39 protein-coding genes, 1 pseudogene and 1 other annotated feature (2 of these 41 cut by a window edge) are annotated in these 57671 nt (G+C 69.8%); of the genes and pseudogenes, 17 read left to right on the top strand and 23 right to left on the bottom strand.

Annotation, left to right across the window (positions count from 1 at the left end; genetic code table 11):
* Positions 1-1395, top strand: partial view of a TonB-dependent receptor family protein gene (locus I596_RS13395; RefSeq protein WP_067648893.1) — the 3' portion only. It extends 651 nt beyond the left edge of the window; the window shows 1395 of its 2046 coding nt (coding positions 652-2046); the start codon falls outside the window, past its left edge; it ends in the stop codon at positions 1393-1395.
* A gap of 30 nt (positions 1396-1425) precedes the next feature.
* Here the strand turns inward: I596_RS13395 and I596_RS13390 are convergent, their stop codons facing one another.
* A complete protein-coding gene (locus tag I596_RS13390) occupies positions 1426-2769 on the bottom strand; it encodes a PQQ-dependent sugar dehydrogenase (protein WP_067648890.1) in 1344 nt (447 codons plus the stop codon).
* A gap of 240 nt (positions 2770-3009) precedes the next feature.
* Here I596_RS13390 and I596_RS13385 point away from each other — a divergent pair, with 240 nt between their 5' ends.
* On the top strand, positions 3010-3924 hold the full coding sequence (locus I596_RS13385) for a hypothetical protein (RefSeq protein WP_150132155.1): 915 nt from the start codon (positions 3010-3012) through the stop codon (positions 3922-3924).
* Positions 3925-3996: 72 nt separating this feature from the next.
* Here I596_RS13385 and I596_RS13380 read toward each other — a convergent pair whose 3' ends face one another.
* Positions 3997-5250 (bottom strand): SMP-30/gluconolactonase/LRE family protein, encoded by a 1254-nt coding sequence (locus tag I596_RS13380; protein WP_150132154.1) that lies wholly within the window; start codon positions 5248-5250, stop codon positions 3997-3999.
* 354 nt (positions 5251-5604) lie between these two features.
* On the opposite strand from I596_RS13380, the gene I596_RS13375 reads away from it, so the two are divergent.
* Positions 5605-6483, top strand: a complete 879-nt coding sequence (locus I596_RS13375; RefSeq protein ID WP_067648881.1) for a hypothetical protein — start codon at positions 5605-5607, stop codon at positions 6481-6483.
* Between the two features lie 31 nt (positions 6484-6514).
* Here the strand turns inward: I596_RS13375 and I596_RS13370 are convergent, their stop codons facing one another.
* The 5 genes and pseudogenes from I596_RS13370 to I596_RS13350 all read right to left on the bottom strand — a co-directional run bounded on the left by I596_RS13370 (position 6515) and on the right by I596_RS13350 (position 12180).
* A complete protein-coding gene (locus I596_RS13370; protein WP_150132153.1) occupies positions 6515-7075 on the bottom strand; it encodes a hypothetical protein in 561 nt (186 codons plus the stop codon).
* A gap of 318 nt (positions 7076-7393) precedes the next feature.
* Entirely contained in the window at positions 7394-7648 is a 255-nt protein-coding gene (locus I596_RS18785; RefSeq protein WP_067648875.1) for an XAC0095 family protein, read from the bottom strand.
* Positions 7649-7764: 116 nt separating this feature from the next.
* Positions 7765-8352, bottom strand: a complete 588-nt coding sequence (locus I596_RS13360; RefSeq protein ID WP_067648872.1) for a hypothetical protein — start codon at positions 8350-8352, stop codon at positions 7765-7767.
* A 390-nt stretch (positions 8353-8742) separates the two neighbouring features.
* Complete coding sequence (locus I596_RS13355; protein WP_067648869.1) at positions 8743-10758, bottom strand: AAA family ATPase; 2016 nt, start codon at positions 10756-10758, stop codon at positions 8743-8745.
* A gap of 207 nt (positions 10759-10965) precedes the next feature.
* Positions 10966-12180: pseudogene (locus I596_RS13350) on the bottom strand (IS3 family transposase).
* Positions 11786-11902 (bottom strand) — a sequence feature (AL1L pseudoknot). Its footprint overlaps the pseudogene before it by 117 nt.
* Before the next feature lie 1214 nt (positions 12181-13394).
* Here I596_RS13350 and I596_RS13340 point away from each other — a divergent pair.
* The gene (locus I596_RS13340; protein WP_425478776.1) at positions 13395-13916 is read left to right on the top strand and encodes a tyrosine-type recombinase/integrase; all 522 of its coding nucleotides are present in this window, start codon (positions 13395-13397) and stop codon (positions 13914-13916) included.
* Positions 13917-14015: 99 nt separating this feature from the next.
* Here I596_RS13340 and I596_RS13335 read toward each other — a convergent pair whose 3' ends face one another.
* From I596_RS13335 to I596_RS13320, 4 genes are all read right to left on the bottom strand, one after another.
* Complete coding sequence (locus tag I596_RS13335) at positions 14016-17705, bottom strand: AAA family ATPase (protein ID WP_083965572.1); 3690 nt, start codon at positions 17703-17705, stop codon at positions 14016-14018.
* Between the two features lie 100 nt (positions 17706-17805).
* Positions 17806-18966, bottom strand: a complete 1161-nt coding sequence (locus tag I596_RS13330; RefSeq protein ID WP_067651963.1) for an IS30 family transposase — start codon at positions 18964-18966, stop codon at positions 17806-17808.
* Between the two features lie 325 nt (positions 18967-19291).
* Positions 19292-20305, bottom strand: a complete 1014-nt coding sequence (locus tag I596_RS13325; protein ID WP_067648863.1) for a L,D-transpeptidase — start codon at positions 20303-20305, stop codon at positions 19292-19294.
* Between the two features lie 57 nt (positions 20306-20362).
* A complete protein-coding gene (locus tag I596_RS13320) occupies positions 20363-21079 on the bottom strand; it encodes a hypothetical protein (RefSeq protein ID WP_067648860.1) in 717 nt (238 codons plus the stop codon).
* Positions 21080-21515: 436 nt separating this feature from the next.
* On the opposite strand from I596_RS13320, the gene I596_RS13315 reads away from it, so the two are divergent.
* On the top strand, positions 21516-22214 hold the full coding sequence (locus I596_RS13315) for a hypothetical protein (protein ID WP_067648857.1): 699 nt from the start codon (positions 21516-21518) through the stop codon (positions 22212-22214).
* A gap of 75 nt (positions 22215-22289) precedes the next feature.
* On the opposite strand, the gene I596_RS13310 is transcribed toward I596_RS13315, so the two are convergent.
* The 5 genes from I596_RS13310 to I596_RS13290 form a co-directional block, all read right to left on the bottom strand.
* Complete coding sequence (locus tag I596_RS13310; RefSeq protein ID WP_067648854.1) at positions 22290-23936, bottom strand: ankyrin repeat domain-containing protein; 1647 nt, start codon at positions 23934-23936, stop codon at positions 22290-22292.
* A 284-nt stretch (positions 23937-24220) separates the two neighbouring features.
* Entirely contained in the window at positions 24221-24469 is a 249-nt protein-coding gene (locus tag I596_RS13305) for a hypothetical protein (RefSeq protein WP_067648851.1), read from the bottom strand.
* A complete protein-coding gene (locus tag I596_RS13300; protein ID WP_190278912.1) occupies positions 24466-25776 on the bottom strand; it encodes a sensor histidine kinase in 1311 nt (436 codons plus the stop codon). Before I596_RS13300 ends, I596_RS13305 begins: the two co-directional genes overlap by 4 nt.
* 37 nt (positions 25777-25813) lie before the next feature.
* On the bottom strand, positions 25814-26500 hold the full coding sequence (locus I596_RS13295; protein WP_067648845.1) for a response regulator transcription factor: 687 nt from the start codon (positions 26498-26500) through the stop codon (positions 25814-25816).
* Positions 26501-26549: 49 nt separating this feature from the next.
* Positions 26550-27350, bottom strand: coding sequence for a MipA/OmpV family protein (locus I596_RS13290; protein WP_083965571.1), 801 nt, complete (start codon positions 27348-27350; stop codon positions 26550-26552).
* 300 nt (positions 27351-27650) lie between these two features.
* Here I596_RS13290 and I596_RS13285 point away from each other — a divergent pair, with 300 nt between their 5' ends.
* Entirely contained in the window at positions 27651-30506 is a 2856-nt protein-coding gene (locus I596_RS13285; protein ID WP_067648843.1) for a serine/threonine-protein kinase, read from the top strand.
* 33 nt (positions 30507-30539) lie between these two features.
* Here the strand turns inward: I596_RS13285 and I596_RS13280 are convergent, their stop codons facing one another.
* Positions 30540-31601: an alpha/beta hydrolase gene (locus tag I596_RS13280; RefSeq protein ID WP_190278911.1), complete on the bottom strand. Its 1062-nt coding sequence runs from the start codon at positions 31599-31601 to the stop codon at positions 30540-30542.
* A gap of 94 nt (positions 31602-31695) precedes the next feature.
* On the opposite strand from I596_RS13280, the gene I596_RS18780 reads away from it, so the two are divergent.
* A complete protein-coding gene (locus tag I596_RS18780; protein ID WP_190278910.1) occupies positions 31696-31833 on the top strand; it encodes a hypothetical protein in 138 nt (45 codons plus the stop codon).
* 63 nt (positions 31834-31896) lie between these two features.
* Here I596_RS18780 and I596_RS13275 read toward each other — a convergent pair whose 3' ends face one another.
* The 4 genes from I596_RS13275 to I596_RS13260 all read right to left on the bottom strand — a co-directional run bounded on the left by I596_RS13275 (position 31897) and on the right by I596_RS13260 (position 35464).
* A complete protein-coding gene (locus I596_RS13275) occupies positions 31897-32325 on the bottom strand; it encodes a VOC family protein (RefSeq protein ID WP_067648840.1) in 429 nt (142 codons plus the stop codon).
* 71 nt (positions 32326-32396) lie between these two features.
* Positions 32397-33665 carry a sensor histidine kinase gene (locus I596_RS13270; protein WP_067648837.1) on the bottom strand — a complete coding sequence of 423 codons (1269 nt, stop codon included), beginning with the start codon at positions 33663-33665 and terminating at the stop codon, positions 32397-32399.
* Positions 33662-34348, bottom strand: coding sequence for a response regulator transcription factor (locus I596_RS13265; protein ID WP_067648834.1), 687 nt, complete (start codon positions 34346-34348; stop codon positions 33662-33664). The genes I596_RS13270 and I596_RS13265 overlap by 4 nt, the downstream gene beginning before the upstream one ends.
* Before the next feature lie 3 nt (positions 34349-34351).
* On the bottom strand, positions 34352-35464 hold the full coding sequence (locus tag I596_RS13260) for a type 1 glutamine amidotransferase domain-containing protein (RefSeq protein ID WP_067648826.1): 1113 nt from the start codon (positions 35462-35464) through the stop codon (positions 34352-34354).
* 451 nt (positions 35465-35915) lie between these two features.
* On the opposite strand from I596_RS13260, the gene I596_RS13255 reads away from it, so the two are divergent.
* Positions 35916-37526 (top strand): ABC-F family ATP-binding cassette domain-containing protein, encoded by a 1611-nt coding sequence (locus tag I596_RS13255; protein ID WP_067648823.1) that lies wholly within the window; start codon positions 35916-35918, stop codon positions 37524-37526.
* Between the two features lie 278 nt (positions 37527-37804).
* Here the strand turns inward: I596_RS13255 and I596_RS13250 are convergent, their stop codons facing one another.
* Positions 37805-39874 carry a TonB-dependent copper receptor gene (locus tag I596_RS13250; protein WP_067648820.1) on the bottom strand — a complete coding sequence of 690 codons (2070 nt, stop codon included), beginning with the start codon at positions 39872-39874 and terminating at the stop codon, positions 37805-37807.
* 362 nt (positions 39875-40236) lie between these two features.
* On the opposite strand from I596_RS13250, the gene I596_RS13245 reads away from it, so the two are divergent.
* The 4 genes from I596_RS13245 to I596_RS13230 all read left to right on the top strand — a co-directional run bounded on the left by I596_RS13245 (position 40237) and on the right by I596_RS13230 (position 49778).
* On the top strand, positions 40237-42621 hold the full coding sequence (locus I596_RS13245; protein ID WP_067648817.1) for a winged helix-turn-helix domain-containing protein: 2385 nt from the start codon (positions 40237-40239) through the stop codon (positions 42619-42621).
* A gap of 261 nt (positions 42622-42882) precedes the next feature.
* Positions 42883-45960 (top strand): choice-of-anchor J domain-containing protein, encoded by a 3078-nt coding sequence (locus I596_RS13240; RefSeq protein WP_067648814.1) that lies wholly within the window; start codon positions 42883-42885, stop codon positions 45958-45960.
* An 81-nt stretch (positions 45961-46041) separates the two neighbouring features.
* On the top strand, positions 46042-48615 hold the full coding sequence (locus I596_RS13235; protein WP_067648811.1) for a delta-60 repeat domain-containing protein: 2574 nt from the start codon (positions 46042-46044) through the stop codon (positions 48613-48615).
* A gap of 77 nt (positions 48616-48692) precedes the next feature.
* Complete coding sequence (locus tag I596_RS13230) at positions 48693-49778, top strand: hypothetical protein (protein WP_067648808.1); 1086 nt, start codon at positions 48693-48695, stop codon at positions 49776-49778.
* 480 nt (positions 49779-50258) lie between these two features.
* Here I596_RS13230 and I596_RS13225 read toward each other — a convergent pair whose 3' ends face one another.
* A complete protein-coding gene (locus I596_RS13225) occupies positions 50259-51560 on the bottom strand; it encodes a M20/M25/M40 family metallo-hydrolase (protein ID WP_190278909.1) in 1302 nt (433 codons plus the stop codon).
* A gap of 505 nt (positions 51561-52065) precedes the next feature.
* On the opposite strand from I596_RS13225, the gene I596_RS13220 reads away from it, so the two are divergent.
* The 5 genes from I596_RS13220 to I596_RS13200 form a co-directional block, all read left to right on the top strand.
* Positions 52066-52950, top strand: coding sequence for a helix-turn-helix domain-containing protein (locus tag I596_RS13220; RefSeq protein WP_067648802.1), 885 nt, complete (start codon positions 52066-52068; stop codon positions 52948-52950).
* Positions 52951-53105: 155 nt separating this feature from the next.
* Entirely contained in the window at positions 53106-53789 is a 684-nt protein-coding gene (locus tag I596_RS13215; protein WP_067648799.1) for an ankyrin repeat domain-containing protein, read from the top strand.
* A 52-nt stretch (positions 53790-53841) separates the two neighbouring features.
* Positions 53842-55650 (top strand): serine hydrolase domain-containing protein, encoded by a 1809-nt coding sequence (locus I596_RS13210; RefSeq protein WP_083965567.1) that lies wholly within the window; start codon positions 53842-53844, stop codon positions 55648-55650.
* 77 nt (positions 55651-55727) lie between these two features.
* Entirely contained in the window at positions 55728-57026 is a 1299-nt protein-coding gene (locus I596_RS13205; RefSeq protein WP_067648794.1) for an alpha/beta hydrolase family protein, read from the top strand.
* Positions 57027-57047: 21 nt separating this feature from the next.
* Positions 57048-57671: the start of an amidohydrolase family protein gene (locus I596_RS13200; RefSeq protein ID WP_067648791.1), read on the top strand. 714 nt of this gene lie beyond the right edge of the window; the window shows 624 of its 1338 coding nt (coding positions 1-624); its start codon is at positions 57048-57050; its stop codon lies beyond the right edge, outside the window.

Genomic DNA, 57671 nt, shown 5'->3' with positions numbered 1-57671 from the left:
GGCTTTCGCGAGCACGCCAAGCAGGAAACCTACCGGCTGTTCGGCAACGCCGGCTATCGTTTCGGCGACACGCTCGACGGCCGCCTGTACATCACGCACGTGGACACGCGTTCGGAGCTGCCCGGCAACCTGACGCTGGCGCAGGCGCTGGCCGATCCGCGCGCCGCCAATCCCGGCAACGTGAGCGGCGACCAGCGGCGCGATTTCCGGCTGACGCGCCTGGGCGGACGGCTGGCCTGGACGCCGTCCGACGTCGATACGGTGCTGCTGTCGGGTTTCTATGCCGACAAGGGCCTGCATCATCCGATCTTCCAGGTGCTCGACCAGGACAGCCAGGATGCCGGCGCGGACCTGCGCTGGCGGCGCGAGGGCGTGCTCGCCGGCCGCCGCAGCGTCTGGGTCGCCGGCCTCGCGCTGGCCCAGGGCGACATCGACGACGACCGGTTCGTCAACGTCGGCGGCCACGCCGGCGCACGCACCAACCGGCTCGACCAGCGTGCGCGCAACACCAAGCTCTACGCCGAGAACCAGACCTGGTTCGACGCCCGCTGGGCGCTGTCGATCGGTGCGCAGGGACTGAAGTCCGAGCGCCGCTCGCGCGACCGCTTCATCAGCGGCGGCGCCGACGAGAGCTTCGACATCGACTTCTCCGGCGTCAGTCCCAAGCTCGGCCTGCTGTTCCAGCCGGCCGCGCAGACGCAGGCCTACGTCAACCTCAGCGGCAGCCGCGAGCCGCCGAGCTTCGGCGAGATCACCGGTGGCCCGGCCGCGACCCTGGTCGACGCCCAGCGCGCCACCACGCTGGAGCTCGGCTACCGCACGCGCGGCGAGGCGCTGTCGCTGGACGTGTCGGTCTACGACGCACGCGTCAGGAACGAGCTGCTGGCGCTGACCGACGGCAACGGCAACCCGCTCGGCACGATCAACGCCGACCGCACGCGCCATCGCGGCGTGGAGCTGGGCCTGGACTGGCCACTGGCTGCGTCGCTGACCGGGTCGGTCAGCTACCTGTTCAACGATTTCCGCTTCGATGGCGATCCGGTCTTCGGCGACAACCGCCTGGCCGGCGTGCCGCGCCAGCTGCTGCGCACCGAGCTGCGCTGGCAGGTGGGCGAGCACCTGTACCTGACGCCCAACGCCGAATGGGTGGTGCAGGACACCTTCATCGATCACGCCAACACGTTCCGCGCGCCCGGCTACCACCTGCTGGGGCTGCGCATCGGCGGCGACGTCGCGGCGCGCTGGCGCTGGTTCGTCGACGCACGCAACCTGCAGGACCGGCGCTGGATCGCCAGCACCAACGTGGTCGCCGATGCCGGCGGCCGCGACGCGGCCAACTTCCTGCCGGGCGAGGGCCGCTCGGTATACGTCGGCTTCGAGTGGCGCCGGCCGTGAGCGCCCGCGGATGGACGCGGCCAGCGCCGGCTACGGCACGGCGCTGACGCGCCAGACCGTGTTGCCGACGTCGTCCGCCACCAGCAGCGCGCCGTGGCGGTCGATCGCCACGCCGACCGGCCGCCCCTGCGCGTTCTCGCCGGCATCGAGGAAGCCGGTCAGCAGGTCCACCGGCGGACCGGCCGGCCGGCCGTCGGCGAACGGCACGTAGATCACCTTGTAGCCGCTCTTGGGCTTGCGGTTCCACGAACCGTGCTGGGCCACCACCAGGCCTTGCCGCCATGCGGCCGGCAGGGCGCTGCCGTGCGTGAAGACGATGCCGAGCGAGGCGGTATGCGGCCCCAGCGCGTAGTCGGGCGCGATCGCGCGGGCGACCAGGTCCGGGCGCGGCGGCTGCACGCGCACGTCCACGTGCGGGCCGAAATAGCTGTACGGCCAGCCGTAGAAGGCGCCGTCCTTCACGGCGGTGATGTAGTCCGGGACCAGGTCGCTGCCGATCTCGTCGCGCTCGTTGACGGCGGTCCACAGCGCGCCGGTCGCCGGCTCCCAGGCCAGGCCGTTGGGATTGCGCAGGCCGGTGGCGAAGGCGCGCAGGCGGCCGCTGGCGCGGTCCAGTTCCCAGATCATCGCCCGGCCTTCCTCGATGGCCAGGCCGTTCTCGCCGACGTTGCTGTTGGAGCCGACCGTGACGTAGAGCCGGCGGCCGTCGGCACTGGCGATGACGTTCTTGGTCCAGTGATGGTTGATGCCGGCCGGCAGGTCCACGACCTTCTGCGACGGCGCGTCGAGACGGGTCTGCCCGTCGCGGTACGCAAAGCGCACCAGCGCATCGGCGTTGGCGACGTAGAAGTCGCCGCCGACCAGGGCCATGCCGAACGGCGAGGCGAGACCCTCGGTGAACACGCTGCGCTGCTCGGGCACGCCGTCGCCATCGGCATCGCGCAGCAGGGTGATGCGGTCGGCACTCGGCACGCCGGCACCGGCGCGGGCCATCGCCTTGCCGGCGAACCAGCCCTTGAGACCACGCGAGGGTGCATCCGCCGGTTGCGGCGGCGCATTGGACTCGGCCACCAGCACGTCGCCGTTGGGCAGCACGTACAGCCAGCGCGGATGCGCCAGGTCGCGCGCGAACGCGGCGACGCGCAGGCCAGCGGCGGCCTGCGGCGTGGCGCCGTCGCGCCAGCCGACGGCCGGCGCGATGTCGAGGGTCGGCAGCAGCGTCCGCTTCGGCGCCGGCAGCACCGGCGCCGGCCCGGTGCCGGCGTCCACCGTCAGCGCGGCCCGGGGCGGGAAGAGCGCGCAGCCGGCCAGCGCGACCGCGCCGAGGACGGCACCGGCCCATACCCAGCGCCACGGTGGGGTTCTACCGTTCATGACGAGTCCTCTGACGTGGAAGGCGTCGATCATGATGCCGGCTCGGCTGCTGGGCCGTGAACACGGCCGCTGCCCCGCGTGGGCCGGCGGCTGATTCGACGTCGCATCGCGAACGCGTTCCGGCGCTGCGGAGCCTCGCCGTCGCAACGTGCTGCGGGCATTGCGCGACACGCTGCTATCGTTGCCGCTTTTGTTGCGCTGGAGGTCGCATCGATGCATGAGCCGGACCGCGGAGGACCCTTGGCTTTCCGCCGTAGCGTGCGTGCCGGGCGGCGCGTGCCGTCGCGTTTCGCGGTCGGCGCGGGATGGGTACTGCTGGCGTGTCTGGTGTACGGCAGCACTGCCACCGCCAAGCCGCCGACACCGGCCGAACGCGATCGCCTGGCCGCGCACGCGCTGCAGCGGGCGGGCGATTGCCGATCCACCCGGTACGTCAGCGTCTGCGTCGAACGCGGGGCGCTGACCGAGGAGCAGGCCGCGCGTTTCGTCGCGCTGGCCGACGAGGGCGCCGTCGCGATCCGTGTGCATCTGGGCGCCGAGTTGGACCTGCCCGGCGGCAACGACCGCCGCGTGGCGTTCTTCGTCGGGTCGGACGTCGGACCGCCGCACGTCACGATCAACCGCGAGCCGTGGATCTTCATGCATCCGGAGACGATCCGGGCGGACCACGCGCCGTATCTCCACGAGATGGTCCACGCGATGGCGCAATGGTCCTGGCGCAGGTCCGAGTGGATTGCCGAAGGCTATGCCAACCATGTCGCCGCGGCGGTGGTCGGCGGCACCCGTGGCTACCACCGCAGTTTCGTGCTGCCCGATGGCCTGCACGACCTGCAGCACCATCGCCGCTCGCCGCAGGGCAGGGCGATGCTGCCGCTGGTCGGGGCCGACGGCCGCCGTTCCACCTACGCGCCCGCGCCGGCGGCGCTGTTCCGCCGCCTGATGGCCGATCGCAGCCAATACGCGCCACCGTTCTACGCGCTGGCGTGGTCGTTCGTCGACTACCTCGTCGATGCCGTCGGCGTGCAGGGACTCCGGGCGATCGCCACGGCCGACGATCAGCAGGCGGCCGCGCATGCGGTCAGCGGCCGCACGCTGGACCAGCTCAAGCAGGCCTGGCTGGCCTCGCTGGATGCCGTGCCCGACGCAACGCCGTGACGCGGCGCCACCGCTATGTGCATCGGAGACGACCCACCCGCCCGGGCACGCCGGGCGGGTCGGGGGTGCCGGCTACGGTGCCTCGAAGCCGTTCGCGAACAGCGTGTCCGGCGTGACCGTGAAGGTCACCGGCACGCGGGCGCGCAGGCCCTGGCTGGCGTCGTTGCTGTAGACGCACACGTCGGTGCTGTAGGTGCCGGGCGCGAGGCCGGCGGCGTCCAGCGTGACCGTCACCGCGGACGTGCCGCCCGGTGCCGTGCTGCCGCTGATCGCCTCGGTGCGCAGCCAAGGCACCGTCGAGGGCGCCGCGCACGGGCCGACCGTGGCGATCGCCGCCGCGAACTGCTCGGCCGGGCCGGGAATCAGTGCCTGCTGCGTGGCCACGCCGGTGCTGGGGTCGATCGTGTAGATGCGGCCCTGCACGTTGGGGCCGCCGGTGCTGACGAAGGCGAACCAGTACAGCGTGTCGTTGCGCTTGTCGAAGTCGATGCTCTGGATGTACATCGGCGTCTCGGTCACGCCCAGCGCGCCGATGGTCTGCGCCGCGCCGGTGGTCTTGTCGATCGCGTACAGGCTGCGCGTGAAGAAGTTGATGCCGTACAGGCGCCCGGCCGAGTCCACCGTGAGGTCCAGCAGGCTGGTCTGGCCGGTGCCGTCTTCCGCGCCGACGACCTGGCCGACCCGCGTGTGCGTGCCGGTGGACGGGTCCAGCGTGTAGAGCGTACAGATCGCCTCCGCGCAGGCCACGCCGTAGAGCGTGCTGGTGGTGGCGTCCCAGGTGATGCCGGCCCACTGGCCCTCGGTCAGCGGGAAGGTGGTCACCGGCGTGTTCTGGCCGGTGGCGGTATCCATCGCGATCAGCGCATAGGTAGGTACCTGCCAGTGCGACTCCAGCATGTAGTGGTGCGCGAAGTCGTTGCCGATGAAGGTGCCGCTGACCCAGGTGCCGGTCGGCGCCGGGCCGATCGTGGTCAGGCCGGCCGGGTCCAGCACGTCCTCGGCGATGTAGGTGGTGGCCACGCCCGTGTTGTTCAGCGCATAGGCCGGCACCGGTCCCACGCCCACCGGCGCCGGCAGCGGCAGGTGCGGTACCGACCCGGCCAGGAAGTGCGACTGGCGCGGCGCCTCGCGCAGGTTCCAGTCCAGCGCGGTGCCGCCGCTGTTGCCGATCACCAGCGAGGCCGTCGCCGTGGTGCCCGCCTGTGCCGCGGCGCTCACGCCTGCCGGCACCACCAGCGTTGCCGCCCCCGCCGGCGTCTCGGCGTGGATGCCCGTTGCCATGCCCGCCGTGGCGACCAGTGAAACACCGACGATGACTGCTCTCATTGCCCCTCGCTCCGGATCTGAAGAAGTGTCGCCGCCGCTTGCGGCAGGACCAGCCCACGGCTGGCGACCGACTATTGTTTAGCGTCTACCACACTGCCTGTTCGGCGCATGGCCTTTCCGTGGCCGATGCATGCAAGTGGATGATGAAAAAAGAAATGTCATCTAAGACGGCGAGGCCTGGGCCGCGCCGTCCACGGCCAGGCCGGGCCATGGGCGCCCGGCTTGGCGCTCGGCTGCCGTGCCGGGCGGGCGTGCCGGGCAGCCGGACCGTGCGCCGGCGTTTGGTGATCGGCCCGCGGTGGCGTACGCTGTCCGCACGCCGAGATCAGGGGGCGTTTTTCGCAGGGGGGTCTCATGGTGGAGACACACAACGTCGAGGGCGGACCGTGGTCCGTCATCGACCGGCTGCGTTGTTTCAACGCGAAAGAACGGTACTGGGTGGTGCGCCAGGCACTCGGCCGCTTCCAGCCCAGCGTCGCCTTCCTGCGCGCGGCCGCGCGCGCGGCCGGCGTGGACCCGCCACAGCCGGCCGCCGTGCGGTCCGCCTTCCTGGCGATGGACTACCACCTCAACTGGCTGTACGCCGCCCTGGCCGGTGGCACGCCCGACGGCGCCGCCCGGCACAACGCGCGGCTCGCGCCGTTCCGGTCCGCCGATCCCGGCGACGAGGCCCGGGCCGATCCGCCGCGTTTCCTGATCGAGAACAGCCAGGAAGACATCGACCTGCTGCTCGCCTACGTCCGGCCCGACGGCGGCACGCAGCTGATCCTGGTCGAGGCCAAGTGCACCAGCGGCTTCACCGACGCGCAGCTCGCGTCCAAGGTGGCCCGCCTCTGCGGCATCCTGCAGCATGCCGCGCCCGACGTGTCGCAGGTGGACATCAAGCTGGTGCTGCAATCGCCGCCGGGCCTGCAGCGCGAGGAAACGATTCGCGAACGGCTCGATGCCGTGCGTGGCGAGTGCGCCCGCTTCGGGCTGGAGCACCTGATCCCGGAGACCCATCGCGGCTGCGGCTGGCTGCCGCTCGCCGTCGCCCCGCACGACCCGGACGGCTTCTGGGTAGTGAAGTTCGGCACCGGCGAACTGAGCGAGGCCGAGCACGGCGAGCGCCTGGCCGCCGCCAAGGACAAGCAGCGTTTCTACTGGCCCACCTGGCGCCTGGAGCGCCGCCGCCGGCTGGCCGGCGACGTCCCTTCACCCGGCATCGCGGGGGAGCCGGACCGCATGCCGTGACCGGCCCGCCGGCGTGTGTCCGCGCGTTCCGTCAGCGTGGGGGCATGACGGCCGCCGGCCGTCGCGCCGCGGTGCGGAACAGCTGCGCCGCAATCAGCCACAGCACGACGAAGACCCCCGTCAGCACGAACACGTAGACGCCGTCGAGGACCAGGGCTGCCACGCACGTCGCGGCCTGGGCGATCGCCGTCGCGATCATCGCCCGCGCCATGCCGGGCGATTGCAGCCGCGCCAGCACCGCGCCGATGACCGCCACCGCGATCACGCCGAAGAACAGCAGGTTGGCCGGGTTGTCCGGCTCCCCGATGATGCCGACGGCCAGGTTGGCCCAGGTCATCAGGAACGCCGTCAGCACCGCGACGCCGAACGCGACGACATAGACGTGGCTGCGCGCCACGCGCACGGCCAGCTCGTAGGCGCCGCCGACCAGGGCCAGCATCAGGCCCATCAGGGCGAAGTCGAACGGCGACCAGCGCACGTCCGCGGTGAACTGCATCGCGACCAGCGGCAGCAGCAAGAGCATCGCCGCGCCGCCCCAGACCACCCAGCGCAGGCCGCGCCAGAGCCGGTCATTGCCTACTGTCGTACTCATTGCCATTGGCCGTGCCTCCTGTCCGAAAGGGTCCCCGTCGTCGCGGTGGACGTGCACGCACGGTGGGCCGCCCATGAAGCCGAAGCAGGGCACCATTCTTGCGCAATCCGGGCAGCGGGTGGCGGCGGCGTGACCGGCCTGGCGCCAGCCGGCTGGACGGGGGCCGCCGCGCGTCCAGGGCAGGCGCGCCGCCCAGCGCGGGCGCAGGTGGGCCGGCCGCTGGGTCGGCCGGCACCGTTCCCACGCGGGAGCTGCACGGCAGGGGACAGCGCTGCCGGCGAAAGCGCGCCAGCCTTGGTCCGGCCGGTGCGTACCGTGTCAGCGCCGCCCCGGCAGCCAGTGGGTCTGCGCCAGACAGCCGTCCAGGTGCCGCGCCAACTGGCCGAAGCACTGCGCCAGCACGCCCGGCGCCACGGTCAGCCCGCGGCCCGGTTGTTCGTCCTGCAGGGTGCACGGCATCGCCAGCAGTTCCAGCAGGCGCAACTGGTCGCGCGTTTGCAGCAGGGTGACATAGGCTTCTTCCGGCAGGCGGTAGTGGCCCGTGACCCCAGGCGCGTCGATTCCTTCGTTCATCGTCGATCCTCCTTGCAGCGGCAGGCCGAGGTTTCCCGTGCAGCCCCCAGGGTTCATCGGCGTCATCCGGTCAGGCGCCGCCACCCGGCCGGCGCCTTCGGTTCCCGTCGGCTGGGTCAGGCCTTGGTCTTGCGCCGGCGCGGCTTCTTTTCCGGTTCCGGCTCCGGGATCGGCCGGTTGTTGGCGTCGAACTTCGGTTCCGGCTTGTACTTGCGCTTGAACACCGGCGCCAGGAATACCTCGTCGTACAGCGCCTGCAAGCGCTGGTGCGCGCGATAGGCCAGCCCGCAGGCCTCGACCATGGCCAGTTGATGTTCGCTGGCCACGTCCATCCAGTCCTCCAGCATCTTCTTGCCGTCCGGGTACTGCACCGCCGCGCGCAGCGCATCCTCCGATTCCAGCAAGGCCGCCATCGCCCAGCGCCGCCGGCGCGACTGCTCGCTGCGCGGATCGACCAGGTCCTTCTCCCATGCTTCCATCTCCGCCACCGACATCGCCGGCGGATGGCAGAACAGCGGGGAGTAGCCCTTCATCAAGATGCCGTCCTCGCTCTGGATGTCCGGCGTGAGGTCGGTACGCGGCGGTGCCTCGCGGTAGATCTCCCGCGGCCAGTTGCCCAGCCACATCGGCTTCTGGTTGGCCGTGACGTTCTTGGAAAACCGCACGATGCCGCCGATCGGCGGCGCGATGGTCATGTGCTTCATGGCGATCACCTCGTTCCTTGGTGTGTGAAGGAATCCGCGAGGACGGCGGAGATTTCCGCATCCGGCGGAACACGCAACACGCCGGCGCACGACATGCGCCGGGATGCCGGGAGGTTAGAAGCCGTGTGAAGACGGTGGGCGTATTCCCCCTTGCGGGGTGTTGTATTAGCCACCCTCCCGGCGCACGGATGCACCGAGATGCCCTGCGGGATCGTAGGGCACAAAAAACCCACCGGGTTGTCGGAGGTGGGCGCCGCTTCACAAGGAGCTTCTACACTCCGCGGTCAAGTCTGCATTTGGATTTTTGTGGTGTCAAGTGAGCATTGTCGCGGACTCGGCGAAATAGCCGGTATCGGCCAAGAGCGGCCATTCGCCACTTTCCAGCAACGACTATTTCAAGGCCTTGTTGATCTTTTCGATCAACACCTTGAACTGGTCTCGTTCGGTCGCCGTTAGATCGCTGGCAGAGTGATCGCGGGCCCAGCGGATGTACGCCTTTGCTAGCTTGTACTTCGAGAAGCCGCTACCAGTGGACTCGAGTAGATCGATGATCGGGCGAGCGGGCTGGGCCGCAGCATCGACAGTCACATCGATTGCCAAGGACTCCTTAGCGATGTTGACAAGCGTCTCTCGCAGCAAGTCCTCGATTTCTGGCTTGGCAACGGGGCCGGAATATGCGTCCTTGGTTCGCAGGATGCATTTGTTCCCCAGTGTGTGAACCAGTGTTTCTTGCTGTGCTGCTTGATCGCCAGCAACATCAGAGTCAAGCAGTGCTGCAACCTTGAAGTTTTGCGCATAGAGGATGGTGGCGTAATACACCACCTTGCCCGCACTTGCGGCTGGAACCAAAGCAACCTTCTCGTTCAAGTTAACCACGTCCGCCGCGCGAAGCAGAGCCGCAGTCGCATCGACGTACCAATAGTCCGTCAACCCTTCAAGCACAAGGTTGCGCTCTTGGGTAAATAAACTCTGGGCCAAATCGTATCCCAGCGCCTCTTGTAGCGGCAGGAGCGCTGCCGGATCCCCTGAAGTGACGGTCGTATGCACCTTGGTGCCAACGATACGATCAAGCATCTCAACAACCCGGACCAAGTTCAATTCATCTGGACCAACGAGGAAAGGGGAATGAGTGGTATAGATTGTCTGATTGCTCTCGGATAGCCGGCTAAGGGTTGACCGGAACTCACGCTGTTTGAGTCCGTGCAGAGACAAGCCTGGCTCGTCGAGTAACAGAATGGCGTTCTTGTGCTTACCGGCGGCTTCAGCGAAGAACACCACAAAGAATGACACCAGCCATTGGAATCCTTCCGAGCGCTGATGTAATTCGATGTCAACGCCAAGCTCGTCCTCGACTACCACCTTGAGATACTGTCCATCCGCCTGAATGCGTAATTTGTCTGCTTCTGCGCGACCTTCCCGCGGGCGCCAGACCGAGCGGATCTCATTCGTTAGCTGTACGCTCGCGGCATTAAGCTGATAGGTGCGCTTATCGAGCTGATCGCGGTAGGTCTGAAGGGCAGTGGGATTATTCGCTGCAGGCGGTGACGTTCTTCCAAGGTCAGAAAGCTCCTGTGCGGTAAAGCCAAGCAACTTTAGTAGACAGACATTGCCGTAGTCGTACTGATCGTCGTCGAGAACACTGTTGGACAACCTCTGAGCAAGATGATCGAGTTGAATTAATGGTCTTACACGGAAATAGTTGTTGAACAGCACGAAGACTGGCTTCCGACCATCGAGTACTTTGAGAGCTGTCGCTCGATCGACGTAAGCTGCTGCCGCCGCTACAAGGCTGTCGAACCGCTTCTCCTCAGTGTCGTTGGCTTCGTCAACCAAAGGTAAAGACTTATCTAGCCACGACTTCAGGGCAGTTGCTCGCTCGCCTTCGATAGCTGTCGTCGCAGTCCATTCGTTGGTGATCGAGGCCAGTTCTGCACTCGGCGACGGGCCACCCGGCGTCTTAGCTTCCGCGCGCGGGTCAATGTGGGCACAGAGACGAGTCAAGTCTTTGGTGATGCTGCCGAAGGTAGGCAGCGGAGGGGCATCAAGCAGGTTGTGCCGCGCGGAGTTGTCTAACCTCCTACTGAAGGCGTACCGCACACTGTGCATGGTCGGGGGAATCGCCGCGCGGTCTGCGTCATCGAGTTCAAACTCGACCTCCACCACAGTAACTGTTTTAGGGTCAACCCGCCCCGTCGTTATATCGTTGTACTTGGAGCGAGGGTAGTCGCGCAGCGCATCGAACTTCGGCACATCCGGCGGCGGGTTGATTTGCTGAAGGGCTTGCAGAACGGCCGTCTTACCTGCCTCGTTGGGGCCGACCATGATGGTCTTGTTCTTCTCGACATCAAACCAGCCAGTGTCGATGATGCCGCGGTAATTGGTGACCCTCGCCCTACTCAGTCGCATGTGCCCGCTCTCCAAAATGACAATTGCTGCCCCCAGACTGGCGTTAGCATACCCCAGCCTCTCTCCCCTAGATTCCGCTCTGCGGCTAGTGTTGGGCGGGGTAGCTCAGACAGTAGGTCGGATCCGAAATCTCCAATTACCGAACCCGCTTGAAAGCGCTCGGCAGGTTGAACCGCCCCGGTTTTCTTGGAGGCCGTTTGGTTTGAGTCAGGCCACCTTGGCCTCACCGGCTTGTTGCCGATAATAAGCCGCTTCGGCTTCCGCTGGGGGATGTACCCGATCGACTCCAGCAATCGCTTGTGGTTGTACCAGTGCAACCGGTCCAGCGTGACCAGTTCCTATCTGCTCGCGGTTGCGCCACGATTTGCGATGGAACACCTCGGCCTTGTACAGCCTGTTGATCGTTTCGGCCAGCGCGTTGTCGTAGCTGTCGCCCACACTTCTCACCGACGGACGCCCGCGGCCTTGGCCAGGCGTTCGCTGTAGCGGAGGCTCACGTACTGCGCCCCCTGTCGGAGTGATTGATCAGTTCGCTATCCCGCTGCCGGGCGTGCAGAGCCTGTTCCAGGGCGTCGAGCACGAAGTCCGTCGTCATCGAACTGGACGCCTTCCAGCCCACGATCCGGCGTGCGTACACTTCGATCACGAAGGCCACGTACACCATGCCCTGCCAGGTCGAGACATACGTGAAGTCACTGACCCACAGCGCGTTCGGCCGGTCAGCATGGAACTGTCGGTTGACCCGATCCAGCGGGCACGGCCGTACCGGGTCGCCCACCGTGGTCTTCACGCCCTTGCCCCAGATCACGCCACGCAGGCCCAGCCGACGTATCAGTCGTTCCACCGTGCACCGCGCCACCTGCCAGCCTTCCCGCAGCAACTACTTCCAGACCTTCTTCGCCCCATACACCTGCCCGTTCTCGTCCCACACCCGGCGTACTTCCGCTTCCAGCGCCCGCTCCCGCCACCAGTGATCCGGACGGGCGTCCGGATCGGCCTCCCGTGCAGCATGGCCGTAGGAGGACGACAGAGCGATCTCCAGCACCCAGCAGATCGGCTCGACTCCGTAGGCGTGCCGGTGGACCGATACGAACCCGGTCATGGCTTGAAGCGGCGGTCGAGCTCCGCCTGGGCGAAATACGCCGATGCCTTGCGCAGGATCTCGTTGGCCTGCCGCAGCTCCCGGACCTCGCGCTCCAGCACCTTCATCCGCGCCCGCTCGTCCGTCGTCAGCCCCGGGCGCAACACCTAGTCACGCTCGGCCCGCCGCACCCACAAGCGCAACGTCTCGGCCGTGCAACCGATCTTCCCGGCAATCGACGCGATTGCCGCCCACTGCGAACCGTGCTCGTCCTGGTGCTCGAGCACCATCCGAACCGCTCGTTCCCGGACTTCCGGTGAGTACTTCACTGGCTTGCTCATGACTCCATCCTCTCAAAGGTTGGAGCCTCCAGGAATCCCGGGGCGGTTCAGGCGCCGCATGGCGAACAACGTTGCTACGGGTCGAACTTCGCCGCATTCTGATAAACCCCGCCTTCCTCTGGGCACATCTGTCGATGTGCCCAGAGGCTGCTCCTCGAGCTGCCCCCCTCAGGCGAACATGGCTAAGATGGTGGAGGGCCGGGGAGTTGCCTGGCAACTATATCTCAATAGACACAGACAGACCACGTGACCACATTGATATGTTGGTGCGGCCTAGACTCGAGGGCTCCATCGTCCCTCTATATTGCAACCGACAGTCGCTTCTCTTGGCCGTCAGCAACCCAATGGGACAGAGGGAGGAAGCTTTCGGTTCGAACACGCGACGCAGCGATATTGGCATTCGCCGGCGATGTCACCTTTGGGCAAAACCTATTAGTTGGTTTAAGTGGAGGGGCGCTCAGTGACGGTCAGCTTGAAGAACGTCTGCATGAGTTGTCTGACAGCTTCCCCATCGGATCACTAGAGGGCACAGCATTTGTTTTTGCACGCCGGGTTGGGGAAGGTATGGCGACCCAATTTGTTGTCACTGCACATGAATACGAAGATCGCTCATGGCGCGTCCGCAATCACCCGATACCAACTGAGCATTCAGATATTATCTGTGCATATGGATCCGGTAGAGCCATAGCATTTAGCGAACTTAGGAAATGGGTAAGCCAGGATGTATCAGGTCGAACTAGTCGTAGTGTTTTCTCAGCATTTTGCGACGCACTGAAAAGTGGGCAAGACCCACAAACTGGCGGGGCGCCACAATTAGCGGCCATATATCGACAGGGTCCCGCGAGAGAGATCGGCATCATCTGGGATAACGAACTCCATCTAGGCGGACTCCCTCCACCCAGAGACATGGATCTGACGTCGGTGAAGTGGCATAACGACCTGTTTGAAGTATGCGATCCAAACACGCGGTCACGACACCTTGGCGCACAGCCTCATGCTAAACGAAGCAGTCCAATAAGCAGCACATGACATGGTTACTGTGTGTGTCCGCTTCGGGTCGGATCGCGTCCCTTCAGGCAGCGGGCGCGACCCTGAGAGTCCCGTGAGGATATCTCATGAACGCCGCAGTCCAGGTCCGACCGGCCCCATGGAACAAAGGAAAGCTCGTCGGTTAGAAAGCACCCCTCAAGCTCCGGGACATCTGGGCTATCCGAGTGCGACTACAGCTTGGCAGGAGGACTCGCGACCTCGCGCTTTTCAATCTGGCGATCGACTCCAAGCTCAGGGCATGTGATCTCGTGAAGCTTCGGGTCGCCGACGTCGCACATGCAGGGGCCATTGGTTCGCGAGCTGTCGTGCTCCAGCAGAAGACCGGTCGGCCGGTGCAGTTCGAGATCACGCAGCTGACGCGGGAATCGCTGACGGCGTGGATAGCCGCCGCCGGCCCCCGCGCCAGCGACTTCCTGTTCCCGACGAGGCTGCACGCATCGCCACATCTCTCGACCCGACAGTACGCCCGAATCGTTCATGGCTGGATTGACGCCATTGGGCTCGAAGGGGGATCGTACGGAACGCACACGATGCGGCGGACCAAGGCGTCGCTCATCTACCGGCGGACGAGGAATCTTCGTGCGTTGCAGCTCCTCTTGGGCCACACCAAGCTCGAAAGCACCGTTCGATACCTCGGCATCGAGGTTGACGACGCGCTGGAGATCGCCGAGCAGACCGAAGGGTAGCGTAGGGTCCGCGGCCGGATCGCCTCATCGGTCGCGATCCGGCCAGTAGCGGACGTTAGATCCCTATGGTGGCTTGACCAACCTACTTCGATATTTCAATCAATCGATCAAAGACTTGATTTTGAGAGCAGTCTTCTTCAACTCTCCAGAGTCGAGACCCCTGCCGTCTTCCTCCGTTGACGTGAATAGCGTTTTGCCCTCGACGAAACCGTTGCTCTGGTACCAAGCGCGCTTCCAGTCCCAGCCACGCTTGTAATAAGGGCGGCTGAGCATCCCCAGGTGCTCCCAGACGAGCAGGTCACCATCGGCCGTGACGAAGGAGAAGTCGGGGCGCAGGCGGCCTGCTGCGGTAGTCCCGTCGAGGACGCGCTCGTACTCGTAAGGGATGCCGAGCTGGAACAGCATGTTCGCGATCACTAGCTCCGACTTGCTGCGCACTAGGTGCCCCTTCTCGGTCCGGTGGATCAGGTGCTCGGCGAACGGCACCGAGTCGTCGGTGGCGCGGATAACGCTCAGGAAGATATTCGTGTTGCGGCGCGCGGTCTCCGAGCGCTCCGGCCGGGTGAGGTCGAAGAGAACCGTCGGGTCGTTGCCCTCGATGAGGAGCACGAGCTGCTCACGCGAGCGCGTGAGCGCGGTATAGACGAGCTCGCGCGAGAGCAGCCTGCTGTTCTTCGGCAGGATAACGAAGACCTTCTTGAACTCGCTGCCCTGCGACTTGTGAACGGTGAGCGCATACGCCAGCTCGAGGGGCGCGTAGCCATCGGAGAACTGGTTGGGCCAGTAGTCGAAGGTCAGGTTGGGCCGACCGGCGAACACGCCCTTCAGCATGGTCTTCACCTTCGACATCAAGGCGACCTCGCCGTTCGCGATGTAGTGCTCATCCACCGCACGCTCGACCCAGTTGTACGCCTTGCGCTTCTGGTTCGTGGTCTGGATCACCTTGTCCTTGGCGACGATGGTCTCGTCGCCGAGGCTCACGCCCCAGGCGGTCGCCGCCGCTTCCAGCTCCTTCGCGCGGAACTGGCGCTGCACCCAGCGGTTAAGGTCGTGGACCCCGTGTGGATGCATGCGGACCGGCGACAAGATCTGCCAGCGTTCGGAGCCTTCCGGCGCGTCGAACGGGACCCAGCCCTTGTCGTCAAGACCGAGCGCCTTGTCGAAGCCCGCGATATCGTGCGGGCCGCTCAGCCCGAGGTGCCGCTGGAAAGCAGCAAGGAGCTGTGCGCGCAGGTCGTCGGGCGTCTTCCACAGCGCAATCTCGAGGTCGTTAAACTTCTCGCCCAGCTCGAGGTCGCTGAGCACGCGGTCGGCGTCGACGGGCTGCTGCTCGCGCGTGAACCACGAGGCGAGCCGGAGCGCGTCCGAGGTCGTCGAGGACGCCGCGGCTGCTGCGCGGACCTCGACAGAGAGCCGGGCAAGTGCGTTGCCGAGCGGCGAGCCGTCGTCGCCCTTCACATCCGTGGTTTCGAGGTACGATACGAGGTCGGCGAACGGACGCCCGACGCCGATGGGCGGAAGCTGGTTCGGATCGCCGACTAGGATGACTCGCTGGACGTGCGCGAGGTCGAGTGCTTCGAGGACGGCGACCAGATCGTCCATCGTGAGCATCGAGCACTCGTCGATGACGACGGTCTTCTCCTTGCGGTACTTGTCCTTGCCGTCGAACTTCGGCCGCTGGCGAGAGCCGTCGTACCTACCGAGGCGGTGGAGGAACTGGGCGACTGTCATCGCCTGCGCGTTCGTCGCCTTGCCGAGGCGGACGCGCGCCTTGCCGGTCGGCGCTAGCAACAGGATGCCGGCCTTCGTGAGCGCTTCCGAGAGCATGAGCGCGCCCATGACCGACGTCTTGCCCGTGCCTGCGCGCCCGACGAGAACACTGAGACGACGCGACAGGAGTCGCTCGAGCGCGACGGCCTGCTCCTCGATGGCCTCCCGGTGGCTCTCGTTCGTCTTGTCGAACTTGCCGCCCGCCTCGGAGATGGCCGTGACGAGTAGCCTCCGCCAGTCGGCCTTGATGGGCGCGGCAGCCTTCGCCGCGCGCTTGCCGAGTACGGAGCGAAGGCGGTCCTCACGGCCCTTCAGCTCGGTGAGCTGGAGCGCGGCCGTCGGCGCTCCCTCCGACGCAAGGATGTCGATCAGTTCGACGACGCCCGCCATCGTCGAACGGTTCGTGCTAGGCCAATCGGTGCCGATGACGCACGGATGCGCGAGGTCGAGGGAGCCGACGCGCTGAAGCGCCTCGTGCATGCTGAGGAGCGCGTCACCGTTCTCCGACGCTTTACGCAGCACCGCGACCAGCGCGGCTCGCAGGCGCCGCGCGTCGTTCGGCGAGCCCACCTTCGACGGCGCCGGCACCGGATGCTTCGCGGCGATGGTCGCGTCGGGAAGCAGCCCACGATCGACGACGCCAACGGAGACTGGAGAGTCGCTCCAGTCACCGAGGTCGACCTCGCTCATGCGGTACGGGTTAGCGAGGATCTCCTCGTCGGTCACCTTCGCTGCCGTGCCCTTTGCGCGCTCCTTCAGATCGAACCAGCGAAGCGCCTGCTCCGTGGTGAGCGCGAAGCGTGAGAGGAGCTTGAGCAGGGCACGGCGCTCGTCGGGGAGGTCCGTCCACGTCTCGCGGACCGCCTTCAGATCCTTGGCGTAGGCAGGCTGCGGAGGCCTCTGCTTCCCGCGAAGGATCGAGTCCACCGTTGGCCACGGGTCGGCGTCAGTCTTCACCGTGCCCGACGAGCGCATCTCCAGCGCGAGCGCCGTTCCGAGCCGCATGCCGAGCGCTTCGAGCACCGGACCGAGCCCTGGGAACGGGCCTCGGTCCTGCCACGCTTGGGCGATCTGCTGGTTGAGCCACTCCTCGCGGCGCTCCCACGGGCCCTTGGCGATGCCGTGCTCGCGGATCTTCCGCACCGACTCAAGGCAGCGGACTAAGGTCGAGAGAGCGATGTCGGCGGGCGCGAGCTCGGCGGCGTAGGAGAAGACGCGAACGTGCGCTGGGTCGGCGGGTACCGCGATCTCACGAAGGAGCTGCTGGCGCCGCGCGTCTTCGGATGCGTCGCCGGTCGGCTCCAAGTAGTCGTGATACGGGAGCAGGAACCCGTCCTCGCCCTCGGGTCGGATCGTGTGCCGGATGAGTAGGTCCCACATGAGGTGCGTGGGCTTCTTCTTCGAGACGTCGTAGCCCTTCGGCTGCGCGACATTCGCGATCCGTCCGACGCCTATCACGAGCCGCGAGATGGTGTCGCCGAGGGGCTGCCCCTCCTTGCAGTAGAAGAAGACCAGCGAGCGCTCTGCCGTGAGGCGACTCGCGAACAGCTTGAGGATCGCCTCCTGACGCTCGCGTCCAAAGACCCAAGGGCTGCTGAACGGAGCTTTCTCGTCGAGGGGAAGCGGCGTTGGCAGCCTCCCGTCGATCGCCTCCTGCTCGCTCTTGAGCATCCACGCGAAAGGCACGACGAACGTGGCGTATGACGGGATTTTCACAAGTGTCGGCTTCAGGTGACCGTGTGTGTCGTCGGCCTTCTTGATGCCCGCGTACGGGTGAACGAAGCGCCGCGACCACTCCTCATCGTTCATGAAAGCGCCCGACTCGGCCTTGCATGCGGGCAGATTGTCGGACTCGAGCGTGTTCCAGCGCTTGCCTGCGATTGAATCCTCTTTGGAGTCGTCGCGCTCCTCGCGAATACGATCGAGTGCAACGCAAAAGGAATTGCAAGATGGTCGACGGCACACGGCGCCGTTCCACTGTGAGTCGTGCCACGCCACTCTTGCTGTCAAATGAAACATGCCCCCCCCTTTCCTTAAAAAAGTATGAGTACAGTTCAGCAAGCTTAGTGGGTTACTTGGGCTTATGGCAGACACACAACGTCCGCTTCGGGTCTTGGATTCAACCGATCAACGCAACGGTTTGCCGATACCGCTCTGCTGGCGTTTCGTAGTCAAGCGTCTTGCGTGGCCGTTCGTTGAGCTGGCGTGCCACGGCATCCAGCTTCGCCTGCGAGACGTCGGTCAGATTGATCCCTTTGGGGAAGTACTGCCGTAGTAGGCCGTTGGTGTTCTCGTTGGTGCCGCGTTGCCAAGGATGGTGCGGGTCGCAGAAATAGACTTGGATGTCCGTGGCCAAGGTGAAGCGACGGTGTGCCGCCATCTCCTTGCCCCGATCCCGGGTCAGTGATCGGTACAGCTGCTTTGGCAGGCGACGTGCGTTCTTGATCAGTGCATTGACCACGGTCTCGGTGTCCTTGCCTGCCACTTTCACCAGCATCAGATAGCGTGTCTGTCGCTCCACCAGCGTGGCGATCTGACTGTTCCGGTCGCCGAACAGCAGGTCGCCTTCCCAGTGTCCCGGCACGGCCCGATCTTCGGCATTGGCCGGCCGTTCGCTGATTGAGACGGTGTCGGCAATCCGGCCGTGGCTCTCTGTCTTCTGGGTATGGTGTCGCGAGCGACGCATCGCCCGCGTGCGCCTCAGATGGGCGAGCAACTCCTGTTTCAGAGCCCCGCGCGATTGGATGTAGAGCGTGCGATAGATGGTCTCGTGGGACACCTGACGGCTCGCATCATCTGGATAGGTACGCTTGAGCCAGCCTGCCACCTGCTCGGGTGACCACTGCCGCTGGATCTTCCCTGCCACGAGAGCAGCCAAGGCTCGATGCAGCAACAGCTTACAGGGCTTGGGGCGTCGTGCCCGGTCCCAAGCGGCCCGGTCGGCCTGGCTGGCTCGATAGCCTTCAGAGCCTTCGTTGCGACCGATCTCGCGGCTGATCGTGGATGGCGCACGCCCGAGCAACGCGGCGATCATGCGGATCGATCGTCCCGCCGCCAGGCCGCGGGAGATCTCCTCGCGCTCGGCCAGGCTCAGCACCCTCGGGGACCTTCGCCTTGTCGGAGGACGAATGCCGCCATGCTCGGCCAGGATGTTCCGCACTGAGCTGTGGTGCCGGTCAAACAGGGACGCGATCTGGTGCAGGGGCTCGCCCTGCTGCCAGCGATCCCACATCATCGCCTTCTGGGTGTCGGTGTAATAGATCCTCTTCCTGCGCTTCATCTGCAACACCCCTGCTGCCTACGCAGCTATCTGTGTGTTGCATCGATCATATGAATCCGCGGTCGAAAGCAGACGTAGCGATCCGACCCCTATTCAGTCGCAGTACTTTCAACCTGTGGGTACAGCATGAAGGTGCCGGCAACGATTGTCGTGGCATCGGCACCTGCCAGGCGTGCAAAGATCCCGAAAACTTCGCCCGGTCGAATGCCTGCGAATGTCTCCGCAAGCCCGCGGTGGAGCCGCCGGGAAAGCGTGGTGAACCAAGCGTGTGAGCGCCGGATACACGCTCCGCGCGCATGAAGGTGGCTTCCCGCCGCCCTGCCGCTCAGAGCGTAGGAACATCGGCGTTAAGGACCTGGAGGGATGGGCCGGTGGTGCTCGGCAGGACATGCAGGTCGGTCTGCAGCAGCACCACCCCGGGCTGCAGCAGCGGCGTGACCGCGGTGCGGAATGCCGAGGGAACTACGACCCGCGCGACATCCTGGGCGGCCACGTTCTGGCCGGCTTCATCCTCGTGGCCGGGAATGCCGATCCGCCTCCACGTCGGCCCGCCATCGGGCGTAGCGCCCGATACCAGATATGCGTGCGTTCCTTGCGGGGCTGGCCCGTTGCGAAAATCGACGCGCGCCCGGCCGATCTCGATGCCATTGCGGAAGACAAAGAGCCGTCTGTCTGCGGTGCTCATCACCATCGAAAGCGGCCCCACTGGAGATTTCTGCGGCTCCCAGCGGAACTGTTCCTGCGGACTCAACAGCGGCGCGAGGTCTTCGGCGCCTGACCGAGGATCGATCGGGCTGGCCACGGTCGGATGTACCAGATCCTCAGGCGCCAAGCCCTCCTTCGCGATTACCACCACCATGCCCATGGTCGTGGCATCGAACAGCAGGCGGGCAAACTCGGTAGGCAGGTGCACGCAACCGTGGGATTCCGGGTAGCCGGGCAGCCCGCCTGCATGCAGCGCCACGCCATCCCAGGTCAGGCGTTCCTGATACGGCATCGGCGCGTCGTTGTACTTGCTGGAGTGATGATTCTTGTCCTTCTGCAGGATGGTGAACACGCCGGTCGGCGTTTCATGGCCCGGCTTGCCGCTGCTGATCGTCGAGACGGCGATCAGCAGTCCGTTACGATAAACGTAGGCGCGCTGCTCGGTGAGGCTCACCACCACCGCCATTGGGCCCATCTCCTTCGCATCGCCCCCCCAAACCCACTCGCCGGGGCGTAGCGTGGCCGGCAGGGCACCGGCCGGACTGGAGCTCTTCGCGCCCCAGGAGGGTGCCGCGAACGCGCTGATCGGTAGTGCTGCCAGTGAAAATACCAAGGCTAGTGCAATCCGGATCATCGCGATTCTCTATGGATGTGGAGCCCGTGGATGGAAGATCTCGTTGTGCATGGCGGCTTAGCGTGAAGCGTCTTTCGCTGCCTCCGAGGCCGCTGGTGTGTTGCCCTTCGCGCGCAGCACATGGCCAACACCGGCGTTGGCGGCGGACCCGACCATCACCACGAGGATGGCTGCGGCAAGGCTGCGCCACAGACTCAGCGATGCGCGATCCCGCAGCCACGCCGCCTGTGCAAGCCAGAACCACGTGGTCGCCGATAGGCTCAGCAGCACGGCTGTCAGCAGCGACCAAAGGCGGCCCAGGGCAATGAGCGTGACCGATACTGATATCGCAAAGGCGAACGGGGCGACGAGATAACACTGCTCGTAGAACGGGGCACGCAAGGTCTCGCGGTTGACGGGCTGATGAGTACGAACCAGCATGTACACGGCGCCGGCCAGTGACCAGACGCCGAAGGCGATGGTCCGGTAAAGCAGCAGGTTCTGCTCGGACGACAACAGGACGTTCGCGAGCGATTCGTCCGCTGCCGGTACTGGATTGCGGACAGCCAGGTCGACGAAGTGCGAGATCAGTACGCACAGGATCAGCAGCAAGGGAGGGCTGACCGCTTCACTAAAACGGGTTTCGCTCTGCGAAGCCAGTTGGACACTGGCGTAGTGGGTCATACGACGGGGTGCCACGACAATGCGCCATAACGTGCGTGGAAGCAGCACCAGCCAGGTCAGCGCCTCGTAAACGAACTCCTCGAACGATTTGAGAATCTTCAGGAAATCCATGGTCCATCCGTTGCACTGAAACTGCCCGCCCCGCCGGGAGGTCGTGTCACATTTTGCACGGCAAAGTGCCCAAATGCAGCCGCCCGCCCGCCGGGTCTTCCGCAATCGCAGGTGGGCGAGCGGGCTGCGACCGATACCGGGCACAACCTTTGCTGATCCATGGCAGCGATTAAGTTCCAGGCTTCTTTGATGTTTGTGGGCGCCGCTTCATCGGTATCACCTGTTTGAGCGGGCAGATCTGCGCGGTGGGAAAGTCGCGAACGCCTGCCATTTCTCGGAAAAGGAGTTCTGCAGAACCGGTTCGCCGCTACAATCGGTCGCGTGGTCGGTTCGCGATACAGGCTAGCGCGCCGCGCCGAATGGCTGGCGCACAACCGGGGAGAAGGCTGTGGAACGACGTCATTTCCTGCGATGGGCTGCCGTTGCAGGCACTGCCATGTGCCTTTCGCTGTCGTTGGCCTGGGCGGCGCCGGTTTCGCGCTACGCCGCGCCCGAGGCGCCCGATGTCGGCGCGCCGACGCTCGAGATCCTTCCGGAGACGCTGCCGGTCGCCATTGTGGGCGTCCACTACAACCAGGGACTGAGGGCGATCGGCGGCGTCCCACCGCACTGGGTCTTTGTTCCAGGCACGCTGCCACCCGGTTTCGTCTTCCACCATCAGACCGTGGTCGGTATCCCGACCGTACCGGGCATCTACACGTTCACGGCCATTGCGATCGACAGCAGCGGGCTGACCGGCGAGCGCGCGTATACGCTGGAGGTCGTCGATCTTCAGCCGCAGACGATCACGTTCCCGGTACAGGCGGTCGCGCAGCGGCCGTTCTTTCCGGGAGGAACCTTCGCCGTTGATCCGCTCGCGACCGGCGGCGCCTCGGGCAATCCGGTGACCTACACGGCGGGCCCGTCGAACGTGTGCACGATCTCCGGCATCACGGTGACCATGCTCTATCCGGGCGCGTGTGCGATCACCGCCAGCCAGGCCGGCAGCGGTGTCTACGCGCCGGCGGCACCGGTGTCGCAGACGGTCGTGCTGGTCCTGGAAGCGATTGCCGTGCCGGTGCTCTCGCAGGCGGCGCTGGCGGTGCTGGCTGCGTTGCTGGCGGGCCTCGGCCTGTGGTGGCGGCGCGTGCACTGACGTGCGTCCGGGCCGGTGCCCGGTGCGCCGGCCCTGCATTCGACGCGGCCCGATCCGATCGAGCGACGACCGGTCCTACGGTGCGGGTTGGAGCAGGAACGCCGTCACATCCTCCGAGAACGTCATCTCGCGTCCGTCGATCAGCACGTACTCCGGTGGTTCCTGTTGGGGCGCGCCCGGCAGGCGCGTCGCGGGCGCGAGGCCATGCGCGACCAGGGCGCGGGCGCAGCCGACCCAGTCGCCTTCGCCGTGGGGCTCGTTGCACGAGGCCCAGGACAGCGTGCCGAGCACGTCGCTGCCGTAGCCGTGCGCTTCGTGCCAGTGGGCGCCGTGGTCCAGCAGGAAACCGGCGAGCGCCGCGTTGCCGCGGAACACGGTCCAGTTGAGCGCGGAGCCGCGGAACGGGGCATCGCCGCCGCGCGTGGCCACCGGCCAGCCGAGCGTCACCATCAGCCGCACGGCGGCGTCGCAGCCGTTCATCGCCAGCTCCGGCAGGCGGGCCAGCCGCTCGGGTCCCAGCCGGTCGAGCAGATCCGGCTGGCGCGCCAACCGGCGACGGGCGTCGGCTTCGTCGCCCCGCGCGCAGGCGGCGACGAAGGCGTCCTCGTCGGTCAGGGCCGCGTCGGCACCGGCGTTCTCCAGCACCTGCGCGACATCGGTCAGCCCCAGCGACAGGGCGTAGACATACGTGCCCTGGCCCTCGGGCGTGGCGGCGTGGACATCGGCACCGGCGTCGAGCAGGGCCTGGATCACGGCGACGGGGCAGCGCGCGCGCAGAGCGGCGATCAGCGGCGTGGTGTCCTGGGCGGTGACCTCGTTGGGATCGGCGCCGTGCGCCAACAGCAGCTGCACGGAAGCCAGGTTCGCCTGGACGATGGCATGCGCCAGCGCGTTGGTGCCGGCCGGGCGGGCGCCGTGCTCCAGCAACAGGCGTATGCACGCAGGACTTTGCACGGCGTGGTAGAGCGATTCGCCGTCGTTGGGATCGGCACCGCGCTCCAGCAGCAGGCGTGTCAATGCCAGGTCGTGCGCCTGGCCGGCGGCGCCGTAGAGGGCGCTGAGCCGGTCGTCACCGGGCTGGTCGACCGAGTGCGGCGGCCAGCGGTTGCCGATGGACTGGTCGGGAGGCGCGCCGGCCTCCAGCAGCAGGCGTGCGCAGCGGCGCAGGCGCTCGGCGAAACCGTCGAGGCGCAACAGGGCCGAATGCGTCACCGCCACCAGTGGCGGCAGGTTCAAGGGGCCGCCAGGGCGATGGACCCAGCCGGGATCGGCTGCGATCGCGGCACGTACGGCGGCTTCGTCGCCGACGGCGCAGGCGAGGGATGCATCGCCGTCGGCCAGGTCCGGCTGCTCGGCCAGGACGCGCGCGGCCAGCCTGGGCCGGGCGCCGAACAGGTCGCCGGTGACGTCGCCGGCATACACCAGGCCCAGCCAGTGCCGCACGGTGGCGGCACGGTCCTGCGTACGCAGGCGCTGCCACGCCACGTAGTCGCGCAGCTCGTTCCAGCTTGGGAAGCCGTACTCGCGCGCGATGCACGATTGCGCGTCGTGCAGGCGCAGCTGCATCGCGGCCAGCTGCGCATCGCTGGTGCCGTACGCGGCCGGCAAGGCCTGGCGGAAGCGGTGCAATGCCTCGGCATCGCCGGCCTGGTAGGCGCGCAGTAGCGCCTTGGCCTGCTTGCGCAGGTGATCGATATGGGCGTGCTCGGGAAGCGCGTTCACGGGGAAACCTCCATGCAGGAATCGCCGAAGGTCCGCAATGCCGGCTGCACAAAGGTCTGGAAGGTGTGGAAAGGCAAGTGGGTTGGACCCTGCCCGCGGACCCGGGTGCGGCTTGCTCCGCGCGGCGATCTTAGCCCGCCGCCGGCGCAGTGCCTAGCGATATACCCGCTGGGACGCGTGCTCGCCGGAGCCGGGTTCGTTGCGGTCCGCTCCGGCGCGCCGCGGACCGTGTGGATTGCACGGCGGAGTCGCTGGCGCCACGGACAGATGCCGGGAGGCCCGTTTCATGCGGTGCGGATCATCCGCGCCTGCGGACTGCCCGCTTGGGCCGCCGCGGGCAGCTCGCACCGCAGCACGTCCAGCAGGAACAGGACCACCGCCGGGCCGCGTCCGGTCTGGACGAGCTCGTGCGCGGTCGTGTGGTCCAGCTGTGCGATCGTTTCCGATCGGTACCAGCGCCGCGCCTCGCGCGCGTCCTCGGTCACCAGCGTGGCCAGCGAAACAATCCACGCCTCGAGCGTGCGCGCCGTCATTCGCCCACTCGCAGGGCGGCCGCGGGAATGGTCACCACGAACCGTGCGCCTCCGGCCGGCGCCTCCTCGAACCGGACCTCCCACTGATGCGCCGTGCAGATCTCGCGGACGATGGCGAGGCCGAGGCCGGCGCCTTCGGTGGCGCTCGACGCCCGCCAGAAGCGCTTGAACAGGTGCTCGCAGTCGGCCGGGTCCACGCCGGCACCCTGGTCGACGACCGCGAACCCCTGCGCCGATACGTCCAGCGTCACGACGCTGCCCGGCGGCGAATGGCGGATGGCATTCTCGATCAGGTTCTTCAGCAGGACGAAGACCGCGCCTTCGTCCGCATCGACAAACGCTTCCGGTCCCTGGCGCTCCACCTGCAGGGACACGCTGCTGCGTTCGGCCAGCCTCCCGAGGTAACCGGCCGCATCGGCGGCCAACGCCCACAGCGAGCGTCTGGAGAAGCGATAGTTGCGTCCCTCGCTGACTTCCGCGAGGTGGAGCAGCTGGTGGGTCTGGCGCGCCATCAGCTGCGTTTCGCGGAGCATGGCCGCCTGGTTCATGTCGCCGCCGATTTCGATCTCCGCCTGCAGCAGGGTCAGCGGCGTCTTGAGCTCGTGCGCGGCCATGGCGAGAAAGTCCTGCTGGACCTTGAATCCCTGTTCGAGGCGTTCGAGGGCGGCATTGAGCGCATCGATCAGCGGTGTCATCTCGGACGGGATGCCCTCGGCGTGCAGTCGCGTCGAAAGCGCGCGCGGCCCGATCCCTGCCGCTATCGCCGATGCCCGCTGCAGCGGCACGACCGCGCGGCGGACGGTGAGGTAGATGACGATTGCGAAAACCGAGAGCGCGACCAGGACCGAGGCCGCGGCCGAGCCCAGATACAACTGGCGGGCATAGACCCCGAGCCGCTCCACCATGCGATTGCTGCGCGCCACCCGCAGCGTGTAACCGGTGCCGGCGCGTATCACCCGGCGTTCCCGCACCTGCAGCAGCACCGGCAGCACGGGATCGTCCACGGGCGCCTCGCTGGCAGCGGGCGGCAGGTGTTTCAAGGCTTCGAGCGCGGGGCCGGCGGGACTGCTGAAGACGGCGCGCCCGCCGGCGTCCGCGATCAGGAACGCGGTGTCCTTCCGGAGCGCGTCGTACATGTCCGAAGACCGTTGCAGCGTGAATGCCAGCCGTCCGTCCGCCCCGGTCCGAAGACCGCGTTCGAGCTTGTCCAGTTCGTCCACCAGTTCGATGTCGGCCAGGTAGTCGGTTTCGAGCAGGTAGGCAAAGGCGCCGACGATGGCGCCGGCGGCGATGCATGCGGCGAACACGCCGATCAGCGCGGAGAGCAGGAGCCGCCCGGACAGGCTAGTCGGCCACATCGGTGGTCCTCAGCGCAAAGCCGTGCCCGCGGGTGTTCACCAGGGCCAGATCGCAGCCGACCGCCGCCAGCTTCTTGCGCAGGCGATGCATCGCGACATCGAAGGCATTCGGCGTGACGGCGTCCATGAGGCCCCAGGCCGCCTGCTCCAGGCTGTGGCGCCGCACCGTCTGGCCCTTGGCCCGTACCAGGCAGACGATCATCTGAAGTTCGGCGTGCGACAGCGTCACGACCTTCCCGCCGAACGCCATGCAACCGGCCTCCGGGGCGATGCGCAGGCCGCCGTGCGCGAGTTCGGTGGACTGGAGCGACGGTGTCCTGCGCAGCAGGGCCCGGACCCGGGCCAGCAGCTCCTCCATGGCGAAGGGCTTGGGCAGGTAGTCGTCGGCGCCGGCCTCCAGGCCGTCCACCCGGTCCCGCAACGCGTCGCGCGCGGTCAGCATCAGGCACGGCGTCAGCCGCCCGGCGGCGCGCAGGCGCCGGACCAGGTCCAGCCCATCCCCGCCGGGCAAGCCCCGGTCCACGATCACCATGCCGTAGTCGCGCTCGATCAGCGGGCGCCAGGCCGATTCCAGCGTGTGGAACACATCGGTGGCGATACCGGCGGGCAGCAGGCCCCGGACGATCAGGCTCGCCATGCGCTCATGGTCCTCGACGAGGGCGATGCGGTTCATGGGCGATCGAACGGAAAGGGCAGGGCCGCGACGGAAGGCTGCGCGTGGATCAGAAACCGCGGACCACGCCGATCATCAGGTGTCCCACCGCGGTCGAGTTCCTTTCCAGGAGGGGGCTGTGCGCGAGTTCGTCCGGCAGGCGCTGGTACTGTAGCAGGCCCTGCAGCCGCCACTTGCCGGCGAGCGGCCTGGAGAAGGACAGGCTGGCACGCGGCACCAGCGCGGCGTCCGGTCGGTAGGACGTGCCGGCGAAGGTCTCGCCCGGCCGCACGCCGTAGTAGTAGTCGGCCAGGTCCTTCGAGAGCCATTGCACGCCGATGCCGGGGATCAGTGTGGTCTTGCCGATGCGGAACCGGTAGCCGTAGTCCGCGGAGACCTCGTAGCCCTCGCTGGTGCCGGTGACGTCGGCGACCGCGCGCAGGCGCAGCTCGTTGCCGCCCCAGGCCCAGCGGGCGGCGACGCCCGCGTCGGCCGCATCGTCCCGATCCGCAAGCCGGTCGATGTCCACGCCGTTCCGTGCCAGCTCGGTGCGGCCCAGGTCGCCGCGGTCGAACCCGTCGAAGCGGCCCGATACCACGGCGTCCAGCGTGAAATTGTCGGTTTTCACCAGATGGACACCGAACGTGACGCCCCGCCAGTAGACCCGTTCGCCCTCGTAGGTCACCCACGGGAACGGTCGTACCTGGATCCCTTCTCCGGCATACGGGCTGTCCTTGACGGAGGCGGCCAGGCCGATTGTCCAGGGATCGTTGTCCGGCTGTTCGCCGGCGCCGGGTGGCTCGGCCGGACCGGCCTGGGCGAAGGTGGAAAGAGGAATGAGCGCCGTGAGCGCGATTGCTAGCCGGATCATGTCGAGACACCGCGAAAGGGAGCGTCACTGTGCGTGGGCGTCACTTACGTTCGACTTACAGCGACCGGGTTTTCAGGGGCGCCGGAAGCCGGGCAGGCGGCGCTCTTTCCGGCGCTGCCGATGGGCAGGCAGCGCGTCTGTCCGATTCGGCCGGCCTCTTGCGTATCCCCTGGCGAGCCGGTCGAATGGCGCTGCCTGCGCGGACCGGTGGGCGCAACCCTTTTCCCAGCAAGGCGAAGTACGCGTGAGCGCATCGGGTGGAGCCGGTCTTGCGTCACCGCAGCGGGCGGCAGGCACGGCATGAGCGGTCTGCCCGGTGATCCGTCCCTGACGGCGGCGCTGGCGCTGCTGCGCCGGGCGCTGGATCTGGATACGCCGGAGGAACGCGCGGCATTCCTCGACCAGCGCTGTGCCGGGCAGCCGGCGCTGCGCACGCGCGTTCAGGCGATGCTGGAGGGCTGTGTCGCGCAGATCGACGCGCCGCCGCCGGACGAGACGCGTGATGCGTTGATCGGCAGCCTGCTGGGGCCGTTCCGCGTGATTGAGCGGATCGGTCGCGGCGGCACCGGCGTGATCTACCGGGGCCTGCGCGAAGAAGCGGACTTCGCGCAGGAGGTGGCGATCAAGCTGATCCGCCGCGGTTTCGACTTCGACGACGTGCAGGCGCGCTTCCTGCGCGAGCGGCGCATCCTGGCGCGGCTGTCGCATCCCAACCTGGCCCGCTTCATCGACGGCGGCCTGTCGCCGGACCGCCGGCCGTGGCTGGCGCTGGAGTTCGTGCGCGGCACCACCCTCACGCGCTGGTGCGATGCGCGCCGCCTGGGCGTGCGTGCGCGCATCGCGCTGTTCCTGGATGTCTGCGCAGCGGTCCAGCACGCGCATACGCATCTGGTGGTGCATCGGGATCTCAAGCCCGGCAACGTGCTGGTGGACCAGACCGGCGCGGTGCGCCTGCTGGACTTCGGCATCGCCGGACTGCTGGGCGAGGACGAAACCGATACTGCCGCAGCGCCGACGACGATCGGCCAGCGCCGCGCCTTCACGCCGGAGTACGCGGCGCCGGAGCAGTTCGGCGGCGGCGGCGCGGGCGTGGCGGTGGATGTCTATGCGCTGGGCGTGATCGCGTTCGAGCTGGTCAGCGGCGCGCTGCCGTACCCGCTGGACCGCGGCAACCTGATCGCGACCGAGCGCATCGTGCGCGAGATGCCGCCGCAGACGCTGCTGGCAGCCTTGGCGCGCGAGGACGCCCCGCCGGTGCCGGCAGCGTCCGCCGCGCTGCAGCGCCTGGAGGCCCGCGGCGAGACGCCGGCCAGCTATCGCCGTGCGGTGCGTGGCGACCTCACCCGCATCCTGGAAAAGGCGCTGGCCAAGGAGCCGGCGGACCGGTACGCCAGCGTGGATGCCTTCGCGACGGACCTGCGCCAGTGGCTGGCCGGCGCGCCGGTGCGGGTATCCGGCAACGGCATGGGCTACCGCATGGCCACCTTCATCCGGCGCCACCGGCTGCCGGTGGCGCTGGCCGGCATGGCCCTGGTGCTGCTGCTGGCCGGCCTCGGCGGCATGCTGTGGAAGTCGCGCCAGGCGGTGCGGGCGGCCGAGCGCGCCAACTCCATCCAGGCCTTCCTGCTCAGCGTGTTCGACAGCAGCGCGCCGGGCGGCGCGGCCGACCGCGTGCCCAGCACGCGCGAGCTGCTGGCGCGCGGCGTGGAGCGCGTCCAGGCCGAGATGAAGGACCAGCCGGCGCTGCGCGCGGACCTGTTGACCACGTTCGGGCGCATCCACAACCAGCTCAACCTCTTCGTCGAGGCCGAGCCGTTGCTGCGGCAGGCACACGACCTGCAGCAGGCCGCCGGCGGCACCGATCCGACGCGGGCAGCCGACACGCTCTATCAGCTGGCGCGATCGGTGAAGGAGCTGCGCCGCTATGCGGAGGCGCGTGCCCTGCTGGACCAGGCGCTGGTACGGGTGCCGGCCCACGCGTCGCTGCAGCAGGTGGACATCCGTGTCCTGCGCGGCATCGTGCTGGCCCAGGACGGCGCGCCGGACGTCGGCGCCGAAGAACTGCGCGAAGCGCTGGCCCTGCTGCAGCAGGTCGAGAACCCACCCGGCAAGAAGACCGCCAGCGTGCTGGACGATTTCGGCTTCGTGCTGACGCAGGGCAAGCACTTCGACGAGGCCGTGCGCGTGTATCGGCAGGCCCTGGCGCTGGAGCGCACGGTCTACGGCGAGGTGCATGCGGACATCGGCATGACCTTGTCCAACCTCGGCGCCTGCCTGCTGGCGATGGGCCGGCTGGACGAGGCCGGGCAGGCGATGCGCGAGGCAGTGGCCGTGGACGCCAAGGTCTACGGCACGCCGCACCGTGTCCATGCCGTGCACCTGGCCAACCTGGCCAGCGTGCTGCTGCGCAAGGGCGACACGGCGGAGGCCACGGAGCTGTTCCGCGAAAGCCTGCGCCTGCGCGTGGCGCTCTACGGCGAGAACGACCCGGAAGCCGGCAAGGCGATGAGCAACCTCGGCGGCGCGCTGGTGCAGCTCGAGCGCTACGACGAGGCCAGCACCGTGCTCGACCGTGCCGCCACCCTTCTGGCGGCCGGCGAGGGCGACTGGCGCTACTGGCAGGCCAACGTGCAGACCAACCGTGCCCGCGCCGAACGCGGTGCCGGGCGGCTGGACCAGGCCGAAGCCGCGGCGCGGCAGGCGCTGACTTTGCGCGAGGCGCTGGGCGGCACGCCGGGCGAGGAATGGTTCAACAGCCGCGCCGTGCTGGGTGCGGTCTGGCTCGATACGGGCCGCGCCGCCGAGGCGCGGGACCTGTTCGCGGCCAGCCTCGCCGAGAGCCGGCGCCTGTTTCCGCCGGACCACCCCAGTCTGGCGCAGCGTCACCTGGCACTGGCCGAGGCGGATGTCGCGCTCGGCGCGCTGGACGAGGCCCGCACCCACTACGAGGAAAGCCTGCGCATCGGCCTGGCCTCCGCCGGCGAGCACGCGCTGTACGTGATCCAGGCACGCCTGGGCCTGGCCGAGACGTTGCAGCGCCTGCACGACACAGCCGGATCGCTGCGGCAACGGGAGGCCGTCGTCGAGGCAGTGGCCCGGCTGCCGGAAGGGCATTCGTTGAAGCGGCGGGCATCGCGTCTGGCCGCAGTGCGGTGAGCGGATCGGGCCGTCCGCCGTGCCCGTGTGGGCTCAGCGCAGCGGTTCCAGGGTGGCACCAGCGTATGGGCCACCGCGCGCGTCGAAAACGCGTGCGAGGAAGGCCTTCACGCGCGTCAGCGCTTCGCGCGCTTCCGCGCGCGACAGGTCGAACTGGTACTCGTGCGGCAACGACGGCATGTGATCCTGCGCGAAGAACAGCCGTTCGACGCGCACACCGTGCCGGTCCAGTGCCTCGGCCAGTGCATGGGACTGCGGCGCGAGCGGATCGTCGTTGCCGACGGAAATGAAACTCGGCGGGAAATCCGGCGTCAGGTGGCGCGTGATCGAGAGCTGCGCGATCGCCTCGGCCGAGGGCAGGCGGTCGCCGAGGTAGGCCCACAGCATCGTGCGCACCAGCCAGTGGTCGGCCTCGCCGAGCTTCATCAGCAGGGCATCGTAGGGGCCGCAGAACAGGACGGTGCCGACCAGGTGGGCACGGTCGAGGGCGGGCTCGATCGCCATGGCCCTGGCATAGGCGGGCGAGGTGATCAGTGCGGCCACCTGTGCGGCGATCTGCGCGCCGGCGGAATCGCCGGCCAGCACGACGCGCGTCGTGTCCAGCTGCAGGCGGTCGGCTTCGGCGACGAGGTAGGCCAGCGCGCGATTGACCTGGTGCACCGGTACCGGATAGTGCGTGCCGGGACCGAGCGCGTAGTCCACGGCGACCACGGCATGGCCGTCGCCGGCGAGGATGCGGGCGTAGTTGCCGACCTGTGTGCGGCTACCGGCGACGAAGCCGCCGCCGTGCACCCAGACGATCACCGGCAGGCGCGCATCCTGCGCAATGCCTGTGGGGCGGTGGACGTCCAGCAGCGCATCGGGATCGGCGGCGTAGCGCAGGCCGGTATCGCTGCGCACGGTGGCAGGCACGTGCGCGGCCAGCGCGCGATCGGCCAGCACGCCGCCGAGGTCGAACGCCCAGCGAACGAGCAGCGCGGAAGGCCAGGGACTGGCCATGAATGCGACCAGGCCGGCACCGGCCAGCGCAATCAGCGCAGCGAGTGCGAGGCGCGGCCGGCCGGGGCGGCGGTGGCGGGTTTTCGATCGGCGCATGGCGGTCTCGCGGAGTCGTCGCGCCATCGTACGACGGGCGACGGCGCCCGCGTCCCGCCCACGGGTGCTGCCGGCCGGGCCCGATGAAATGCCGGTGGGCGGTGCCAGCAGATCCACACCGATCGCGCTGGAGATCAACGACCTGTGGGGCGGGCTGCTGGTCGGCATCTTCAGCGCGCCGCTGTCCAAGTGGATACGCACGAAGGTGGAGGCGGCAATGCCGGTCCGATGAGCCGGCCCACCATCGAGTGCCCGGCCCGGGCGCGCCGGTGCCGGGCCGCGTTCCACCCGCGCGTCAGAACGTGATCTTCACCGACGGCGCGCTGCGCTTGGCCTCGCCGTGGAAGACCACCTCGATGTTGTTGCCGTCCGGGTCCAGCGCGAACGCGGCGTAGTAGCCGGGGTGGTACGGGCGCTCGCCGGGCGCGCCATTGTCGGTGCCGCCATGGGCGAGCGCGGCGGCGTGGAACGCCTCCACCGTCGCGCGGTCCGGTGCCTGGAAGGCCAGGTGGTGGCGGCCGGTCAGCGCGCCTTGCGCGGCTTCGCTGTCGGCACTGGAGACGAACAGCTCGTCCGCCCAGAAGTAGCTATCGCCGGTGCCGCCCATCGGCACCTTCAGCACGTCGAAGACGGCGGCGTAGAACGCCTGGGACACGGCGAGGTCGCGCACGACCAGCTGGATGTGATCGATCAGGCGGCCGCGGTGCAGTTCCTGGGTTTCCATTGTTCGGGTCTCCGCAAGGGATGAGGGCGCACGATGCTACCGCGCGGCTGGACCGCGGATGAGCGCGGCGCTCAGGCGTCGAGCCCGATGCGGGCCTGCGTGCCGTCCGCGTCGTGGTCGATCGCGAGCGCGATGCCGTTGCGGTCGCACAGGCGCTGGACGATCGCCAGGCCGAGGCCGAAGCCGGCGCTGCCTTCGCGCTTGGTGAACGGCTGGTGCAGGGTGGCGCGCAGCGCGTCGTCGATCGCATGGCCGTGGTTGGCGATGCGCAGGGTGCCGTCGGCGATGTCGATGCGCACGGTGCCGCGCGCGGTGTGGGCGAAGGCGTTGCCGATCAGGTTGGACAGCAGGATGTGCAGCACGGCGGCCGGATGCGTGGAGGCTGCGGCGGGCGCGACGTCCAGGTCCACCCGGATCGGCCGGTCGCCGATCAGCGGCGCCTGCTCGACGATCACGCGCTCGATCAGTGGCAGCAGGCGCGTCGGGCCGGCCGCATCCAGCGGTTGTTCGCGCGCGAGCGCCAGCAGCGTCGTCACGGTCTGCTCCAACTGGGCGGCCGACAGGCGGATGTGGTCCAGGTGCCGGCGCTGCGTGGCGTCGAGGTCGGCCTCGGCGGCGAGGCGTTCGCCGGCGCTGCGGATCACCGCCAGCGGCGTGCGCAGTTCGTGGCTGGCGTCGCGCGTGAAGTCCTGCTCGCGCGCGATGAAGGTGCGGATGCGGCCGATCAGGGCGTCCAGGCCGCGCGCCAGCGTGCCGACCTCGTCGTCGCCGGTGGCGGCCGGCAGGTGCTCGGGCAGGTCGCCGGGGTGCAGCGCGGCCACCACGTCGGCGAGTTCGGCCAGCGGCCGGCTGGTGCGCCGCGCGACCCAGGCACCGAGCAGCAGGGCCGCGGCGAGCACGGCGGCGCCGGACCAGGCCAGCAGCGCGAAGATCTGGTTGCGGATCGGCCGTACCACCAGCCGGCTGCCGACCTCGGCGACCAGCCAGGCGGGCCGGCCGTCGGTGCCGGCCAGCGGCAGCACGTGGTAGTGCCGCCCGTCGCGGCCGGGAAACTCGCTGCGCCAGCTCTCCTGCCGGAACTGTGCGCGCAGGTCGTCGGGCAGGGTGGCGGTGTCGGTGTAGAGGGCGAGGTGCGGGCTGCGGGGTGCCGGCCATTGGCCGCTTTTCGCTTGTGCGTCGGTGAGGTAGGCGGCCTCGTCGCGCAGCTGCGCGACGAAGAAGTGGTCCTCCACCATGTAGACGAAGGCGATCGCGTACAGCGCGAACAGGCCGGCGACGCCGAGCGTCAGCGCGGCGAAGGCGACCAGCAGCCGGCGTTGCAGGCGGCGGCGCGGCTTCACGCGTCGGCATCCAGGCGGAAACCGACGCCCTGCACGGTGATCAGCATCGGCCGCTCGAACGGGCGGTCCAGCGCGCGGCGCAGCAGGTACAGGTGCGAGCGCAGCGGGTCGGACGGCGGGGTTTCCTCGCCCCACAGCCGCTGCATCAGTTCCGAGCGCGTCAGCGTGCGCGGCCAGGCCTCGGCCAGCGCCAGCAGGATGCGGTACGGCATCTGCGTGAGCACCAGGCGCCGGCCGGCGCGCATCACCTCGCCGCTGCGGCGATCGATCGACAGTGCGCCGACGACGAGGCGATGCGCCTGGCCGGCGCGATGGCGCTGCGACAGCGCCAGGCAGCGCGCCAGCAGTTCCTGGCCGTCGAACGGCTTGACGAGGTAGTCGTCGGCACCGGCCTGGAAACCGCGCAGCTTGTCCTCGATCGCGTGGCGGGCGGTCAGCATCAGCACCGGCACGTGGCGGTCGGCACGGGCGCGCAGCGCCTCGCAGACGCGCACGCCGTCCAGCCCCGGCAGGCCGAGGTCCAGCACCACGACGTCCGGCGGATCGGCCAGGGCGAGGGCCAGGCCGGTGCGGCCATCGGCGGCGAAGTCCGCACGATGGCCGTGGAATGCCAGCAGCGAGGCCAGGCTCGCACGCAGGGCGTAGTTGTCCTCGATCACCAGGATGCGTAGCGGTTCGGACACGGCTCAGCCGTCGATGCGGGCCATCAGCTGTTTAGCTTCGTCCATCTGCGGGTGCTGCGCCAGCACGCGCTGCAGCCGCTCGCGCGCCGGGCCGGACCGGCCGAGCCGCCACTCGCCGTCGGCGATCGCCACCTGCAGCCGCGGCTCGGCGAAATGCGGCTCGGCCAGGGTCATCAGGGTGACGGCGTCGCGCACCGCGGCGTCGCCGTCGGCGGCCTGCAACTGGTAGTAGCCGAGCATGCCGATCAGCTGCACGTGATATGTGTCCACGTCGGCGGCCAGCGCGGCGCGGGCCGCGGCGGCCTCGCCGCGCAGTGCCTGCTGGGCCACGGCCATGCTGCGCTCGTCGCGCGAGGGCGTGCGGGCGACCGGCGTGCGGCCGGTGGCGCGGACCAGCGCCTCGGCGACGCCGAGGGTGGAGTAGGGGTTCTGGCCGGTGATCAGGCCGCCGTCCACCACCACGTGCGGCAGCATCGGCGCCGCCTCGCTCCAGCGGGCGCCCTGCTCGCGCAGGCGGTCCTCGAGCAGGAACGGGTACTCCTTGGCCCAGCGCTTGCCGAAGAGGGTTTCCTCCTCGTTGCTGAAACCGGTCATCGCGCGGCCGGCGGCCAGCGGCCGGCCACCGGCGTCGCGCACGGCGGTCAGCACGGCGGGGCCATGGCAGACCGCGGCGACGATGCCGCCCTGCGCGTGGATCTCGCCGATCAGGCGCGCCAGCGCCGCATCGCGAGGCAGGTCGAACACCGCGCCCTTGCCGCCGACGACATACACGGCGGCGTAGTCGGCCGCGCGCAGCGCCGCGGTCGGGCGCGTGTCGGCGAGCTGCGCGGTCTTGCCGGCATCGGCCAGCAGGCGCGCATTGAACGGGTCCTTCGGGTCGTAGCGGTCCGCCTCCACCGCGCCACCGCGCGGACTGGCCACCTCCACCGCCAGGCCGTTGTCGGCGAAGACCAGCCAGGCCTGGGCCAGCTCATCCATCTCGTAGCCGGGGCGGGTCTTGCCCTGGTCGCGACCTTCGCCGCTGAGGACGATCAGCACGGTGTCGGCGGCGTGGGCGACCGGGGGCGCGGCGGCACTGGCGATGGCCAGCGCGGCGGCGGTCAGCAAGGTCTTCATCGCGGGCTTCCTTCGGGGAGAGGACCGCAGTCTCGGCAGCCGGCGTGAAGCCGGGATCAAACGCGGCGCGCCCATCGGGCGGATGCGCGCGCCGGGCATCGCCGCCCGGCAGCGCGCGCGCTGGCCGGCGTGCGCGTGACGTCGCAGGGGCGGCGGTGACCGACCTGCACGAGGCATCGCCGGCTGGGCGGTGCGCGCTGGCAGTGCAGCGAACGAAACCCGTGCCCGGGCAGGAGGCAGATGCCGACGTGAAACCGGGTCGAAGCCTGAATGGCGATGGCCGCACGGCACCGATGCCTCTTTGCCCGGCGCGCCCGGCCGACTATAGTGCGCGCCTGTTTTCGCACTGCAGAGGGTTTCGTCCGATGCGCCATTGATGCCGCCGTCCGCTGGACGGCACGACTCCACGGCCCCGTGCAGGGGAGTGTGCTGGCATCGATGGGATACACGCATGGCGAATCCGTTCCTGGCGCTGGAAAGCGCGTCCTACGTCCTGCCCGACGGCAGGCTCCTGTTCTCCGGTCTCACCGAGCAGTTCGACCTGCGCCCCACCGGGCTGGTCGGGCGCAACGGTGTCGGCAAGAGCGTGCTCGCACGCCTGCTGGCCGGCCAGCTGCAGCCCTCGGCCGGCCGCTGCCTGCGCTCGGGTAGCGCGTACTACCTGCCGCAACACCTGCCCTTCGACGCGGCAGCCACCGTGGCGGACCTGGCCGGTGTCGCGGCGACCGTCGCGGCCCTGGGGCGCATCGAGGCGGGCAGCGCGGCCGCGGCCGATTTCGAGGCGGTCGGCGAGCGCTGGGACGTCCGCCAGCGCCTGGCGCAGGCGCTCGACCAGGGCGGCCTCGGGCACCTGGACGCACACACGCCGGCGCACACGCTGAGCGGCGGCCAGGTCCTGCGCGTGATGCTGGCCGGCGCCTTCGTGTCCGATGCGGATTTCCTGATCCTCGACGAGCCGAGCAATCACCTGGACCGCTCCGGCCGCGCGGCGCTGGCCGAGCACATGCAGTGCTGGACGCGCGGGCTGCTGCTGGTCAGCCACGACCGCGCGCTGCTGGACCGGATGACGCGTACGGTCGAGTTGTCGTCGCTGGGTCTCAAGAGCTACGGCGGCGGCTATGCGTTCTACGCGCAGCACAAGGCCGCCGAGCGCGCCGGTGCGCTCGCGCAGCTGGACCGGCAGAAGGGCGAGCAGCGGCGCGAGGAGCGCGCCTTGCGCGCGCAGCGCGAGCGGCAGGACCGGCGCCAGGCGCGTGGCGACCGGCACGGGCGCGAGGCCAACCAGGCCCCGATCCTGCTGGGCCGCCGGAAGGAGCGCAGCGAAAGCACCGCCGGCAAGCTGCGGCTGCAGCAGGCGGCCGCGCGCGATGCGCTGGCCGCGCGCGTGCGCGAAGCGGCGCGCCAGGTCGAGCAGGACGCACCGATCGCGCTGCACGCACCGGCGGCGGATGCCGGACCGCGCCGCGTGGCGGTGCTCGATGCGGCCGTGCTGCCGTTCGGGCCGTCGGCGCTGCGGCAGATCGACTGGATCCTGACCGGCGGCCAGCGCGTCGGCGTGGTCGGCCCCAACGGTTGCGGCAAGTCGACCCTGCTCAAGCTGGTGGCCGGCCGGTTGGCACCGGCAGCCGGGCGCTGCGAACGCGCGGTCGCGACGGCCTACCTGGATCAGTCCCTGGCGGACCTGGACCCGCAGCGCACGGCGCTGGAACACCTGCGCGCGGCCAACGATCGTGAGGCCGAGGACGTACTGCGCACGCGCCTGGCGCAGGCAGGGCTGGATGCCCGCACGATCCACGTGCCGACCGGTGCCCTGAGCGGCGGCGAGCGCCTGAAGGCCGCGCTGGCCTGCGCGATCCATGCCGATCCGCCGGCGCAGCTGCTGCTGCTCGACGAACCGAGCAACCACCTGGACCTGGCCGCGGTCGAGGCGCTGGAGGTGATGCTGCGCCAGTATCCGGGCACCCTGGTCGTGGTCTCGCACGACGACCGCTTTCTCGACCAGCTGGCGCTGACGACGCGGCTGGCGGCGACGCCGCACGGCTGGCGGCTGGCGCCGTGGTAGGCCACCGCGGCGGCGGGCGGTTGCCGACGTGATCCGCCGCCCGATCGCGCGCGCAGCGATGGCCTTGCCGCCGCTGCGTCGGAGGCCTGTCCGGACCTGCGCTGGACAGGCCGAGTCGGGAAAGGGCCGGCCCTGTTTCACCGCACGGAGCGATGCGATCCACGGAGGGATCGCGCGCGCGGCGGCGGTTTCACTGCCGCTGCGTCGGAGGCCTGTCCGGACCTGCGCTGGACAGGCCGAGCCGGGAAAGGGCAGGACACCCTATCCCGACCATCAGGCTAATAGTCCAGCGCCAGCTTCATCCACACCAGCCGTCCCGGCTCGTGGATGCGCACCGGATCGGCCGGATAGCCGAAGGCCGCGTTGCCGGCGAGGTTCAGGTGCTCGGCGTAGGTGCGGTCGAACAGGTTGTCGATGCCGGCGGTGAGCTGCAGTGTCTTGCCGAAGCGATAGCCGGCGTTGAGCGAGAACGTGCCGAAGCCGGCACTGGGGCCGAGGTCGCGGCCGACGACGTTGCCCTCGTCCACGGCGATGCGGCCCTGCCGCGCGACCAGCCGCCACAGCGCGCCGAGCGACCAGTCGGCGCGCGCATAGGTCAGGTTCATGCGTGCCTCCAGCGGTGGCATCTGCGGCAGCGCGCGGTCGTCGCTGCGGTTCTCGCCCCAGGCGTAGGCGACGGTGGCCTCGGTGGTCCAGCGCGGGGCGAAACGCCACTGCAGGCCGAGCTCGCCGCCGCGCGTGCGCGCATCGACGTTCAGCGCCTGCGAGGACGGGCCCATCATGCCGCCGCTGCCGTAGCGGAACAGGATGTAGTCGTCGATGCGTGCGGCGTACAGCGAGGCCCAGGCGCGCAACACCGCTCCCTGGTACTGGGCGCCGACGTCGAGCTGGGTGGTGATCTCCGGGCGGATCGCGGCGAAGGCATTGGCGGCGCCCATCGGCCCGTGGTCGGGCGAGAACAGCTCCCAGTAGTCCGGCAGGCGCTCGGTACGGCCGAGGCCGGCATAGACGGTGGCGGGCGTGGCCGCGAGGTCGTGCTCGTAGCGCACGAAGCCGGCACCGAGCGTCTCGCGGCGCGTGGCACCGGCCGTGGGATTGGGCATCGGCATCATGCCGTCCGTGGTCGCGCGCCGGTCCTCGACCCGCGCGCGATCGGCACGGGCGCCGGCGACCAGGCGGTCGCGCGGGCGGGCCTTCCACGTGGCCTCGGCAAAGGCGCCGGTGGTGGTGAAGCGCGCGTCGGGCACCCAGGCGGTGCCAGCGTGCATGTCCATCGCGTGGGCGGCCTCGTGGTTGCGGTGACGGCTGGCCTGCTGGTCCAGGCCGGTGACCAGGTCCCAGGCGCCGAGCTGCCAGGTGGCGGCGGCACGCCCACCGGTGGTGCGGCGATCCAGGCGTGCTTCCATCGGCATCGGCATCGGCCCCAGCGGATCGGGTTCGCGCAGGCGGAAGTTGTCCATCACATGGTCGGCGTCGTTGTGGAAGACGCTGGCGTCGATGCGCGCGAGCGCGCCGCCGAAGCCGGTCTTCTCCACGCGCAGGCCGGCGCTTTCGCGCTTGAACCGGGTGCCGTCCATGCCGCGGCCGGCATAGCGCGCCTCGCCATCGCCGGTACCGAACGTGGCGATCACGCGCGTGTCGGCGCCGGGCGTCCAGCCGGCCTCGACGTCGGCGTTCCACTTCTTCCAGCGCGAGGGAACGGTGCGGCCGTCACCGTCGTCGTAGTCGTCCTGCTCGGAGCGGTTGGCGACCAGGCGCAGATGGCCGGCGGGCGCGCCGAGCGCGATGTCGGCCACCTGGTCGTTGCGGCCCCAGCTGCCGCCGAGCGCACTGCCGTACAGGCGCGCACCGGCGGTCTCGAACGGCGCGGTGCGGCGCTCGAAGCGCACCGTGCCGGCCGAGGCACCCGGCCCCCACAGCACGGTCTGCGGGCCCTTGATCACGGCGAGCACGTCGTAGGTCTCCGGCGCCACGTAGGAGAGCGGATTGTCCATGCGCGCCGGGCAGGCTCCGGCCATGGCGCCGTCGCCGGTCAGGAGGTTCAGCCGCGAGCCGAACATCCCGCGCAGCACCGGGTCGCCGTTGGTGCCGCCGTTGCGCACGGCGCCGAAGCCGGCGATGGTCCGGAGGTAGTCGGCGCCGTCGCTGGCCGGTACCGGCTGGCGCGGCAGCTTGGGATCGGTCGTGAACAGCAGCGGGGACTGCGGCGCGACGGCGGTAACGACGACCGGCTGGAGACGCGCCGTCTCCGGCGCGGGATCGGTGACGCTCGGGTCGGTCGCCTGCGCCGGCACGGCACAGGCGAGCAGGGCCGCGGCGAGCACGGCGGGCGATGCGTTCGGTGGCATGACGTGGCTGGCAGTCCGGCAGCGTCGGCGTGCGCGCCGACGGGACGGACCATTGCAGCACCCGCTGCCGCGACCGGGATGTGACCGGCGGTCGCAGGGCGGCGCGGCAGCGGCCGGCGTGGCGGGCCGGCCGGTGGGTGACACATTGCCGCAGGTCCGCATCCGCGCCTGGGAGGCCACGGGCACCCGCGCCGCCGGGCGAACGCCGCCAGCGCAGGGACGACGCCTCGGGCGTACGATGCTGGTATCGTTGCTGCGTTCCTGGCCTCCTGGTTGTCCGCTGTCGCGCGCCGCCCGCGGTCGGGCTGGCCACTTCTCACTCGCCCGTCACGACAGCGCGCCGCCGCCCCGCCACGTTCCCGATGCAAACATCCGTCTACCGGTTTGGTCGCTTCGCGCTGGATGCGAAGGGCCGCGAGCTGCGCGAGGACGGCGTGCTTCTGGCGATCCCGCCCAAGTCGTTCGATTGCGTGGCCTACCTGGTCGAGCACCGCGACCGGGCGGTGGGCCGGGACGAGCTGATCTCGGCGGTGTGGGGCGTGGCCGACGTCAACGACCATACGCTCGGCCAGACCCTGCTGCGTGCGCGCCAGGCGCTGGGCGACGTCGAAGCCGAGCGCAGCATGATCCGCACGGTGCCGCGGTTCGGCTATCGCTGGATCGCCGTGGTGGAGGTGATCGAGTACGAAGCGGCCGCACCGGCCGCACCGCCGGCTGCCGAGCGGCCGGTCGCGACGGCCCCGCCGGTCGAGCCTGTCGAGCCGGTCGAGCCGCTGCCTCCGGCGGCGGCGGACGGTGCCCGGCCGGTGCGGCGCTGGCCGTGGACGCGGATCGCGCTGGGGCTGGTCGTGGTGCTGGCCGGCGTCGGCTTGGGCCTGTGGCTGGCCCGGCCGCCAGCCCCCCGGAATCCGGCGACCGCGCCGCCGGCGAGCGGTGCATTGTTCATGGTGCTGCCGGTGCAGCTGGACGGCAGCCAGGCCGCCACGACCTGGGTGCGGCTGGGCGTCATGGACTACATCGCGACGCTGCTGCGCCAGGACGGCGGGCAGCCGGTCCTGCCGAGCGACCAGGTGGTGAGCCTGGTCGGCGACGAGCCGATACAGGGGCGCGAGGGCGAGAACCTGGGCCGGCTGCGCGCGGCGACCGGCGCTACGCACATCGTCCTGCCGCGGGCCGAGCAGTCCGACGGGCGCTGGCACCTCAGCCTGGACGTGTTCCACGACGGCACGCTCGATACCTACGCCAGCAGCGCCGCCGCGCCGCTGGAGGCGGCGGCGCAGGCCATCGCGCAGCTGATGGCGCACCTGCGCCTGCATGCGACGGTGCGTGTGGCGCCGCTGCCCGACGACGAGCGGCTGACACGGATCGACGCGGCATTGCTGATGGGCGACCTGGAGGAGGCCAAGCGCCTGATCGAGCGCGGTGGCGCGGCGGCCGGGACCGATCCGCGCTTCAGCGTGCGCGCCGGCAACGTGGCGGTGCGCCAGGGCCGGCTGGCCGATGCCGAGCGGTTGTACCGGCCGCTGGCGGAGGATCTCGCGCAGCCGGATGCCACGCTGCGCGCGCGGGCCTGGATGGGTCTGGGCGCGGTGCAGCTGCTGCAAGCGGACAACGCCGCGGCGGTGCAGTCCTACACGCAGGCGATCACGCTGCTCGGCGACGGCCGCGAGGGCGGCTGGCTCGGCCGCTCGTACATGGGGCGCGGGGCGAGCCAGGTCGCGCTCGAACACTACGACGAGGCGACCGCCGATTTCAGCCGCGCGCGCGTCGAGCTCGATCGTGCCGGCGACCGCATCGGCCAGGCCAACCTCGACATCAACGTCGGCATGGCCGACGCCTACCGCGGCCGCTACACCGAGGCGCTGGCCGCGCAGGACCGCGCGATCGCGATCCTGGCCGGCTTCGGCATCCGCGACCAGCTGGTCATCAGCCTGCACAACAAGATCTACACGCAACTGGCGCTGCTGGACGTGGCCGGCGCGGTCGCCACCGGCCGGCAGGCGATGGAGCAGATCGAACACCTGGCCAACCCGGCGATCAACCGGCGCGTGGCGGCGGCGTTCACGCGCAGCCTGCTGGCGGCCGGCCTGTTGCGCGAGGCGGGCGAGGTCATCGAGCGCTTCGACGACAGGCCCGACGATCCGGCCGCCAGCGACACCGAGTTCGCGGCCCTGCGCGCGGTGCTGCTGACCGAGCAGGGCCACGGCGACCGCCTGGTCGAGCGCGCCGATGCGATCGTGGCGCGGATCTCGCGTTCGGCCGACCTGTCCGGCCAGACGTCGATGGGCGAGGTGTGCTGGCTGGTGGTGCAGGCGGCCGCGGCGCAGGGGCGCATCGCGCCGGTCGAGCGCATGCTGCACCAGCTCGAATCGGCATCGTCGGCGCCGCAGGACATCGACCGGGCGATCATCCTCGACCTGATCCGGGCCGAGCGAACCCGCCTGCGCGGCGAGGGCGACGGCAGCGCGCTTTACGCCGAAGCCCTGGCCAAGGCCGAAGCCCGTGGTGCGCCGGAGAGCATCATCGTGGTGGCGGTGGCCTGGCTGCGTCCCCTGCTCGCCGACGGCGACCTGGAACGCGCCGCCGCGGTCGGCGGCCGGCTGGCGGCCTATGCCGATCGCGACTACCGGGCCGCGCGCGCCACCGAAGCGCTGTACCGCGCCCTGGGGCGGCCGTCGCTGGCGCAGGCGGCGGCCGGCAAGGCCGCCGCGCTGGCCGGCGAGCGTGACCTGACCGACCGGTTCTGAGCCCCCGCCGGCCGCCGCTTGCCGGGCGGTGCCAGCGTGCGTCCGGCGCCACCGGCCGGCCTGCCGGGGGCGGGCGATCCTGCCACCAAGCCATTGATCCGCATGGGGTGTTGAGCGCCTGTGCGGATCCTGTGCGATGCCGATGCGGCCGGCGTGCGGGCGCGCTCGACGCGCTGAAAGAAACTCGATCGAGGGGGAACAGGTCCGGCGTCCGGCGCCGCGTCCGTTCCCGGCCTCATCCTTCAACGGGGAACCCATTCCATGCAGGCAGTTCGCAGAACCCTCCTCGCGGCAGCGCTCGCCGGCACCGTCGGCAGCCTGGCGGTCCCGGTCCGCGGCGACGGCGTCCCGGCCGCCCCGGCCGGCAGCCGTGCCGCCTTCCTGGCCGATGCGGCCCGCCATCCGGAACGGCCGATCGCCGAGGACGATTTCGCTCCGGGCCGGCGGCCCGACGCGACCGCGCCGCAGGCCGATCCGGCGGTCCCGGCGGGTGCCGACGCGCCGTTGCGCGTGATCGACGAAGGTTTCAACCAGGCCGACCTGCTCAGCCGCGACGGCCGCCACATGGCGCCGGGCGGCCTGTTCACCCAGGGCTGGATCCGCCAGAACAACAGCGACCGTCCGGCCAACACCTGGCAGCAGGGCCTGCCGTCGATGTTCCTGGCGCAGGACGGGCCGATCGACGCCTACATCGGCTCGCACCCGTTCGCGACCCTGTCCGACCAGGGCACGATCAGTTCCTGGCTGCTGACGCCGCCGATCAACTTCACGCCGACCACGCGGCTGTCGTTCTACACGCGCGAGGTCGGCGGCAGCACGCTGCCGACGCGCCTCCAGGTCCGCGCCTGCAATGTCGGCACGTGTACCGACGTCGGTACCGAGCCCGGCGACGTGGGCCAGTTCGCGACCCTGGTGCTCGACATCAACCCGACCGAGGTGCAGGCCGGCTATCCGGCGCAGTGGACGCGCTACACGCTGACCGCGGCCGAGGGCCTGCCGACCTCGGGCAGCGGCCGCATCGCGTTCCGTCACCATGTCCACCAGGACGACGGCCTGCTGCGCGGCGGCTGGCTGGGCCTGGACCGGGTGGTGGTGGAGCAGGGCAGCGGCGAGACCAGCCCGCTCGGGCTGGAGGTCACCGTCAGCCATGCCGATCCGGCGGCGCCGGCCGCCTGCGGCAGCGCGACCGCGATCGACGTCGCCGCCGGCGACCAGGTCAACCTGTGCTATCGCGTCACGAATCACAGCGGCGAGGCGTTGCGCTATCACGCGCTGCGCGACGACCAGGTCGGGCCGATCTTCGACGCGCGCGAGGAGGCGCTGGCACCCGGCGCGACCCTGCAGCACAACCGCATCGTGACGGTCAGCCGGTCGATGTCGCCGTCGAGCACCTGGATGGCGCAGGCGCTGCCCGACGGCTACGCGGTCGAGGACAACGCGCCCGCGGCCTACGTCGACGCCACCGGCGGCACGCCGATCGAGCCGAACGAGCTGTTCAGCGGCGCGGCGCTGCCGTTCCCGGCCGACTTTGACTTCCGCCTGTTCGGCGAGCGCGTCGACGAGCTGTGCGTGACCGGATTCGGCGTAATCGCCAGCAAGCGCAGCTACGGCGGCTGCTCGTACAACGGGTTGTACTGGGGCATCCGGCCGCTGCCGGATTCGGAACTGACGATCTACGGCACCGCGCTGGCGCTGTTCGAGACGCGGTTCCAGGCCGCCGGCGACACCTTCCACACGATCGTCGGCACGGCGCCCAACCGCCGCTACGTGATCGAGTACCACCAGTGGCCGATCGCGTTCGGCCTGCCGCAGCCCGAGCGCGGCCTGAAAGCGCAGGTGATCCTCAACGAAGGCAGCCACCTCGTCGAGTTCCAGTACGCCAACGTGCTGTTCGGCGGCGAGCCGAGCTGCGCCTACGGCGGCTGCGCCGGCATCGGCCTGCAGAACAAGAACCGCGGCTGGCAGTACTCGTTCGGTACGCCGAGCCTGCGCAACGTCAGCCGCATCGCCTGGCGGCCGACGGCTCCCGTGGTGCACACCCGCACGCGCCAGGTGCAGATCACCGCGCATGGCGCCGTGCTGGCCCTGGATGCCGAGCGGATCGATGCGCAGGCGGAGGTCGGCGGCCAGGCGACGGCACGCATCGGCGTCGCCAACGCCGGCGACGGCCGCCTGGATTGGCAGGCCGGCGTCACGGCGGCCAACAGCCACCTGCCGGTGACGCCGCGCCTGGCACTGCCGCTGCGTGCCGCCGGCGCCGCCGCGGCGTTCGCGCCGCTGCAGCGGCCGGTGCAGGCAGCCTGGCAGCACGGGTTCGGGCCGGCCCCGGCGCTGCCGGCCACCACGCCGGCCGGCCAGGGCGACCACACGCTGTGGGCCTTCGACGTCTGGAACGCGATGCTGGTGAGCGCCGATCCGGCCGCTCCGGGCTACGCCGAGACGGCCGTGGTCGAGGGCTATCCGGGCGTGGCCACGTTCACCGGCACGGATTTCCTCGACGACGACTTCACGACGCTCTACGCGCTGGATGCCGATACCCACACGCTGCGGCGCTTCACGCCGACGACCGTCGGCGGCAGCCTGACGCAGGACGAGGTGCTGGGCACGGTGGCGGTCCCCGCCGGCACGACGCCGAGCGGCCTCAAGCAGGACCCGACCACCGGCGCGGTCTACATGGCCACCGCCGATGGTGCAGCCAGCACGCTGTGGCGGGTCGATCCGCTGACCGCGGCGACGTGGCTGGTCGGCCCGATCACCGACGCGCCCGGCATCATCAGCATGGACTTCGACAACGACGGCAACCTGTACGGACTGGACGTCGTGCTCGACGCGCTGGTCGCGATCGACAAGACCACCGGCGCCGGACGCATCGTCGGGTCGCTCGGTGCCCCGACCGGCGGCAGCATCTCGGCGCTGGCGTTCGACCCGGCGCACGACGACCGCTTCCATCTCGCCACGGTGGCGAAGAACCGGGGCTGGTTCTGGACCGTCGACAAGGCGACCGGCCAGGCACAGCCGGTCGGGCAGATCTCCGGCCCTGACGGCGGCCTGGCGCAGTTCGGTGCGATGGCGATCGCGCGGCCCGGCAACCGCTGCGTCGAGCTGTCCGAGGTGCCGTGGCTGACGCTGAGCCAGCCGGGCGGCACGATCGAACCGGGCACCGGCGCGGTCGAGCTGGAGCTGCGCCTGGACGCCAGCGGGCTGGCAGCCGGCGTGCACCACGCCAACCTGTGCCTGCACAGCAACGACCTCAACCGGCGGCGTGCTGCCGTGCCGGTCACGTTCACCGTGGGTGGCGACGGCCTGTTCGCGGATGGTTTCGAGACGCCGCTGCACTAGCCCCCTGCCGCATTCCTGTTTCTTCCCGGCGCGACCCGCGGGTCGCGCGTCCTTCCGCTCCGCTACTGGGGAATCTCCGACATGAAGACCCGTGCTGTTCCACTCCGGCCGCTGCGGCGGTGCCTGCCGGTACTGGCACTGCTGCTGTTGACCTGGCTGCCGCTGGCCGTCCTGGCGCAGCGTCCGAGCGATGGCTTCGATCCGGGCGCCGACGGCAGCGTCCGCCGGCTCTTCGTGCAGGCCGATGGCACGCTGCTGGTCGCCGGCGACTTCACGTCGATCGGCGGTGGCGCGCGCAGCCGCCTGGCGCGGCTGCGCACGGACGGATCGCTCGACGCGGATTTCTCGGTCACGATCGACGGCGTGGTGAACGCCGCGGCCGCGCTGGCCGACGGCCGCATCCTCATCACCGGCGAGTTCACGCAGGTGAACGGCACTGCGCAGCCTTCGCTGGCGCTGCTGCGGGCGGACGGCTCGCTCGACACCGGCTTCACGCTGCAGCCGCCGGGCGGCGCCAATACCGTCTCGACCCTGGTGCGCCAGGACGACGGCAAGATCGTGCTGGGCGGCAACTTCGACCGCCTAGGCGGCCATGCCATCAAGGGCGGCGTCGCCCGCCTTCTCGCCGACGGCGGCCTGGACACCGGTTTCGCCGCGCCGCTGCTCGACGTCGCGGCCCTGGCGACCGACCGGCAGGGCCGGACCTATGCGGCGGGCGCGATCTTCCAGGCACCGATGTACGGTTTCGTTCGCCTCCGGGCCGACGGCGCCCTCGATACGGCGTTCACGCTAGAAGAAGACCTGATGTGGGCCCTGTTCGAGAGCGTGACGCAACTGGCCGTGCAGCCGGATGGCAGCATCCTGGCCGCCGGCTCCTTCACGCTGACGCGCGGCGGGCAGACCTGGACGGGCCTGCTGCGGATCCGGCCGGACGGCAGCCTCGACGAGAGTTTCCGGCCCGGCCCGGACGGTGCCGTGCAGGGTTTCGCGCTGCAACCGGACGGCGCCATCGTGGTGGTCGGCGAGTTCACGACGATCGGTGGCGCGGCGCGTGCCGGCGTGGCGCGGCTGCGCAGCGACGGCAGCGCGGACACGGCCGCGGTTCCGGCTACCGGCAGCGTCCGCGCGGTGGCGATCCAGGCCGACGGCAAGATCGTCCTCGGCGGCGACTTCAGCGCATTGGCCGGCGTCGCCCGCCAGCGGCTGGGCCGGCTGGAACCGGACGGCACGCTGGAGACCGACTTCATCGCCGGCAACGACCCGCTCTATCCGGGCATCGGCGGCGGCGGCTTCCTCGGCGGCGTCGACGGCATGGCCTTGCAGCCCGACGGCCAACTGCTGGTGGTGGGCACCTTCGGCTTCATCGGCGTCGATCCTTACAACGGCGCCGCGCGGATCCGTCCCGATGGCTCCGTGGACGCCACGTTCCAGGCGCCGGATGCGCGTGTGAACCTGCTCGCCTTGCAACCGGACGGCCGCATCCTGGTCGCCGGCGAGTTCGCGAGCATCGGCGGCCAGCCGCGCCCCGGCATCGCGCGCCTGCACGCCGACGGCACGCTGGACGCGAGCTTCGCCGCGCCGGACTGGAGCCAGGGCGGGCAGTCGCCGACGGTGACGGCGCTGCTGCTGCAGCCGGACGGTCGCGTCGTGATCGCCGGCTACTGGCGCGACGGGAACGGCGTCTCGACGATCGAAGTGGTGCGCTTCCAGGCGGACGGTGCGATCGATCCGGGCTTCAGCCGCCCGGCGATCGATTCGACCTACGGCAGCATTTCCGCGCTGGCGCTCGAGTCCGACGGCAGCCTGCTGATCGGCGGCCGCTTCACGTCCGTGTCCGGCGCGCCGCGTTCGGGCCTGGCGCGCCTGCACGCCGACGGCACGCACGATGCTGGTTTCGACGTCGCCGTCGACGCCGACGTCATGGCGATCCAGGTGCTGCCGGATGGCCGCATCGTGATCGGCGGCTGGTTCACCACGGTCCAGGGCGCCGCCCGGTCGCACGTCGCGCGGCTGAGCGCGGCCGGCGTGCTCGATGCCGGCTTTGCGCCGGCCGTGCCCGACGACGTGCTGCTCAACGTGCAGGGCATCGTCCTGCAGGCCGACGGCACGCTGCTGATCGGCGGCTTCGCCGATACCTATTTCGGCCATGTGCTCAAGCTCGGCGCCGACGGCGCGATCGATCCGGACTTCCGCGTGACGACCGACGGGCCGCTGGTCGGCCTCGCCCAGCAGGCCGACGGCAAGCTGCTGGTCGCCGGCGGGTTCCAGGCCGTGGACGGTGCGGCACGCAGCGGGCTGGCGCGCATCGCGACCGGACAGGCGGCCGTGCAGGCGCTGCGGCTGGATGCCGACGGCCGTCTGCGCTGGACGCGCGGCGGCGCCGCGCCGGACCTGCGGGCGGTGCAGTTCGCCTATTCGCTGGACGGCGCCGCCTGGTTGCCGCTCGGTGCGGGTGCGCCTGTCGCCGACGGCTGGACGCTGGCCGGCACGGCGCTGCCGCCCGAGACCGACCTGTGGATCCGGGCGCAAGGTGCGGTGTCTTCCACGCGCCGCTCGCCGGGCTCGCTGTTCGAGACGGTGGCGCGTGTCCGGACACCGTCCGCGGATGCCGCCGACCGCATCTTCGCCGACGGCTTCGGGGACGGCGCGCGCTGAGCGCGCCGACGGTGGCCGGCCGGTGCCGACAGGGCGACCGGCCGGACCGTTCTCCTTCCAACGATCGCTCCCTGCCCATGCCGTCCGCACGCCGCTTGCTCGTCCTTGCCCTCCTGGCGGGCCCCTTGCCGGCCGCGGCCGCCGGTTTCGTCTCGCTCGATCTTCCGGGCAGCCAGGCGGTGGCGATCTCGGCCGATGGCTGCATCGTCGCCGGCAACCTGCTCGGCGATGCCGGTGGCGGCTTCCGCTGGTCCGCGGCCGGTGGTGCCGAGCGGCTCGCCGGCGCGGTCTCGGTGCAGGGCCTGTCGGCCAGCGGCGCCTATGTCGCCGGCGCCGTGCTCGACGGCCTGCAGCGGCAGTTCGCCAGCTACTGGGACGCCGCCGGCATGGCGCACCCGCTCGACTCGATGCCCGGCATCGAGTCGCTCGGCGTGGTCAGCCAGGCCCAGGCGATCAACGACGAGCCGCGCATCGTCGGCAACGCCCGCCGTCCCGGCGGCGGTAGCATCGCCTTCGAGTGGACGCCGCGGCACGGCATGCGTTCGCTGCCGGGCCTGGCGGCCGGCGCCTCGGGCCGGGCGGTCGGTGTCAGCCGCGATGGCAACCGTATCGTGGGCTGGGAGCAGCGCGCCGGCCAGACGACGGGCATCGTCTGGCGGAACGGGCAGGCGCTGCCGCTGCCGATCGCCAGCGGCGCGCCGGCCGAGCTGTCAGGCGCCAGCCGCGATGCCGCGCTCCTGTTCGGCCTGCGGCCGATCGATGGCGCGGCTGCCGCCGCGGCCTACCGCTGGCGCGACGCGGCGACCCTGGAGCTGCTGGCGACGACACCGGAGCCGGCGGCGGCGGCGCGCTTCCATGCCGGCAGCGACGACGGCCGCGTGCTGGCCGGCGGCAGCGACCGCGGCGGCCGGCGCGCGCCGTGGGTGTGGATTGCCGGCGAGGGTTTTGTGGCCCTGCCGGACCTGCTGGCGCGGTACCGTGTGGCCGTGCCGCCCGGCTGGCAGCTCCTGGCGCTGACGGCCGTCAGCGGCAACGGCGAGCGCCTGGCCGGCTGGGGCAAGCGCGACGGCCAGCTCGATTCGTTCGTGGTGGACCTCACCGCCGGCGGACCGGCCGGTGCGTGCACGCTGCCGGCGGTCGCGCGGACGGTGCAGGCGCCCTAGGGCGCGTCATCAATCCCCCGGCAGGTCGCGTTGGCCCTGGAAAGTTGTCAGGGGGTGTTGTGTGGCGCCGCGCCTGACTGGCCGTCAGGTCAAGCCGCGCAACGCACGCTGGCGGCTTTCCAGGGCCAACCCGTAGGGCCGTTCTTGCGTGCGCCCGGGACTGCGTCATCGCTCGGGCGTGGACCGACGTCCACTTCCTCCCTCTTCCTTGTCCCGGACGCACGCAAGAACGGCGCGGCCTACCGAGGGATTGATGACACGCCCTAGCACTCATGGCCGGCGGGCGGAGGCCGGGCTTCCCGCCTCGCATCGATCCGGCGGACCAGCGACAAGGCGCGTCGCGTACCGCATCGGCTCCCGGCGGATGGATCGGGCCGTGCAAGACCGCGGCGCGGGCGCCCTCGGTGCTGACTGCTGATGCCCGCGTGCGCTGGCGTGACGCGCGGGGCGTCGCGCCCCGCAGCGGATCGGGCCGCGCAGTCAGCGGCCGGTGGGCGCGGTATCGAAATCGTCGCCGAAGATCGTGTCGTTCTCCGGCGCTGCCGTCTTGGCCAGCTCGCCGACGAAGGCCAGGCCCAGGCGCGCGAACTTCGCGCTGTTCACCGCCGAATCGCCCATGTTCGCCAGCGTGTCGCCGGTGGTGTGCAGGCGCGGGAAGAACGGCGCCTGCGTGTCGCCCGGCTCGGCCATCATGACGGCCGGGAAGCCGGCACTGGTCCACGAGGCATGGTCCGAGCAGCCGTAGTTGCAGGCGTAGCTGCCGCGGGTCAGGCCCAGCGGTGCGAGATAGGTGTCGAACAGCTCGGCGAGGAAGGTCTTCAGCGCGGCATTGGAGTAGTCGCTGATGATCTTCATGTCGGCGACCGGACCGGCCTTGTAGTTGGTCATGTCCAGCTGCAGTACGCCGACCACGTCCACGCCGGTGCTGGCGAACTGGCGCGCGATCGCGGTGGAACCGCGCAGGCCGACCTCCTCGGCCGCGTAGCCCATGAACTTCACGGTGCGGCGCGGACGCCAGTCGCCGGCCATCGCGACGCGGATGATCTCGGTGATGGTCGCGATGCCGGAGGCGTCGTCGTCGGCACCCGGTGCGATCTGTTCGGGATTGGTGGACTGGCCGTTGATGGAGTCCAGGTGGGCGCCGACGACGACCACCTCGTCCGGCAGCTCGGCGCCGCGGATGGTCAGGATCACCGAAGGCTGCGTGCTGCAGTTGGTGCAGGCGGTGAACAGCTCGGCCGTGACGTCCGCCCGGCCGCCCGCCAGCGCCAGCCAGGTGTCGCGGATCCACTCCGCCGCCTCGCGGCCGTAGGGGCTGGCGTAGTAGCGGTTGCGGTAGCTGGACAGGTGGCTGATCGTCTCGTAGATGGCCAGGTCGCCGACCTGCGGCAGCCAGGCGTCGACGGTGGCCTGGTTGTCGATCGTGTAGGCGCCGCGCGCCGGTGCCGCGATCGCCTCGGCGGTCTTCTCGCCGGCCAGGAAGGCCTCGGCATCCGCGAGCGAATCGAAGGCGAAGTAGCCGCCGCAACGGTGTTCGTACTCGTGCACGTAGTGGGTGATCCGCGCTTGTTGGCGTGCATCGGCCTGCACCAGCATCAGCGGCGTGCCGAGGCTGTCGCGCCGCGGCTGCGCGATCGGCGCGATCGCATGGATGCCCTGGTAGGTCTGCATCGAGGTCACGATGTACTGCGGCCCGGCCGCAGCGGCGTCCGGTGCCGGCGTGGCCGATGCGATCGCCGCCCAGGCGGTCAGGAACAGGGTTGGCAGGACAGGCCGGATCATGAAGGTTGGCACCGTGAAGAGGAGGGCGCTGGTCCGGGCCGCGCGCCACCGCGCGACCGCCCGGACCGGGCGGGGGGCCAGTATCGCCAATCGGACGGCACCGTGCAGTGCCTTCGTCGCACGATCGCCGCGGCGGCGCGTGCGGATGCGGCACCGTGTCCAGCACGCTGCACGCGGCCGGCGCTCCGTCCAGGCCCGGCCGCCGCGGACCGGCGTCCATCGGACGGCGCCGTCGCTGCCGTGCCACTCCGGCGATGGTGCCATTCGCCCCCGCCCGGCAGGCCGGGTTTCGCGCGGTGGCCCGGGTGCTTGTTCCGCGCCGCGCCGCAAGGCAGGCCTTCCTCTTCTTCGTGCCGCAGAAGCGATACGCTAGGAGCCTCTCGGGTCGACACCCTGGAATCTGGCAGCGCTGGAGTCCGTCTCGTGAGAACACACCGGCGATCGGCGGCATTCGCCCGGCCCGCAGCGGGAGGGCCGGTCTCGGTTCCGGCCGGGGCCTGACGCGATGGTTCCGATCCTGCATGGCCCCCGCTTCGACCAGCTCTTCCAGGCGAACATCGTCCTGTCGGCCCGCGCGCGGCGCTACACCGTCACGGGTTTCCCGGGCCCCCTGTCGATCAAGGCCGTGGTCCGTGGAGAGGCCGTCTGGCGCGTAGCCGGTGTGCCGTATCGGGTCGATCGCACGGCCTGCCTCGTCGTGGACCACCATGAGCCCTACGACCTGGTCATCGACGCCAGCGAGCCGGTCGAGACCTTCGTCATCTTCTTCGCGGACGACCTGGCCAGGGACGTCGCGAATGCCCGACTGAGACCGATCGAGAGCCTGCTCGACGATCCGGCACCGCGTGCGCGCGCCGTGCTTTCCATCGCGCGCCGTCTATGGACCGAGGACACGCCCCTGCTGGCGGTGGTGAACCGCCTGCGGCGCACCGCCGCCGACGATCTCATCGTGCTCGACGTCCAGTTGCGGGGCATGGTCGATCACTGCGCCGATCTCCTGGTCCGGGTCCGGTCCGAGCGCGACCGCATCGCGGCGGCCAAGCCGGCCACGCGTGCCGAGCTTCATCGGCGCGTGCTGCGTGGACGGGCCGCCATCGACGAAATGATCGCCTGCCCGTTCGATCTGGAGCAGGCGGCCGCGGCGGCGTTCCTGTCCCCGCACCATTTCCACCGCACGTTCTCCGCTGCGTTCGGCGAAGCGCCCCATGCCTACGTCGAGCGCCGCCGGCTGGCGCGCGCGCGCCGGCTGCTGGAGGAAACCGATGCGCCGATCACGGAGATCTGCGGCGCCGTCGGCTACGAAAGCGCGCCTTCCTTCACGACGATGTTCCGCCGCCGCGTCGGCATGCCTCCGGCTGCCTACCGGCGCAAACTTCGCAAGGCGCGATAAGAGCGGCGCGCCCCGCTTCGGTAGGCTGCAACGGTCAAGGCCGCAAGGGTCCCGTCATGCACCTGCTCATGCTGTTTCCCGCGACCATCCTGCTGACAGCCGCCATTGCTGGCCCCGCTACACGCGCGGCAGCGCCAGAACACGGGGATACGCCCATGATCGAGAACCTGTTCACCGCGATTCGTTCGAAGGACATCGACGCCGTCGTCCATCTGGTCGATGCGGACCCCTCGCTCCTGGCCAAGCGCAACGCGCAGGGGATCTCGGCATTGAGCTGGGCTGCCTACATGAAAGACCCGGCGATCATCGAGGCCTTGCGGGCACGGCGTGGCACGCCGGATCTGTACGAAGCCTGCATCGTCGGCGACGAGGCCGCCGTGGCCGCCGAGATCGCGCGCGATCCGGCGTCGATCAACGTGCCGGCGCCGGACGGGTTCACGGCGCTGGGGCTCGCCGTGTTCTTCGGCCACCCCGCGTTGGCCGCCCGCCTCATCGATGCCGGTGCCGACGTCAATGCGCGTGCGACGAACCGCCAGCACGTGGGGCCGATCCACGCCGCGCTGGCCCGGGAGGACCTGGCGACCCTGGAACGCCTGCTGGTGCACGGGGCCGATCCGAACCTGCCGCAGGAGCAGGGCATCCGTCCGCTCCACGAAGCGGCCCGGCAGGGCAGCTTCACCGCCGCTGCGCTGCTGTTGCTGTTCGGCGCCGATCCGGCGCTCACTTCCGAGGACGGGCAGCGCCCGGCCGATCTGGCACGCTCGGAAGGGCACGCCGCCTGGGCCCGACGGATCGACGCGGCGCGGCCGCCGGTTGCGGTGTCGGCGCCGGCCGGCTAGTGGTGGGCCGCGACGGTGCCGTATACGATGGCGCCCTACGCCGGGGGCCGGGATGAAAGGCAACGGTAGTCGCGCGATCAGTCGTCGGGACGTGCTGATATGGGGCGCAGGCCTCGGCTGCGCCTCCGCGCTTCGAGCCAGCCCGCTGGCCGAGCTCCTGCTCGGGACCGTGCCGTCGCCGCCACCTTCGCGTGCCCTGCGCGATGTGAGTACCTACCTGTCGCGCCTGGAAGGTTTCGGGTTCTCGGGTGCGCTGCTGGTCACCGGGGGCGACACCGTCCTGCTGCGGAGTCTTCACGGCCTGGCCGATCAGGAAACAGGCCGCCGATGGCGGTCCGATACGATCCTCGACATCGGCTCCTGCGCCAAGCAGTTCACCGCGGCCGCGATTCTCGCCCTCGAAGCCGACGGAAAGTTGCGGACGTCCGATCCGGTCTCCAAGCATCTGGTCGGCGTTCCGGCGGACAAGAGCGCGATGACGATCCATCATCTGCTGACGCATACGGCCGGGCTGCGGCTGGATTTCGGCGACGACTACGACGTGATCGCGCGCGACCCGTACGTGGCCGGCGTGCTGGCGGCGCCCCTGCTTCGCAAGCCCGGGGAGAAGCACGCCTACTCCAACGCCGGCTACAGCCTGCTGGCGGCGATCGTCGAGATCGTTTCCGGCACGAGCCTGGACCGGTTCCTCCGTGAACGGCTGTTCGGACCGTCCGGGATGACGTCCAGCGGCTACCAGCTGTCCGACGCCGAGGCGCGCCGCGTCGCTCGCGGCTACGAGGACGGCGAAGACGCCCGGCTGTTGGAGCGGGCACAGGCCACGCGCGGACAGATGTGGAATCTTCTCGGCAACGGCGGGATCTACACGACGCTCGAGGACCTGCAGCAGTGGGCGTTCGCGCTGAGAGGCGATGCCGTGCTGCCCGCAGCGAGCCGGCAGAAGTTCTTCCAGCCGCACGTCCTGGTCAATGCGAACTACCTCGGGTCGGGGACGCAGCTGTTCTACGGCTATGGGTGGTACGTCTCGAAGTCCCCGGCCGGCAAGACACTGATCTGGCACCTGGGCGGGAACCGGGTCACCAATGCGGGACTCCGGTTCCACCTGGACGAGCAGCGGTGGATCGTCTACGGCACCAACGTCTCGGAATTCAACGACCCGCAGTATCCGGTACCGGCGGTCGAGCGCATCATCGCCGGCGAGAGCGTCGAGGCTCCACCGAAGGTACGTCCACTCGCGCCGCGCCCGCTCGCGCGCTTCGCAGGAACCTATCGCGCACCCGGCGGCGCCCTGCTGACATTGGCCGTCCACCGCGGCTTTCTCCTGGCTTCCGGGGAGGGGCAGGAGGCGTTCGCGTTCGTGGCCGATGGGCAATGGACATCGTCGGCGGAGCTCGGCGCACTCAATGCGGCGGCGGCCCAGGCGATCGAAGCCAGCCGGCTGGGACAGGTCGACGCCGTTGCGAAGCACTTCGGGCCGTGGATCGCCAAGGACGAACTGGCCGCGTCCGAGGCGGCCTTCTGGACCAAGCGGCACGACCGCCTGGGCGACTACCGCCGCACGCGCGTCCTGGGCACGTCCAAGCCCACCGGCCGGCGCTACGTGGGAAGGACCATCGTGGCGGTCGACTTCAGCCGCGGCAGCACGTGGCGTGAGTATTTCTGGACGAAGGACGGGCTCGTCGGCGACGTGGGGCCGATCGAGAAACCGCCGGCGGGCCGCTTCTTTCCGGTGTCGGCGACGTGCCTGGTGGCTTTCGACCCGGCCGCCGCGACATCGGCGAAGCTGTGCCTGGACGCCGGCCGGGAGGGAGGCACGGTCGCGATCGCGGGAACGGACATCGTCTTGCGGCGGACCCGGTGAAGCCCCTCGACGCGCCGCGCCGCATGCATCCCCGGGCCGCACAGCCTGCCCGAGGGTCTCGCAACCTGTGGGTGCGCATGCTGTCGTTCATGGCCGTCCTCGGCGTGTCGTTCGCCGGTCCGGCACGTGCCCAGGAGAATCTCGCCGGGCTGTGGAAGGGCTACTGGCAGCGGGACCAGGCGAGACTCGAGGTCGAGGTCGTCTTCACCCACGCGGCGAACGGGTACGCCGGACGGTTTTCCGCCGAGCAGCTTCGTGTCGTGGATGTTCCGTTCCAGCGCGTCAGCGTCGAGCAGGGACGCGTCGCGTGGACCCTGGCCGGCGATGCGACGACGTCGATCTTTCAGGGCGTCTTGGCCGGCGACGTGCTGGAAGGACGGTTCCGCGAGGGCGAGGCCGCAGGCACGTTTCGATTGAAGCGTTCGACCGCGGGCGATGCCGGACCCGCGGAGGAAGCTGTCAGCTTCAGCAACGGTGCCGTGAAGCTGGCCGGCACGCTCGTTAGACCTGCCGGTCCGGGGCCGCATCCGGCGGTCGTCTTCCTGCACGGGTCGGGGCCCGAAGGGCGTTGGGCATCGCGGTTCCTGGCCGATGCCTTTGCCCGCCACGGCATCGCAGGGCTGATCTACGACAAGCGGGGCGTCGGCGCGTCCTCCGGAGACTGGCGCGAAGCCGGGTTTGCGGAGCTGGCCGGCGATGCCCGGGCCGCCGTCGAGATGCTGCGCGGCCGGACCGGAATCGACCCGGCGCGTATCGGCATCCACGGGCACAGCCAGGGAGGAACCCTCGCGCCCTGGGTGGCGGGCGAGGGCGCGCCCGTCGCTTTCGTGATCGGCTCGGCGGCCGTCGGCGTGTCGATGGCGGACGCGGAGACCTTCAGTCTGCGGAACTCCATCGGCGTGGACGATCTCCCGGCCGAGGAACGGATGCTGGCCGAGCGCTTCGTGAGCGCCCTGGTCGCGACCGCCTACCGGGGCGCCTCGCGCGAGGCGCTGGACCTGGCGTGGCAGGCGGCGAGCGGACGGCGTTGGGCGTTCGCTCCCCCGCCGGAATCGGACTTCTACTGGCGTTTCTCCCGGCGCATCGCCTCGTTCGACCCCTTGGTGCATTGGCGGCGGGTCGCCGTGCCCGTCCTGCTCGTCTACGGCGAAGCCGACGAACGCGTTCCACCCAGAGCGAGCGCGGCGCGCATCGCCGAGGCGTATCTGGGCGCTCGAGGGACGCGCCTGGATACGATCTTCTTTCCCGCCGCCGATCACACGTTCCGTCTGCGCGCCCGCGACACCGGACCGTTCGAGTGGCCGACATCCGCGCCGGGCTATCCGGACGTCATCGTCCGCTGGGTGCGGGACGTGACGAACGCCGCTGGCGGCTGACGATTCAGGAGAGAGCGATCCATGAAGCGTGTTCTCCGGAGTTCCCTGGCGCTGCTGGCGCTGGTGTTCGCGACGGCGACAGCGGCTGCGGACGGGCGCTTTCCGCGGGCGTCCCACCACCAGCACCTGATCAGCCCGGCCACCGCCGCCCTGTGGTCGAGCGATCCGCTGGCCGAGGTCGCCCTGCCGCAGCCGTTCACCCGCCTGCTGGCGGCGCGGACCGCGGCGTTCGGCGATCCGGCCGCGCTGGCACGGCTCTATGACGAAGACGCGCTCTTCCTCGCCTCCGACCAGCCGGGCTGGGTGCGCGGTCGCGTCGAGATCGGTCGCCGGCTCGCCGGGACGTTCGGCCGGGCCTACCGCTTCACCGCCGTCGGTTATGAACGGGATGGCACCGCCGGCCGCATCGCCGGCTATCTCACGCGCGGGGACGGCGACGCCGCACGCCATTTCGCCCATGTCCTCCTGGTCCTGCGCAAGGGCGACGATGAGAGCTGGTCGATCGCGACGGAGACGATCCTGTTCGCACCGCCGCGAACGACCGCGCCGATGGATGCCGATCGCCTGATCGCCGACATGGACGCCGCCCACATCGAGCGCGCCGCCGTGCTGTCCGTCGCCTACCTCTACGGCGACCCGCGCCGG

The sequence above is a fragment of the Dokdonella koreensis DS-123 genome, from assembly GCF_001632775.1.
In the GTDB taxonomy this organism is placed as follows: Bacteria; Pseudomonadota; Gammaproteobacteria; order Xanthomonadales; family Rhodanobacteraceae; genus Dokdonella; species Dokdonella koreensis.
The sequence above is the reverse complement of the archived record's forward strand: the minus strand, read 5'-3'. Positions and strand labels throughout refer to the sequence as shown.

What these genes read in the sequence shown, in the direction of transcription:
- I596_RS13390 (WP_067648890.1), bottom strand. Translation starts at nt 2,769, where the DNA reads ATGAACGGTAGAACCCCACCGTGGCGCTGGGTATGGGCCGGTGCCGTC.
- I596_RS13380 (WP_150132154.1), bottom strand. Translation starts at nt 5,250, where the DNA reads ATGAGAGCAGTCATCGTCGGTGTTTCACTGGTCGCCACGGCGGGCATG.
- I596_RS13375 (WP_067648881.1), top strand. Translation starts at nt 5,605, where the DNA reads ATGGTGGAGACACACAACGTCGAGGGCGGACCGTGGTCCGTCATCGAC.
- I596_RS13370 (WP_150132153.1), bottom strand. Translation starts at nt 7,075, where the DNA reads ATGAGTACGACAGTAGGCAATGACCGGCTCTGGCGCGGCCTGCGCTGG.
- I596_RS18785 (WP_067648875.1), bottom strand. Translation starts at nt 7,648, where the DNA reads ATGAACGAAGGAATCGACGCGCCTGGGGTCACGGGCCACTACCGCCTG.
- I596_RS13360 (WP_067648872.1), bottom strand. Translation starts at nt 8,352, where the DNA reads ATGAAGCACATGACCATCGCGCCGCCGATCGGCGGCATCGTGCGGTTT.
- I596_RS13355 (WP_067648869.1), bottom strand. Translation starts at nt 10,758, where the DNA reads ATGCGACTGAGTAGGGCGAGGGTCACCAATTACCGCGGCATCATCGAC.
- I596_RS13335 (WP_083965572.1), bottom strand. Translation starts at nt 17,705, where the DNA reads ATGTTTCATTTGACAGCAAGAGTGGCGTGGCACGACTCACAGTGGAAC.
- I596_RS13330 (WP_067651963.1), bottom strand. Translation starts at nt 18,966, where the DNA reads ATGAAGCGCAGGAAGAGGATCTATTACACCGACACCCAGAAGGCGATG.
- I596_RS13325 (WP_067648863.1), bottom strand. Translation starts at nt 20,305, where the DNA reads ATGATCCGGATTGCACTAGCCTTGGTATTTTCACTGGCAGCACTACCG.
- I596_RS13320 (WP_067648860.1), bottom strand. Translation starts at nt 21,079, where the DNA reads ATGGATTTCCTGAAGATTCTCAAATCGTTCGAGGAGTTCGTTTACGAG.
- I596_RS13315 (WP_067648857.1), top strand. Translation starts at nt 21,516, where the DNA reads ATGTGCCTTTCGCTGTCGTTGGCCTGGGCGGCGCCGGTTTCGCGCTAC.
- I596_RS13305 (WP_067648851.1), bottom strand. Translation starts at nt 24,469, where the DNA reads ATGACGGCGCGCACGCTCGAGGCGTGGATTGTTTCGCTGGCCACGCTG.
- I596_RS13295 (WP_067648845.1), bottom strand. Translation starts at nt 26,500, where the DNA reads ATGAACCGCATCGCCCTCGTCGAGGACCATGAGCGCATGGCGAGCCTG.
- I596_RS13290 (WP_083965571.1), bottom strand. Translation starts at nt 27,350, where the DNA reads ATGATCCGGCTAGCAATCGCGCTCACGGCGCTCATTCCTCTTTCCACC.
- I596_RS13285 (WP_067648843.1), top strand. Translation starts at nt 27,651, where the DNA reads ATGAGCGGTCTGCCCGGTGATCCGTCCCTGACGGCGGCGCTGGCGCTG.
- I596_RS13280 (WP_190278911.1), bottom strand. Translation starts at nt 31,601, where the DNA reads ATGCGCCGATCGAAAACCCGCCACCGCCGCCCCGGCCGGCCGCGCCTC.
- I596_RS13275 (WP_067648840.1), bottom strand. Translation starts at nt 32,325, where the DNA reads ATGGAAACCCAGGAACTGCACCGCGGCCGCCTGATCGATCACATCCAG.
- I596_RS13260 (WP_067648826.1), bottom strand. Translation starts at nt 35,464, where the DNA reads ATGAAGACCTTGCTGACCGCCGCCGCGCTGGCCATCGCCAGTGCCGCC.
- I596_RS13255 (WP_067648823.1), top strand. Translation starts at nt 35,916, where the DNA reads ATGGCGAATCCGTTCCTGGCGCTGGAAAGCGCGTCCTACGTCCTGCCC.
- I596_RS13250 (WP_067648820.1), bottom strand. Translation starts at nt 39,874, where the DNA reads ATGCCACCGAACGCATCGCCCGCCGTGCTCGCCGCGGCCCTGCTCGCC.
- I596_RS13245 (WP_067648817.1), top strand. Translation starts at nt 40,237, where the DNA reads ATGCAAACATCCGTCTACCGGTTTGGTCGCTTCGCGCTGGATGCGAAG.
- I596_RS13240 (WP_067648814.1), top strand. Translation starts at nt 42,883, where the DNA reads ATGCAGGCAGTTCGCAGAACCCTCCTCGCGGCAGCGCTCGCCGGCACC.
- I596_RS13235 (WP_067648811.1), top strand. Translation starts at nt 46,042, where the DNA reads ATGAAGACCCGTGCTGTTCCACTCCGGCCGCTGCGGCGGTGCCTGCCG.
- I596_RS13230 (WP_067648808.1), top strand. Translation starts at nt 48,693, where the DNA reads ATGCCGTCCGCACGCCGCTTGCTCGTCCTTGCCCTCCTGGCGGGCCCC.
- I596_RS13225 (WP_190278909.1), bottom strand. Translation starts at nt 51,560, where the DNA reads ATGATCCGGCCTGTCCTGCCAACCCTGTTCCTGACCGCCTGGGCGGCG.
- I596_RS13220 (WP_067648802.1), top strand. Translation starts at nt 52,066, where the DNA reads ATGGTTCCGATCCTGCATGGCCCCCGCTTCGACCAGCTCTTCCAGGCG.
- I596_RS13215 (WP_067648799.1), top strand. Translation starts at nt 53,106, where the DNA reads ATGATCGAGAACCTGTTCACCGCGATTCGTTCGAAGGACATCGACGCC.
- I596_RS13210 (WP_083965567.1), top strand. Translation starts at nt 53,842, where the DNA reads ATGAAAGGCAACGGTAGTCGCGCGATCAGTCGTCGGGACGTGCTGATA.
- I596_RS13205 (WP_067648794.1), top strand. Translation starts at nt 55,728, where the DNA reads ATGCTGTCGTTCATGGCCGTCCTCGGCGTGTCGTTCGCCGGTCCGGCA.